Consider the following 53,378-nt stretch of genomic DNA (forward strand, 5'->3'; position numbering starts at 1 on the left):
GCCCCATACTCCCCAAAACTGCTCCCCAACCCACTGCCGCCACCAAAATTCATCTTGGCGGCTTTGCCAGGACTGTGGTCACCAAACGCCTGGCATCCCCCTGAGAAACAAGGGTCACTGCTACCGCCCGACGACCCCGACGAACAAGCACTCAACAGCAACGCACCAGCGACCATCACGACTTTGACGAGGTTCGAGATCATGTTTTCAGTTCCCTATGGACCGGAGGCACGGAGGTCCTCTCTTGAAGAGGATCGTAGACCTCAAAGGCGTGGGAGATGATGAAACTTTGCGAGGGGACAGGGTGGGTTCAGGTTATCCCTCGTGGCGCGTCGGGACTTACCCAGCCCAAACGCCATGGAATAAAAGTCGGCGGCTGCGTGTTGTGTTCCTAGTCATTTCAAGATCATAAGGAACACAGGTGATGATCCAAAACTACAGCGCCTTCCCCAACATCACCCTGGAGTCAGCCAGCCTTGAATTCATGAACAACCTGATCACCGCGCTGCAAAGGATCGAGTCGAGAAACACCGGGCGCGACCTGCTCAAGGAAATCAATGAGCTTTGCGGCCCCAGTACCGGTAAAACCATCAAGATCGTCGCTATCGCCAGCGATTACTCGACGACGCCGAACACTTGCGCCTCCGTCGGCAATGCAACCGACGCCTTGAAAAAGTGGATTTTCAAAGGGCCCGGCACCAGTGTCGAAGTGACATGGAACCCCTACTCCAGCCTCGCCCTGGACGCCCAAGGCGTTCCCACCGGGATGAGCTATGAAGACAGCTCGACGAGCTTCATTGGCCTGGCCCACGAACTGGTACACGCCTATCGCATTCTGCGCGGCACTTACCTGGGGGGCAGCAACATCAAGGAAGAAACCCGCGCGACGGGTATTGGTGATTCGGCGAGCAAGAAATTCAGTGAAAATAGCATTCGCGCTGAACACAGCTTGCCGCGGCGGACTGCTTATTCGAGGTGAATGGCTATCGGGGGCTGCCTCCAATGTTCACGCAACTCTCAACACGGTGAAAAACGCAGCTAATGCCTCTGCCACACCCAAGAGGCATCCCTGATAAACTGCGCGCCATTCGCCTCGTTGACTCAGATTGCCCATGTCTCTACAAATTGCGCCACTCTCTCGCCGCTTTAGCGTTGCACCTATGATGGATTGGATCTACTAGCTCTAGATGCCACGATATACATGCCCTACAGCGCCCCTATGAAAACCGCGTACCACTTTCGTACCATTCCCTTGACCGCGCCCTCAACGTCTAAAGCAGCCCCAGAAGGAAATCCCAGGTTTGTTTTGCCAAATTAAACAAATTCATATATATCGGATTATTGTTCCTAGCATTCTCTGCCCAATTGACATTCAACAAAGACAATGCAATTTGAACAATTACCAGTACAAAAACCATTATTGAATAGCGTCTCATCCAAATTAAATTTTTCATTTGTACTTGTCCGTCGCTCAATCCTCTGCGCCTCTCAATGTCGGCTCGGAGATTGACGACATGAGAACGCATTCCTGCTATACGGTTTCGCGTAAAATTTAGATATTTTCCTTCACTCCAATGCAACCCATCCTCAACAGCCGTAAGCCTTTCCTCTATCGTGTTAAGCTCTAGACTAGCCTCCAGCAACATATTCAAATTTCGTTCAGTGTCTTTATTGCAACTTAAAAAAACAGGACTAACTTTATGCATACACCGTTCAAATCGCGCATAAATCTCCTGCAACATCACAATAAATCCATAATGATGAGTCACACCAGTTAACGAATTCATATATCTATCATTTCTATCTATAAGCGAGGAAACCTGACTCTTTATAAAAATGGCGTCAACACCAATTTTCTCCGGAATGTAGTCGCCTATGTAATCCTCACTGGCATCCTTACTTAACGTCCAACACATAGAACGTCCTTGCCACGGTTTGACCACAGAGGTTTCAGACTCAGAGTTTTCTAAACCATCCAAAGACGGATCACTAAAATAAGACCCTTCCCCGTCTCTGAAAAAATCAGCGACCGTCGCCAGCTCTTCACGAGACTTTTTCACCCCCCAAAGCTGAAGTAGAGCACAAGCAGCCTGTGTAGCCTCTGTAACCACTTCTCTGGCGCTCGCGAGAACCGTCTCCTCTATAACCGAGATCCTGTCGTGATGCTCCACTATCGAAAAACGAGGCGAGAATGGGTTTAATGATTGAAAAATCTTGTAGCGAGAGGCGTTACTCACATCTAAATTGGCAATACGACCTTTAACTTTTTTATCAAAATAAATATATAGAGATATATAATAAACGCCATTTTTTAGTCTCAGCAAGGTCACATAACAACTGCTAGGTAGCTCAGCCCTTATACTCACAGAACCGACAGCGAACATATTTGGTTTATTAAAAGAAATAATACCCAAATTATTTAAGCCAGCACCGATCAGATTAGTACTTCCAATACCCTCCCCATGACTATCACTGTAGTTTCCTGGAGAGCGGCTCTGACTTTTCATCCACTTGTGGATTTTTGACAATTCTGACTTATTTACAGAAGTGACAAAACTAACGCCTTTCCATGACACATCTCCTTCGAAAAGACTGGCCCTCACTATAAGGTCTTCTTTAGAGTAAATTTCGCCGAGCAACTTACTTTCCCCGGCAGACTCGCTTTTCGCAAAAAACCGTAACCGAGCAGAAACGAGATAGGGAAACCTTGAGGAAAATTTAATTATCCAACTTGTTACTTTAGCTTTGAAAACGGACACTATTTATTGCTCCTGCAATACTTTCATCCAGCTAATTGGTCAGCCTTCTAAGTTCCATCGCTTTTCTGGTTGGAATGTTCGATGACCTGACATTTCACTTTTAAACGATAGGGACTGGCGCACGACCTCCAAATCCGATCTCAATTCTCTTTAATTACGGAGGCTATGCGCCTTTACAAACTCCGTCCCAAAGCCACGCATGTCAGGTATCCGGCACGATACCAGCAGATAGCTACGCCAATCACCGTGATAACAAAGCATTTGATCTCTCCTGAAATCTCTCAACTCGCACGCTTCGACGTGTAAAGGAACGAATCCCTATCGTCAGGCATCAAGAACGCCCTCCGACGCGACCTATGCTGCTTTCACCTTTTCATGTTGACCCACGGGAATCAGGTAAGGAAGGTTAGTTTTTTACTGGGTACTAGGAAAGCCTTATCTGGTACGGGTTTGCGATGGATTGGCAAAGTTAGCTTCTGGTTAGCAGTGGTAATTACCTAACCTTTATTGATGTTAAATATTCAATATGCTAAATCCTTTAAAAACAGATAGTTACAGACTCCTAACTTTTAATCTAACCCAACCTAACCCATCAGAGTTAGGTCTCGAGCCCAACAAATACGGGGTCTCCAGCCGAACACACCCCACTCAAAAAAAAACTAACCCTTTTCCCTAGGCACCAACTGGACCCGGCTGCCCATGCACGTCTGTGAGCTTTGCGAAAACTACCCACCTTCGCAGGGTTCCGCAGGTTTTTAACCTCCCTACAACGCCGAGCAGAGCCCCAGCCTGGGCCGCTGTGAATGGTCCGCAGGTGTGCAGAAAAAACGACCCATTTAGCCCGCAGGCGTGGTGGGGGGACGACGGCGCGCGCCGGGTGGTGAAGCACGTCACTGCCCCCGTGTAGCACGCCTGTGGCCCGTATTGTGGCACGCCAATTCCCCGCGCTGCCGACAGCCCGCTGGGTTCCGCCAGCGCAGCCCCCGAAGCCCCGTGTTTATTGGTCCGCGCGGCCGCTTTGGCTTGCCGTGACACCCTGCAAATGCTATGTTGAGATGGGTTTATTCATGCTGCTGAAGGGTAAACTTTCATCTATCCCAGCTGACTTTTTCTGACCCAAAGCCCCCTCCCTCCTACAGTTCGTCGCCTCAAATCGTGTCATAGGCAAACCTCGATTACTGTATGCGCATACAGTATTGGATTCGCCCCCATGAATGACAATGAAGACACCCTCGGCTGGCTTGGCCTCCCTACCCCATTGCAAATGTACCGGCAGCACTGCCGCCTTCTGGAGAACGAGATCCAGGAGCTGAACACGCAACTACGCAAAGCACGGGAGGATGTCTTCGGAATCAGCGAGATGCTGCTGGCTACCCAGGCGAAGAATGCCGAGTTCGCTGGATACCTCCGTCAGAGAGGCGGCGAAGCGGCTGAAATGCGAAAGCAGATCGATACCCTGACGACATCACTGAACGTAAGTCAGCGTGAAGCCGAAGGCCTGAAGCGTATCGTCAACGAGATGAGAGCTCGACCGACCACGATTGTCTAAGATCAAACGGAAGGAGGGCTTGGCTATGTGCGGAAGGCTGTCGCAGTACAGGGGAATCCACGACTTTGTTGCGGCGCTGAGCATGCCCAACGCCCTAGCAAACTCGGTGGGTGACCAACCTATCGAGCGGTACAACGTTGCTCCGACGACCCAGGTGGCGTTGCTGCACCTGCAAGGTGAACTGCTGCACGCTGATCCAGTTCGCTGGGGGTGGCGACCGCATTGGGCGAAAGACCGCGCCGCACCGATCAACGCACGCGTTGAGAAGGTCGCCCACGGTCCATTTTTCCGGGCTATCTGGCCGCACCGGGCGATCACGCCTATCGATAATTGGTTTGAGTGGGTGGATGAAGGTGGGCCGAAGAAACAGCCCTATCTGATCCGCAGGCGGGACGGCGCGCCGATCCTGTGCGCGGCCATCGGCCAGTTGCCAGACGCGGACGAAGGCCCAGGTGAGCATGACGGTTTTGTGATCATCACCGCCGACAGTGCCGGCGGCATGGTAGACATTCACGACCGAAGGCCCGTGGTACTGACGCCGGACCTTGCCCGCGAATGGCTGGACCCGGCAACGCCAAAAGAGCGGGCTGAGCAGATGGTGTTGCACCAGGGCGAGCCGGTCGAAACCTTTGAATGGTTCAAGGTCAGTTCGATGGTGGGCAACGTCAGGAATAGAGGAGCTGATCTGATCAAGCCGTCTCCTTAGGCTATTAACTAAGTAATGGAAATCACAACGCTGCCAAGCACGCCACGAGATGGTTAGCCCAATTGGATACCGTGCATCTGACTATTATGTAGTCAGAATATCAATTCCTGCTTATTATTAATCTTCGCATCGAAAATTCATGGAGGAATCAAATGAAACCATTCAACCCATTCAACAAAAGCCTTGACGACCTAGTTACCGAAGATCTAACCGCATTAAAATCCATAAATGAAGGCTGGTACATAGAGTACAAACAAGAAATATCTTCCGGTGAATCTATAGCTAAATCTCTTTCAGCATTAGCGAACACTTACGGAGGATGGCTATTTTACGGAATAAAGGAAGAGTCCAAACACAATTCAGTTGCAGGAACTTTTGTTGGGATACCAAAAAACAAGATAGATCCCTCTCTACAAGCAATTCGAAATTCTGCAGCGCAACATATGAACCCTACATGCCACTTTGATATAAAAGTGATTTATGGCCCATTCGACCCTATAAATCTCGGGAGCGATTCCGCGATAATCTGTGTAGTTGTCCCACAAAGTCAGCAAGCGCCACATGTTCATCGTTCGGGACGAATTTACCGACGTGTAGCTGATTCTTCAGACCCTGTTCCTGAAGCTGATAGATATATGCTTGAAAAGCTATTTAGTCGTTCAGAAAAAAAAGCCGAATATTACAAAAAATGGCATGACAGAGATCCTGAGTTTTCAAAAGGAGAATCAAATCTAGCGTTCCTGAGAATAATGATTGAGCCTAACCTTTGGGGCACTCCACGACCACCCTTCACGCTATCAACCGATTTCGTCCGAAAGACTTTGAATCCAACTGTACAGCGAAGATGCCACATACCGTTTGACACGGTTTACTCGAGGTCTGGGGGGTTTGTTGCCAGACAGTGCCGGAACAACGATCCGAGCAAATTGACTCTTACTTGGGACGTCGCGAACGATCTTTCAGGGGACATATTAATTCCCCTGCAAACGGTTAATGGCGGAATTGAAGATATTCGTGAATACTTATATGGGTATGAGCATTTAGAGTCCTTCTTGGGCACGTTAATATCAAGCAACTATGAAAGAGCACACATAATTGACTTCAACACTCTTATCCATATTTTAATGAGCGTAATTGAAACACAGCAAACCTTACAATCGCTTGCGAAGTGGCCAACTGGCTTTAACATAAAATTCAAACTAATCAACGTGTGGCGCACAATCCCCTTTGTCGACGTCGAATATATTGTTAACCATTTCAAAAAAAATGGACTACCTCTATGTTTGACTAGCCACATCACCACACCCCTAGGGACGGAAGTGGAGAGCTTTATTGAAATAGATGATGGCGCATTATCAACAGTTGATGATTTGGCAGTTCAATCAATTATGGCTTTTAGCTGGATTGCACACTCTTTTGGAATACCCGCTTATGAAATGACCATGGATGAGGATCTAATAGATAAAGAGGGGAAAAATATTTATCATTACTTTGCTGAAGCGGGAAACCGAGCAATTGCAAGGACCAAGTAGGTTATAGACTCTGCAAAACAAGAAAAAACTTATAGATCGGTGCGATATTTATGTATTCTGAGCCTATTCCACTCCTGGCTGGTTAGGCTCGTCACTAAATCGATTATGCGCCGACCGGAATTTCATAGGGTTTGAACCGCACGACCTCTTCCCCGAGCCACTCATTCACCTGCGCCATACGCGCCTGAATCGGCTCCAGTTCATTGGCCGCATAAATCTGCGCCGCCTCCCTGATAGACCCAAACCCACCCGCGTTCTGCGGCACGATGCCCATCAACTGCGGCGGAATGCGCAAGCTGGCCAGCACATCGTCGCGGGTCTGGTTTTTGATCGAGTTGAATTCGTCCTTCGCCGTCACTTCGCTGACCGGGATGATCTGCAACCCGTCCTTTTTGCCGTTCGGCGAGTACACGAACAGGTTGCGGAAGTTGCCTGGCCCCTTGGAATCCTTGAGCGCTTTGCGCAGTGAATCGACATCCGCTTCGTTCTGCGCGGCGTCGGTCATGTAGAGGATGAAGCCGGCATGACTGCCGTTCTCGTAATACTTGCGGCGAAACAGCGTGGCCGATTCATTCAACAACGCCGACTGCAACGCGCTAATCCACTCTGGCAGCCCGTACACCTCCTGGTGCAGATCCGCCTCCCGCAGATGAAAAACCGTTCCCGGTTCGAATTCATGCTCCTCCTTCCAGCCCTGGACCATGAACTGTCGGCCTTCCTTGCCCGAGCGCATGTACTTCGCCAGCGGCGGTACCAGCTCGCGCACCGGGCCGAGCATTGAGCGTCGCCCTTCCAGATAGCCATTACCCAAGCAAAGGAAGTCCAGGGCGAACTGCTCAAACGCCGCGCGCGACAACAGGCGGTGCGGGATAAACGTCTTGCTCAACAGGTTGCGCTTGAACATCAGCCCCGAATGCAGATGCACACTGGACCCCACCGAGCGCGCCAGTCCATCCAACGACAGCGGCGGCTCGTACCAGCGCCCGTTAAACCAGCACTCCAGATAATCAAACACCTCCCGGCCACTCAACACTGGTGACGGATCGCCAAAGCTGAACGCCTCCATCTTGCTGTCACTGCGCGGAATGAACTCCTGCGTTGCAACCGTGGTGGTCTGGGCTACCTGCTTGGTATTTCTACGGCGGTTCGACATCAAAAAATCTCCATCCGACCGGTATTGGCAGTGGTCTGCCCCTCCAGCGGTTCGTTGTGCAATGCGTGAAAGAGTGCCCACGCCAAGTCGGCGTGGCCGGTGTTGTCGTTGCGGCCGGCGGTGTAGGTGAATTGGCGACCGCCTGCGGTTATGGTCTTGCGGATCGCCATCAATGACTGCGCCATGTCGGTCCAGCCGGCGTCGAACTCGAGCCGGCCCCGGTGGATCACGTCGTAGGCCTTCAGCACCAGGCGGGTCTTGACCTCAGGCGAATAGCTGAACGTGGTGACATTGGGGAAGAATTGGCGCACCAGCTGCGCCACGCCGCTCCCCAGGCCGGTGACGTCAATCCCGATGTAAGTCACCCAATACCGATCGCAGACGGCTTTGATCACGCTCGCCTGCGCCGCGAAGTCCATGCCTCGGAACTGGTGACGCTCCAGCACCCGGAATTTGCCCCCTGGCACCAGTGGCGGAGCGACCACCACCAGCCCCGAGCAGTCGCCGGTTTCCGCCGGGTCATAACCCACCCACACCTGGCGATCACCGAACGGCCGCATGGCAAACGGCTTGTAGTCTTCAGCCCACTCGACCCAGCTGTCGACCATGCACGGTTGCAGCACCGTCAGGGGGAAGATGCTCGCGCCATCGTCAACGAACTCGCACATCAGCAAGTTGGCGAACGCCTCGGGGCTGTACTCCCGGCGCAGTTCTTCAATGTCGAACAGGTCGCAGCCGCCCTCCTCCGCGTCGAGGATGGTGACGATCTGGCGCCACAACCGGTCCTCACAGAAACGGCCCTGTTGGAGTGCGCCGTGGGAAACATCGACCTTGGTGTGTTGCGCCGCTGGCTTGCCCTTGTTGAAACGCTCGCCCGTCCAAAAGGTGTACGCCTCGTGGGCCATGGTCGAGGGCGTCGAGAAGTAGGTTTTTCGCCACTTCTTGTGCATCGCCATACCTGACGCAACCTTGTTTAGTTCCTCAAACTTGAACGTCCAGAAGAATTCGTCGAAATAGAAATTGCCGTGGTAACCCTGGGCAGTGCGCGCATTGGTACCGAGGAAAAACAGTTCGGCGCCGTTCGGCAGCACGATGGGATCACCGGTCAACTCGACGCCGATGACCTCGCGGGCAAACGCCTGAATGTAGCCCCGGAACAGGTAGGCCTGGTTCTTCGAAGCCGACAGGAAGATCTGATTGCGCCCGGTCTCCAGGGCATCAATGAACGCCTCGCGGGCAAAGTAGTAAGTAGCGCCGATCTGCCGGCTCTTGAGGATGACGCGAGTTCGCTGGTTGCCCGCTCGGTACCAATCTTTCTGGTAGTCGAAGCACCCATCGATAAACGCTTCGCGCAGCAGTTCGATCTGCTCTTCGCTGATGTCGTTTTTCGGAGTCTTTTTCTTCGGACCTTCGTTGCGGTTGGCAAGGTTGGGGTTGAGTTCGGTTTCGGTACCACCGCCCTGAAAACGCTGAATGCGTGCCTGTCGCTCCAACTGGCGGTGCAGCAGGTCAATCTCTTTGAAGTCGCCGCCGCTCTTGCCTTCCTTGAGGATCAACTGCACCAAGCGCGCTTCCAACGCTCCGCCGATGCGCTCGACGTTATCCGCCCGGTCCCATTCGTCGCGGGCCTTCCAGCTGTGTAGCGTTTTTTCCTTTTCGCCCGTAGCCTCGGCAATCTCACAGATACGCCAACCCATCCAATACAGAAACTTGGATTGGCGCCGGGGATCGATTGGGAGCAGTTCAGTCGTAGTCATGGCCGCGATGCTGCCGCCCGCGCCCGCGAGTCAGTAGCGCCTCCCCTTGTAGTCCTGCCCTTTACAATCCCATCTCGTTGCCGCAACTCGCGCGCGTCACGACCATGCCCCTCATTGCAACGCACTTAGCGCCCTACGCATTGAGGATTCCCGGCATGAAGAAATTTCGCAGCAATTGGTTCCGCGTCGCCGTCGAGGGCGCTACCTCCGACAAGCGCACCATCAAACGCAGCTGGCTGGAACAGGCCGCAAAGAACTTCAACCCATCCACCTACGGCGCCCGCATCTGGCTGGAGCACTTCCGTAGCCTGCTGCCAGACAGCCCGTTCAAAGCCTACGGCGACGTGCTCGCGGTCAAGACCGAAGAAGTGGAAATCAACGGCCAGAAGAAGCTGGCCCTGTTCGCCCAGGTCGAGCCGACGCCTGAGCTGATCGCCATGAACAAGGCCAAGCAGAAGATCTACACCTCGATCGAGATTGACGACAGTTTCTCCGACACCGGCGAGGCGTACATCGTCGGGTTGGCCGTCACCGACTCACCGGCCAGCCTAGGCACCGACGTACTGTCTTTCTCGGCGCAAAAGCCAGAATCCAGCCCATTCAAAGACCGTCATTATTCCGCGACGTCGATGTTCACCGAGGCGGTGGAAACCGAGTTGCAGTTTGAGGAGATCGAGGACAAACCCAGCCTCGGCGCCCAGCTCTTCAGCAAGGTGCAGGCACTACTCGGCGGCAAACAGGCGAAGGACGACGCCGAGTTCGCCCAAATCGGCCAGGCCGTCGAAGCGATTGCCGATCACGTCAAGGATCTGCCCGATCAGCTGGCTGCCGAGAAGAAATTCTCCGGTGAACTGAACACCAAGATTGAGCAGCTCAGCAAGGACCTGGTCGAGCTGAAAACCACCCTCGGTAAAACCCAAGACCACTCCCAAACCCAGCGCCCACCGGTAACCGGCGGCGGCAAAACAGCCCTGGCTGAATTCTGACCTGCGGCCGACACCGCCCAGCCCACTATCGGAGACACCCATGCGTAACGACACTCGAAAACTCTTCACCGGCTACCTCAGCCAGGTCGCACAGCTCAACGGCGTTGAATCGGCCACCGCCACGTTCAGCGTCGACCCAACCATCCAGCAGCGTCTGGAAACCAAGATTCAGGAATCGAGCGAGTTCCTGACCAAGGTCAACGTCATCGGCGTCGATGAACAGGAAGGCGAAAAGGTCGGCCTGGGCGTGGGCGGCACCGTTGCCAGCCGTACCAACACCAACGTCAAAAAACGTGAGCCGCGCAGCATCGGCACTCTGTCGAGCGACAAGTACAAGGCCGAACAAACCGACTTCGACACCTTCGTCAGCTACAAACAGCTCGACGCCTGGGCCAAGTTCCCGGACTTCCAAACCCGCCTGTCCAGCGCCATCGCCCAACGTCAGGCGCTCGACCGTATCCAGATCGGTTTCTACGGCGTTTCGGCCGCAGAACAAACCGACCGCACCACGCACCCACTGTTGGAAGACGTCAACATCGGCTGGCTCCAGCAGTACCGCACCCACGCACCCGACCGCGTGCTGAAGGAAGGCGCCGTCGCCGGCAAGATCACCATTGGCAAAACCGGCGACTTCAAGAACATCGACGCCCTGGTCTACGACGCCATCCAGTTGCTTGACCCTTGGTACCGCCGCAACCCTGGCTTGGTGGTGCTGACCGGCCGCGAGCTGGTCCACGACAAGTTCCTGGCCCTGGTCAACAAAGACCAGGACGCAACCAACACCCTGGCGAGCGACCTCATCATCTCGCAACGCCGCGTCGGTGGTTTGCCGCTGTACGAGGTGCCGTACATCCCCGAAGGCACGATCCTTATCACCACCTTCGCCAACCTGTCGGTGTATTGGCAGATCGGCGGTCGCCGCCGCTACCTCAAGGAAGAGCCAGAGTGGAACCGCGTGAGCAACTTCGAATCGTCGAACGAGGCGTACGTGGTCGAGGAATACGGCCTGGGCTGCCTGCTGGAAAACATCAAGCCGGTTGAAGACGCAGGCAGCGAGGGTTAACCCCATGGCACTTAGCATCGCCCAAGCCCACCAGCGCCGCGCACGCGCGGCCATGGAGGCAGCGAAAACGGCACCACAGCAATCCATGGCCGGCGCCACCGCCTACGAGCATCAGTTGAATCAGTTGCTTCAGGATCGGCTTCGTCTGAAAGCGATTCAGTCCACCGCCGCAAAAGAAGCACTCAAGCCACAGTTGCTGCCCCAGTACGTCCCCTATGTCGAGGGCGTGCTTGCAGCCGGCAACGGTGCCCAGGACGACGTTCTGACCACCATCATGGTTTGGCGGATCGATGCCGGTGAATACAGCGGCGCCTTGGACATCGCCGACTACGTGCTCAAGCACAAGCTGATCATGCCCGACCGTTTCGAGCGCACCACCGGTTGCCTCGTCGCAGAAGAAATCGCCACCGCCGCACTGAAAGCGCAAAAAACCAACGGAAGTTTCGACCTGAACATCTTGCATCGCACCGTTGAGCTGACCGACGACGAAGACATGCCAGACCAAGCCCGCGCCAAGCTCTACCTGGCAACGGGCCGCGCCACGGTGCACGGCATCACAGCGGAGGAACCCGGCCAGCCGGGGCAGGTTCAAGCCGGTATCGACCTGCTCAAGCGCGCCATCGAGCTGCACGACAGCTGCGGCGGCAAGAAGGATTTGGACGGCGCCGAACGCCTCCTGAAAAAACATACTGCCACCGGCAGTTAACCGAGCGTCCCCACGCACCCCGCCGGCTCGGGGCGGATCGGCCAGGCCGCTCCTCCTGAACGTGAAGCCCCGACCACCGGCGACCTATTTTTGAGTGCCGTTCCATGAGCGCATTTGTAGCCAGCGGCCCAGTCACCGGCGGTCACATCAACACCGATCCATTCTGGCCTTCGATCGATCTGGACGACTTGCGCGCCACCCTGCGCATCGACTCCAGCGTCACCCCGGCCCGCCTGGAGACTGCCGTGATCGCTGCCGCCATCAACCTCAACCGTGAGTTGAGGCTGTGGAAGGCCAAACAACAGGCCGCCGGCTACGCCACGTTGGCAGATGTGCCTGACGACATGATCAACGACGTGTCAGTCCAGGCTCACCTGTACCGCCGCGCGATCGAGGCCGGTACCGGCGCCGAAGTCTGCGAGCGGTACCGCGACTACAGCGCGACCAACACCGGCAGCGACAAAGCCGAAGAAACCACCCCAACCATCGACGACTACCGCCGCGATCTGCGCTGGGCCGTCCGCGACTTCCTCGGGATCAGCCGCACCACAGTGGAGCTGATCTGATGCCCGTAGCCATCCGCACCAATCAAAACGACACCGTCGACGCCCTCTGCTGGCGGTTCTACGGCCGCACCGCCGGCGTCACCGAGGCCGTGCTGGAAGCCAACCCCGGCTTGGCCGAGCACGGTCCGATCCTGCCGCAAGGCCTTGTCGTCAACATGCCCGAAGCCCAAACCAGCGCGCCCCAGCGGCAGATGGTGCAGCTATGGAACTGACCCCCTGCATCGAAGGAAAACCACACCATGGCTGATCCGACTTCCAGCGTTGTGACTGGCCTGCTCATTGGTTTGGGCCTGTCTACCGTAACGCCCGTTATCGACGACGGGGCGCTATTCGGCGCCATCCTCGGCGCCTGGCTGGTTACCAGTACCAAGCGCGACCTTAAAGTCTGGCAGCGGCTGGGCTCACTGTTCCTGTCGGCCGGCGTGGGCTATCTGTTCGCGCCTATGGCTTTACAGGCAATTCCGTTTATCACCAGCGGCGGCAGTGCATTTGTTTGTGCCCTGGTGGTCATCCCGATCAGCATCAAGCTGATGGTGTGGGTGGAGAAAGCGGACATCTGGGACATATGGCGTCGCATCAGAGGGGGCACCTGACATGCCGAACATCGAACTGGCCGTGCAGTTGATTACGGCGATCGCTTACCTGCTGAGTGCCCTGCGCCTGGCCTGCTACACCCGAGGCGATGCGCGGTACCGGCGCAGCATCTCGCTGTTGGCAAGCCTGTTTGGCGCCACGTTGTGCATCTGCGGCCTGGAGATCCTGCTGGAACGCCAGCCCACCAGCCTCGGGCAGGCCGCTGCCATCGTGCTGCTTTGCATCCTGATTTTCCGTTCACGCGGCAACGTCGCCGCCCTGTTGAGACCCAGCGCATGACCACCACCCTTCGCCACGGCGACCGCTCGCAAGCAGTGCTGATGCTGCAAAAGAACCTCAACAAGCACGGTGCCAACCTCTACCCTGATGGTGTGTTCGGCGACGACACTGAATCGGCTGTTCGCGCTTACCAGCTGAAAGTCGGCCTGGTCGTCGATGGCGCCGCCGGCGAAAAGACCCAAACCAGCCTGGCCGGTGGCGACTGCACGCAGATGCTGCGCAACAATGACCTGGTGGCCGCCGCCAAACGCCTCGACGTTCCGTTGGCGAGCATCTACGCGGTCAATGAAGTGGAATCGAAGGGCAAGGGCTTTCTCGACAACGGCAAGCCGGTGATCCTGTTCGAACGGCACATCATGTACCGCCAGCTCGCCACGGCGCGACATGCCGGCGATGACGCGGCAGAACTCAAGCGTCACGCGGACCAGCTCGCCACCGCCAACCCTGCCCTGGTCAACCCGAAGCCTGGCGGATACATCGGCGGTACCTCCGAACACCAGCGCCTGGCCATGGCCCGCCTGATCGACGACACAGCCGCACTGGAGTCGGCTTCCTGGGGAGCGTTCCAGATCATGGGCTTTCATTGGAAGCGCCTCGGCTACGCCAGCGTGCAGGCCTTCGTCGCGGCAATGGCTGCCAGCGAATCGCAGCAGCTCGACGCGTTCACCCGCTTCATCGAAACCGACCCGGTGCTGCACAAGGCGCTGAAGGGCCGCAAATGGGCCGAGTTCGCCAGGCTCTACAACGGGCCAGATTATTTGCGGAACCTCTACGACACCAAGCTCCAGCGCGCCTACGAGCGGCACGCAGCCTGCGAGTGTGGCAATGGGGTGGCGGCATGATCGACTTCGACGCATTGCAAAAGCTGCGGGTAGAGGACGGTGACCTGCTCGTGGTGCCGGAGTCGACGGAACAGAGCGACATGGAGCTGCTGGCCGAATCCATCCAGATCATGAACGGTGCTCGCGCCGTGATCGTGCGCGGTCCAATCAAGCAGCTCGACACCGCGACCATGAACAAGCTCGGCTGGTACCGCGCATGAGCACGTTGCGCAAGGCCCTGTATGGCCTCGCCCTGCTTGGCGCCCTGGTGCTGCTGATCTGGGTCCAGGAAACACGCATCGACGTCGCTGAAGGCAAAACCGAACGAGCGCAGGATGCGGCCAAGACCGCCCGCGAGGACGCAGACCGCAACCTGGAGACGGCCAACACCCTCACCGACACCCTTAAGCAGGAACGCGATGCACAGAGCACCCTGCGCGCCCAACAGGATCAGTTGCGCCAAAGCCTGGCCAAACGCGAGCGAACAATAGAGGAGCTGAAACGTGAAAATGACGACCTTCGGAAATGGGCTGATCAGCCTTTGCCTGACGCTGCTCGCCGGCTGCGCGAGCGCCCCGCCCTCACCGGCGCCGCAGCTTATCGTGACTGGCTGTCCGGCCGTATTGCCGTGCCACCTGCCGGCGACAAGCCCGCTCAATAACGGTGACCTCCTGACCGACGAGGACCGCGCCGAAGCCGCCTGGGCTGACTGCGCGGCGCAAGTCGACATGATCTACAAACACCAGCAGGCCAACCCATGAATAAGCCGGAAAGCCTGCGCGCCCACCTCCTGGCCACCGTCGCCGAGTTCAAACACAACCCCGACCGTCTGCTGATATTCATCGACAACGGCAAAGTCCGCTGCACTGCTGCCCACACCCTGTCGTTCGAATACAGCTTTGACCTGCAGATCATCCTTACAGAGTTCGCCGGCCACCCTGACAGCGTGATCTTGCCGATCCTGGGTTGGCTGAGCGTCAACCAGTCAGAGCTGCTGGAAAACCTCGACAAGGTCAAAGACGGCATTCAGTTCGAAGCCGACATCCTGGACAAGAACAAGGTGGACCTCAGCATTACCCTGCCGCTGACAGAACGGGTTGTGGTCGGAGAAGATGACCAGGGCAACACCACCGTGAAGCATCCGAACGAACCGCAGTACGTTGCGGGCTACCTCGATCCGAACTGGAAGCCTGGGGCCCAGGGCAATACCAGTGAGTGGAGTGTGCCTAGTGGCGAATGACCTGGAAGCGCTGGAGACCTGGGCGGCAGTGCTGCTGGATCGGCTTGAGCCAGGGGAGCGCAGCAAACTGGCGCGGAGCATCGGCCAGGAGCTGCGCCGCAGTCAGCAGAAGCGCGTGATGGCTCAGGAGAACCCGGACGGGAGCAAGTACGCCCCTCGAAAGCATCGGGATCTGCGAGGGAAGCAAGGTCGGATAAAGCGGAAGTTAGCGATGTTCAAGAAGCTGCGGACTGCGTCGTATCTGAAGGTTCGCGGGGATAGCAATAATGTGACGGTAGGGTTCACCGGGCGCATTGCCCGGATCGCCAGGGTTCACCAATACGGTTTGAAGGATCGTGCGGAGCGTGGTGCTCCAGATGTGAGGTACGAACAGCGTGAAATATTAGGTTTCACTGATGCAGACATTAACTTAATCAGAGACAAGATACTTTCGCACGTAAACTAAAGATCTTCGATACTGAAAACCTCACCATCAACTTCAAAACCCTCAGGCTTCCGATACAACACCGACCTAAATATTGGCCCTACGAATCCCAACTTAAGTTTGAAGTAAAAAATAAACGCATCGACTAGTTCATCAGGCGCCCTTGGATCCAGAACAATGCTTTGGATAAAACGATGAGGGTCAACAGGTATAGTTATACCTTTTTTTCCATCCGCTCTAACTTCTTCCGGGCAAAACAACGTGGCACGCCATTCGTTTTCATGACTGAAGGCCTCTCGCTTCATGTAAAGCATATCAACCGCTTCACCAATTACAAAAAAATCGTTCAAACTTTCAGCGACTTTTTCAGCCTTTTCATTAAGTCTAGTCTGAGAGACATATTCAACTTTGCGAAGTCGGTAATTATAATTTTTATCCTTGATTCCCGATCTTATAACCTGCCTAAACCTTTCCTCAGTAGTAGATATCCGCACACCCATTCCATCTTTAGAATATATTCGCCACAAGGCATCGGAAGTATGTGTACGACTCCAGCACTGCCCAAAAAGCGCATGATCCTTAGAATGCCTAATTAGTTGTTCATAGGGGTCATCCCAAGTACTGGGATTTGCAAAATAGAGTTCTTGTCTTTCAAAAATCTGGACAACTCGCGAGAAGTCCATAATCCGATACAAGCCTGTAGACTGATTTTTGGTTGCCATGATCCCCCCTAGTTGGCATTGGTCCTATTCAGATCATAACTGCGCGCCCCCCAAGTCGCCACTATTCTGGCATCACATCAAAAGAGTAAACCTTTCAATCAAAAACCTATAGGACGGCACTAAGTCATGTAGACCGCGTCGTTACAACCCGAGAATACTGCACCCCCACGCGCGTGGCGCCATCATCAGCGCCATGAACGACTTCGCCGCCCTCTCCCGCATGCTCGAAAACCTCATCCGCTTCGGCGTCATCGCCGCCGTGCAGATGGAACCCCCGCGCGTGCAAGTCAAAACCGGATCACTGACCACCGCCTGGCTGCCGTGGCTCGCCCTGCGCGCCGGTGCCGACCAAGAGTGGGACCCGCCCACCGAAGGCGAACAAGTGATCCTGTTCAGCCCATCCGGCCAGCTCGCCAACGGCGTCGTCGTCACCGGTCTCTTCAGCGACCACATCCCCGCCAACGGCGACCGCGCCGGCCTGCACCGTCGCACCTACGCCGACGGCGCAGTAATTGAATACGACAGCGTCGCCCATCACCTGAACGCCACCCTGCCCGAAAGCGGCACCACCAGCCTGGTCAGCAAGGGCGGGATCAACATCATCGGCCCCATCAATCACCAGGGCGATTACAACCAAACCGGCAACCAGAACGTGGTCGGCCTGGTGACAGTCTCCGAAGACGTGGTCGCGGCAAATGTAAGCCTGGTCAATCACCTGACCACAGGCGTTAAGCAGGGCGACGATCAGTCCGGGAGGCCTTTACCAACATGAACCGAGAAACCGGCGCAACCATCAGCGACCTGGACCACATCGGCCAGAGCGTCACGGACATTCTCACCACCCGCATCGGCACGCGCGTGATGCGTCGCGAATACGGCAGCCTGCTGCCCGAGTTGGTGGACCACCCTTTCAATGACGCCACGCGCCTGCGCGTGTACGCGGGCACCGTCATGGCGCTGATGCGCTGGGAAACTCGCATCAGCCTAAGCCGAGTGCAGTTCCTCGGCGCGAACCTGCAAGGGCAGTCCGTGCTCGAGCTGGAAGGCTCCGTCGTCGACACCAATGAACCCCTGAGTCTGAGCCTGCCGCTGCAACTGGGGGGAAGCGTATGAATTCCTTTGCCGCAATTGACCTCAGCCAACTACCGGCGCCGCAGATCGTCGAGCAGATCGACTTCGAATTGATCCTGGCCGAGCGCAAGGCCTACATGATCAGCCTGTGGCCGATCGAGGAACAGGAGCAGATTGCCGCGCGCCTCGACATGGAGTCGGAGCCCTTGGCAAAGCTGCTGCAGGAGAACGCCTACCGCGAAACCATCTGGCGTCAGCGGGTGAATGAGGCGTCGATGGCGAACCTGCTGGCTTTTGCCAAAGGCCCCGACTTGGACCAACTAGCGGGCAACTTCAACGTCAAGCGTTTGGTGGTTCAGGAAGCCAAGCCCATGGCTGTCCCGCCTGTCGCGCGGATCATGGAGGGCGATGACAGTTTGCGCGAACGAGCGCAAATGGCTTGGGAGGGGCTTAGCACCGCCGGCCCGCGCCAGAGCTACATATTCCATGCCCGTGGAGCCGACGGCCGTGTCGCCGACGCGACCGCTGAAAGCCCATCACCCGCTGTGGCAGTGGTCACCGTGCAGGCCCTGCTCGGCGACGGCACCGCGTCGGCCGACCTGGTTGCCACCGTCAAGAAGTATCTGAGCGACGATGACCGCCGGCCCGTGGCCGACCGCCTGACCGTGAAGCCCGCAGAAATCATTCGGTACCAGGTGAAAGCCAAGCTGTACTTGCTGACCAGTGGCCCCGAGTCTGAGCCAATCCTTGCTGCGGCTGAACAGAGCTTACGGGCCTACGTGAACCAACGGCGCCGCCTGGCTATGGAGGTTTCGGAATCCGCCCTGCACGCGGCGCTGTTCGTCGAAGGTGTACGCAAGGTCGTGCTGGAAGACTGGGTCGATATCGTCGCCACCAAGGAACAGGCGCCCTTCTGCACCGGCGTCACCATCACAAGGGGCGCGGAGTAATGGGCGCCCTGCAGCTGCTACCGAACAACTCCACACCGCTTGAGCGCCAGGCGGCACAGGCGCTCGCTGAGATTCAGCGCGTTCCGATCCCACTGCGGGATCTGTGCAACCCGAATACCTGCCCGGTGGCAGTGCTGCCCTACCTAGCCTGGGCCTTCTCCGTTGACCGGTGGGATAGCAATTGGACCGAAGCAACCAAGCGCGCGGCCATTCGCTCCTCCCGCTACATCCACGCACACAAAGGCACCATCGGCGCTCTGCGCCGCGTGGTCGAGCCACTGGGCTACTTAATTGAGGTAGTGGAATGGTGGCAGACCGCACCGGAAGGCGTGCCCGGCACCTTTGCGTTGAAGGTCGGAGTGCTGGACACCGGCATCACCGAAGAAATGTACCAGGAGCTGACCTGGCTGATTGATGACGCCAAGCCGCTCACCCGCCCACTGACTGGCCTGGCCATCAGCCTGGAAAGCACTGGCACCGTGTTCATCGGGGCCTGCGTGTACGAAGGCGACGAACTCAGCGTTTACCCACCGACCCAGCGCGATATCGACGTCAGCGGCGTGTACCGCATCGGTGGCCGAGAACACCATATCGACACGATGGACATTTACTCATGACCGACCAAAACAGCCAGTTCTTCGCGATTCTCACCGCCGTCGGTGAAGCCAAGCAGGCGAACGCCGCAGCCCTCGGCACATCTTGGACGTTCTCCCAGATGGCCGTGGGTGACGCTAACGGCACCGATCCTATCCCCAGCCGCACACAAACCAAACTGATCAACGAGCGCCGACGGGCACCGTTGAACCAGGTGAAGGTCGATCCAACCAATGCCAGCGTGATCATCACTGAGCAGATCATCCCCGAGAGCGTCGGCGGGTGGTGGGTGCGAGAGATCGCACTGTATGACGCGGACGGCGACATGGTGGCGGTTGCCAACTGCGCGCCCACATACAAACCGCTGCTCAACCAGGGTTCTGGCAGGACGCAGGTGATTCGCATCAACCTGATAGTCAGCAGCACGGCGAACATTGAGCTGAAGATCGACCCCAGCGTTGTCTTGGCGACTCGCGAATACGTCGACACCGTCATTGTTGAGGCGCTATCAAAGCTGGATTACAAGCACTCAGTACTGGCGGCAACAACAGCCAATATCACGCTGAGCGGTATCCAGGCCATCGACGGCGAGCTGCTGCCAGCCGGTGCGCGAGTCCTGGTGAAGGATCAGGCTCAAGCCCGGGAAAACGGCATCTACGTTGTCCCGGCAGCGGGCGCCTGGAAACGTGCGCAGGATGCTGACACCAGCGTCGAGGTGACGCCTGGGCTGTTTGTCAGCGTTGAAAAGGGCACAGTCAACGGCGATGGCGTATGGCAGCTGGTGACGGATGCTCCGATTGTCTTGGGCACCACTGCGCTGGCCTTCGAAATGGTCGCCGGACGCACGGGTGTAAGCGCAGGGGCTTACACCAAAGTGACGGTCGACAAGTACGGCCGGGTGATTGCCGGTACCACCCCAACCACTCTGGCTGGGTATGGCATTGCTGACTCTTTTACCAAGGACCAAGTTACAGCGATGATCGCCCAGGCCTCGGCGTTGCCGGTGGGCTCGGTAATCGCGTTTCCGGTGAATAAGCTAGCGCCGGGCTTTCTGGAGTTGGACGGCAGCGTCCAAAATGAGGCTTTTTATCCTGACCTGGCGACGTTCCTGGGAGGGGCGTTCAATAAGGGCGATGAAGGTGCAGGCAACTTTCGTCTCCCGGAATCGCGCGGTGAGTTCCTGCGGGGCTGGGACCATGGACGTGGCGTGGATGCAGCGCGTGCGATTGGCTCAATGCAGCTCGATAGTCTGCAAGGCTTCCGCATGGAGACGATGCGGACTAAGGCTGGAACAGCCTGGGGTAACGATGACGCCGGCGCTGGTGATCCAGCGGTCGGCCCGCCGCTTGGCACAGTCACACCGGGCACAAGACCACGTAACTTGACGGGCGCGTTCGTAAGTGATGGCGTGAACGGCGTGCCCCGTGTTGGATCGGAAACCCGCTCGCGTAGCTTGGCCGTTATGTGGTGCATCAAGGCCTGGAACGCGCCAATCAATCAGGGAAACATTGATGTTGCGGCGTTGGCTCTGGAAGTGCAGAGCCAAAAGAAATTGGCAATTATCGGTACCCATAAAAACTTGAAGCTTTCTTCCTCTGGACTGAATGCACTGGTGAACGTTTCAGCTGACCAATTGATTGTCGGTACGGGTGACAGAGTTCGCTCTGTGAGCGGGATCAACCTGAGTTTCAGTGGTTTGACTGTTGGGGCAAACGGACTTGATGCCGGAGTGCTGGCGGCGTCGACGCTGTACAACGTCTGGGTTATCTCAAACGAGTCTGGAAGCGCGGGCCTGCTCTCCTTGAGCGCAACTGCGCCGACTATGCCGGCGGGCTACACAGACAAGGCCAGGGTCGGGAGCATTCGTACCGATGCGACTGCTAACAAATTCCCGTGGCGGTTCAACCAAACGGATTGCTTTGTAGAAGTTGATAAAGCACCAGGTACCAACGTCTCCACACTGCCAGCAATGGCTGGCGGAAGCACTAGCGGTGTGTTGACAGCCGTTTCCGTATCCAACCATGTGCCGCCCACCGCAAGCCATATCAAGTGCGTTGTTTCTGCTGACTCCGCAGCTGGTAATGCGGTTGGTGTATTCCCGTCTACGGCTTACTCGCTGGTGACTGATTACAGCTATGGCTCTGGCCCGGCTAACTCTGGCGTGTTCCGTTCATCCATGGTGGTCGAGATCATGCTCAAAGGGACAAGCATCGCTTGGGTGTCGCAGGGTGCCGGCAACTTGCTTAATTTGGTCGGATGGAGAGACACGCTATGAACTATGCAATTCGTAATGACAAACAAGCATTTCGCGCTGTCGGCAGCCGTGATGATGTCGGGTCTGATGAATACTGGAGCCAATTTCCGATTGATATTGTTCCGTTGCCACCCACTGCTACAGAGGTTGCAACGGCAGCAATCGCAAAGCGTAACGAGCTTTTGGCAATCGCGGCAAACCGCATGGGACCACTGCAAGACGCGGTAGATGTCGAACGGGTTACCGATGACGAGGTGGCCCTCTTGAAGCTATGGAAGGCCTACAGGATCGACCTCAACCGCATTGAGCAGCAAGACGGATTCCCAGCGGAAATTCAGTGGCCTGTATCACCTGACGAAAAGCCGCCTGAACTCGCTGCGCACCTGTAGGCTCGTCCACTACAACTTCCGCCGCTCGCCCATCCGGCGCGCGCGCGGCAGCCTGTGCACTGTCATTCCATCACAGCGCAGGCAACCACCCATGGCCGGTTCAGACTATCTCCACGGCGTGCGGGTTCTCGAACTCAACGACGGCACCCGCCCCATTCGCACCATCGCAACCGCAGTCATCGGCCTGGTATGTACGGCTGAAGATGCAGACCCGCTCGCTTTCCCGCTGGACACCCCCGTCCTGCTGACCAATGTGCAAACTGCCATCGCCAAAGCGGGCGTCAAAGGCACCCTGGCGAAGAGCCTGCAGGCCATCGCGGACCAGACCAAGCCCTACACCATCGTGGTGCGGGTGAAGGAAAGCGCAGACGCAGCTGCTACCACCACCGCCCTGATCGGCACCACCACCGCTGACGGCAAGTACACCGGCATGAAAGCCCTGCTCGCGGCCAAGGCCCGAGTGGGCATGACGCCACGCATTCTCGGCGTGCCAGGCCTCGACAGCCAGCCGGTGGCCACCGCCCTGGTATCGATTGCCCAGGACCTGCGCGCCTTCGCCTACGTCAGCGCTTGGGACTGCAAAACCAAGGAAGAGGTGGTCGCCTACCGCGAAAACTTCGGCGCCCGTGAGGTCATGGTGATCTGGCCAGAGTTCCAGAACTGGGACACGGTCACCAGCGCGACCGTTACCGCATCGGCGGTGGCACGCGCCTTAGGCCTGCGAGCCAAGATCGACAAGGAAACCGGCTGGCACAAGACTCTCTCCAACGTCGCGGTCAACGGCGTGACCGGCATCAGCGCCGATGTGTTCTGGGATCTGCAAAACCCTGCCACCGACGCCAACTACCTCAACAGCAACGAGGTCACCACGCTCATCAACGAAGGCGGCTTCCGCTTCTGGGGCAGCCGCACGTGCAGCGCTGATCCGCTGTTCGCATTCGAAAACTACACCCGAACTGCGCAGATCCTCGCCGACACCATGGCCGAGGCCCACATGTGGGCCATGGACAAGCCCATGCACGCGTCCCTGGTCAAAGACATCATCAACGGGATCAACGCCAAATTCCGCGAGCTGATCGCCCAGGGCTACCTGATCGGCGGCAGCTGCTGGTACCCGGAAGACATCAACGACAAGGACACCCTCAAGGCCGGCAAGCTGACCCTGGACTACGACTACACCCCTGTGCCGCCCCTGGAAGACCTCACCCTGCGCCAACGCATCACCGACCGTTACCTGATGCAGTTCGCCGCCGCCGTCAACGCGTAAACCGGGCCTCCCCGCGAGGGGAGCGAACCCCGTGCCATAACCCCGGAGAACACCGCCATGGCCCTGCCCCACAAACTGAAAAACATGAACCTGTTCAACGACGGCGGTAGCTACACCGGCAAAGCCAAGACCGTCACGCTGCCCGCCCTGGGCCGCAAGATGGAAGCCTATCGCGGCGGGGGCATGAATGGCCCCGTCAAAGCCGACCTGGGCTTCTCCGACGACGGCATCCAACTGGAATGGAAGCTCGGCGGCCTGGACCTGATCGTACTCAAGCAGTTCGGCGCAGTGAATGCGTCGGGGGTGCCGTTGCGTTTCGCAGGTGCTTTCGAGCAAGACGACACCGGCGAAGTCAGCGCCGTGGAAATCACTGTGCGCGGTCGCCACGAGACCATCGAAATGGGCGACGCCCAGCCCGGCGAAGACACCGAGCACTCCATCACCACCACCTGCACCTACTACAAGCTGACCGTCGACAACGAAGACATCATCGAAATCGACCTGCTCAACTTCATCGAGAAGGTCGGCGGCGTCGACATGCTGGAGAAGCAGCGCAAGGCCATCGGCCTCTGACCGTCGTTCTCGATCGCTAACCCACTTCATCACCAGGAGCTTTACCCATGAAAACCGCAGCTACAGAGCAACCCGACGTACAACCACTGGCCGACGACAACACTGTCGCCCTGGACACGCCGATCCGCCGTGGCACCACCACCATCGACAGCATCACCTTGCGCAAGCCCAACTCCGGCGAACTGCGTGGTGTGAGTCTGGCCGAACTGCTGCAGATGGATGTGAACAGCTTGATCAAGGTGCTGCCACGCATCAGCTCACCAGCCCTCACCACTGTGGAAGTCACGTCCATGGACCCGGCCGACCTGGTCGCGCTCAGCACGAAGATCACCGGTTTTTTGCTACAGAAATCGACGAAGACGGATGCATCCCTCGTTGCGTAGAGGACGCCATGGCCGATCTGGCTGTGGTTTTTCACTGGGCCCCGACTGACATGGATCAGTTAGGCCTGCAAGAGCTGATGGACTGGCGCGAGCGTGCCAGGGTGCGGAGTTCCACCGATGGCAAATGATCTGCGGCTACAGGTGGTACTGGACGCCATCGACAAAGCCACCCGCCCGTTGAAGCAAATCAACAATGGCAGCCTGGAGACTGCCCGCGCGCTCAAGGCAGCCCGCGATCGCCTGAAGGAACTCAACACCCAGCAGAAGGACGTCAGCGCCTGGCGGGCTCAACGCGCGGCCGCTGAACAGACTGGTACGGCCCTCACCGCCGCACGGGACAAAGTCAAAGCGCTGGGCCAGCAGTTCGCAGCAACCGGCGCGCCAACCAGGGCCATGACGCGAGAGTTTCAATCAGCGGTGCGCGAGGCCCAAAAGCTAAAGCAAAAGCATCAGGAGCAAAGCATCCAACTGCAAGGGCTGCGCTCAAAGCTCTACGATGCCGGTATCAGCACCAAGAACTTGGGAACCCACGAGCGCCAGCTGCGCGAGCAAATCACCGCAACCAACGCCAGCATCAGCGCCCAGAGCAAGCGTATGGCGGAACTGACCGCTCAACACAAGCGAGCGGCGATTGCCCGAGGGAATTACGACAAGGGCAAACAGCTCGCCGGTAGTGCAGCTGTGGCCGGCGGGTCCGGCCTAGGAGTGGCTTACGCTGCCAGCCGCCCAGTCATGGGCGTGGTCAAAGACTACGTCGACTTCGAGTCAGCGATGATGGGCGTCGCCAAGCAGGTCGACGGCGCGCGTGACAACAACGGCAAGCTCACCGCCACCTACTACGAGTTTGCGGACGCGATCAAAGCGGCCAGCAACGAGATGCCCATCGCTACCACTGAGTTTGCCGCCCTGGTCGAGGCACAGGCCCGGGCCGGTATCCAGGGCAAGGAAAACCTGCTGACCATGGCAAAGGTGTCAGCCACTGCCGCCGTGGCCTTCGACCTGCCGGCAGAACAAGTGGGCGAGGACATGGGCCGGATCGCCGGCTTGTACAAGGTGCCGATCAAGAACATCTCCGCGCTGGGTGATGCGCTCAACTACCTGGACGACAACACCCGCTCCAAGGGTGGCGACATCATTGAAACCTTGACCCGCATGAGCGACGTGGCCGACAAGCTCGACTACCGCAAGGCGGCGGCGCTGGGCAGTACCTTCCTGTCTCTCGGCTCCGCACCAGAGGTTGCTGCGAGCGCCTCCCGGGCAATGGTCCGTGAGCTGTCCATCGCCACCATGCAGGGCAAGAAGTTTCAGGAAGGTATGTCCATGGTAGGGCTTGACTCGAAAGCCGTGCAGAGCGGCATGAGCAAGGACGCAATGGGCACGTTGATGGGCGTTCTGGAGCGCATCAAAAAACTATCGCCAGAAAAGCAGACAGAGGCGTCGACGCGGATTTTCGGCAAAGAGTTCGGCAAGGACGCCGGCAAATTGGTCAATAACTTGGACGAGCTGAAACGTCAACTCGACCTGGTCAATGACGCTGCCGGCAATGGCTCCATGCAACGCGAAATGGACATCCGCGCTGATGCCATCGAAGGTCGCTGGCAGGTGCTGCAGAACAAGTTGTTCAACACCAAAAGCGGAGCAGGCGAAGCTGTACGATCAACTATGGTCGACGTCATGGACGCCTTGGGTGGCGTGCTCGACAAGGTCAATGCATGGGTCAAAGCCAATCCGACATTGACCGCCACCCTGCTGAAAATCGTAGCCAGTGTGGTGGTGCTGTCTGCGGTATTCGGTGGGCTCGCCCTCACCCTTGCCGGAATAATGGCACCCTTCCTGTTCCTGCGATTCGGCCTCGCAATGTTCGGCCTTCGCCTGCCCGGAATCATCGGGATCTTCAAGGTGTTCGGCACGGTACTGCGCACGCTGGGCGGCATTCTGATCGGTCCGCTGGTGACCGCGCTTCGCACAGTCAGCATTGCGCTGTGGGGGCTATCGGCCAACCCGATTGTCCTGGTTATTGCCGCCGTCGTTGCCGCGTTGGCCGGGGGGGCCTACCTGATTTACAAAAACTGGGACGCGGTGAAGAACTACTTCTCCAACGCCTGGACAGAGATCAAAGCCGGGTTCAGCGGCGGGATCATCAGCATCATCAACGCCCTGGCGAACTTCAGCCCCATCGGCCTGATCTACCAAGCCTTCGCCGCCGTGCTGAGCTACCTGGGCGTGGATCTACCCAACCGCTTCACCGAGTTCGGCAACATGATCGTCAATGGCCTGGTCAACGGCCTCAAAGCCGGGCTCGGCGCCGTCAAAGACGCCATCAGTTCCATCGGCGACGCCAGCATTGGGTGGTTCAAGGAAAAGCTCGGTATCCACAGCCCATCGCGCGTGTTCGCCGAGTTGGGTGGGTTCACCATGGCCGGCCTCACACAAGGCCTGGAAGGTGGGCAGAAAGGCCCATTGGATGCCCTGACCAGCGTAGGCAAGCAGATGACAGCGGCAGGCGCCCTGGCCTTGGGCGCTACCGCCATGCCGGCGTTTGCCGTCGACAACGCCCCACCCATCAGCAGTGGCCCGGCTGCAGCGGTATACGACAGCCACGACGTCTACCATATCAACATTGAGGCTGGGCCAGGCACCGACATGCAGAGCTTGGAAAAGAACGTGCGCGCCTTGATGGCCCGCATCGAAAACGAAAAGAAAGCGCGTCAGCGCAGCAAACTCTCCGACCTGGAATAACCACCATGATGATGGCCCTCGGCATGTTCGTGTTCAGCCTCAGCACCGCCGCCTACCAGGAGCTGCAACGCCAAACCGACTGGCGCCATGCCAGCAACAACCGTATCGGCGCGGCGCCTGCGCGGCAGTTCGTGGGCCGTGGCGACGACGCCATCACCCTCCCCGGCATCATCTTCCCCGAGCTGGCTGGCACCACCCTCAGCCTCGACGCGATACGCCTGATGGCGAACACCGGCAAAGCCTGGCCTATGGTCGAGGGCACCGGCCGAATTTATGGCCTGTGGGTGATCGAAAGCCTGAGCGAGACCAAGACCCTCTTTTTCAGCGACGGCACCCCACGGCGCATTGAATTCACCCTGAGCCTCAAGCGCACCGACGACGACCGCATTGACCTGCTCGGCACCGGTACCCGGCTAGGTGTAAACATTCTGCGAGGCCTGTTGTGATCGAGTCCGTCATATCCAAGGTCACCGGCTACCTGCGCAACACCGCCGAACGCTATGTGCGTGATGCGGCCTATCCCGTGCCGGCTTACCGCCTAACCGTCGACGGCCTGGACATCGCCCAATTGATCAGTCCGCGGCTGATGAGTCTGGAGCTGACCGACAACCGCGGCGTCGAGGCCGACCAGCTCAGCATCACCCTCAGCGACCACGACGGCCTGCTAACCATCCCGCCCAAGGGCGCTGTGCTGCGGTTGTGGCTCGGCTGGAGCGACACCGGTCTGGTGGACAAAGGCACCTACACCGTCGACGAAACCGAACACAACGGCGCACCGGACGTGCTCAGCATCCGCGCTCGATCAGCAGACCTGCGCAAAGGCCTCAAAACCAAACGCGAACGCAGCTGGAGCAACACCACCCTCGGCGACGTACTGGGCGATATCGCCATCGGCAACGGCCTCACCGCGACCATCGCCGGCGCCCTCGATGGTTTGCCTATCCTGCAGCTCGACCAGGCCAACGAGTCAGACGCCAACCTGATCAGCCGCCTGGGTGAAGAATTCGACGCGGTGGCCAGCGTAAAAGCTGGCTGCCTGTTGTGCTTGCCGGCGGGCGGTGGCAAGACCGCCAGCGGCATGGACCTACCCCATATCGTCCTCACCCGCGCCGACGGCGACCAACACCGTTACCTGCAAGCCGACCGCGACAGCTACGACGGCGTGCGCGCCTACTTCTACGACGTGAACAGCGCCAAGAAACAGGAAGCCATTGCCGGCGGTGGCGACAACCTCAAAGACCTGCGCCATACCTACAGCGACCATCAGTCAGCTCTGCGCGCCGCCCGTGCAGAGTTCCGGCGGTTACAACGCGGCAGCGCCACGCTCAGTTACACCCTGGCGATGGGCAGGCCGGATCTGATCCCCGAACTCACCTACACGCTGCAGGGCGTGAAGGCGGAAATCGACGAGATCATTTGGTATGGCGGGAATGTGCAGCACAGCCTGAGTCCGGACGGCGGATATACGGTGAGCCTGGAGCTGGAGAGCAAGTTGCCGGAGGACAACGTTGAGGATCTGGCAGAAGAGAACAAGGGGGACTACACGGGGATCATCGCGCACTACCGCGACCAGAAAACCGGGAAGGAAAAGACGATTACTGCGGGAGATCAGACGAAGCCGAGGCGGCTGCAGTGGTTGTATGCCAGCGAGAGGACGGCCAAGCGGGCCGTGGATCGGGAGTGGAAGAAAGCTCAGGCTGACAGGAATGTATAAACCCCGGAGCGTATCCGGGGCCTGCTAACAATTTACTCAGGTGCTTGGGTGAATATCTCCAATAACCGCAGCACATCTTTCTGGCGCTGGTGGCTGATTGACCTGAACATTGCCAGCAACATCACTTCCTGTTCGCTAAGGCAGTCCGCATCTACGACTGACACTTCGCTTTCCGATACACCGCTGTTCTCCATCATGCGAATACTCCTTTCACACGCAACGGGGACTCGGCGCCTACATGGCGCCGTTAAAGCTTCCCGGGGAACAGCTAATTTCCTTCACGTATTGCTGTGTCATCGGACAGCAAGCAGAAAAATATGTGTGCTGCTACGTCACTGCACTGGCTTAAAAGGGGGGAGCGTCATGTAAACGCCGTTCTCACCCCACGCCTGCAAATTGCCCTTGGCATCTACGACGTAATGCTCGTTGAAACTGGTCTCAGGATCATCAAGACGTAGCCCACCATCCGCCTGCTTTTTCCCTACATAGCGCTCGGTGTTTTTCCCACCGCTGGCAAAGATGGAATCCATCAAATACTTATCGTTTTTCTTGTACAAGACCATCACATGGCCCAGCGCCCCATCCTGCAACCAGCTGCCAATCCTGTTCGGATAGGCTTTCAGATTAAGCCCTTTAAGGGTTTGATAATCCTGCACGCTCAAACCGATCAAAGAGGATTTGTAATCAGGGTCAAAACTGGCATTGGCCCAATAGGTGCTTTCGGTTTGCCCTTCAACGCGGAACCCTATGAAGGTTTTGTCGGCCTTGAATTTGGTATTGGCGCGAATGGCTTTAGCCACCTCAGCCAGATCGGCGTCGCTTAAACGCTGTGGCAGCAAGACTTCGACTTTCCGAGGCCTGCCTTCTCGGAAATCATCCTTGGTAATCGAGTAGGCCGCCGATTGCTGTGCAGGCCCCTCAGCAGCTTTTGCCTTTTTACTACTGGTGCACATCGACAAACCTACGACGACAATGAGCACCAGCAGGACGAATCCGAATACCTTTTGCAAAAAGGTCACACCAGGACTGCGAACACCGCAACTTGGGCAGACCTCCGCGCTTGTATCCACCTGGTGTTTGCATGATTTACAGGGTGTTAACGCCATCCGAACCGCTCCTTTCTTTTCCCACGAAAAAAACCGACCTTCATGGTCGGCATGTCAAATCCGCGTCTAAAGCTATGACTCACTAATTGGGCGGCTTCGATCCTTCCAGACCTGCTGCACTCGCAAATGCCGATGCCGTCCGCAACAACACATTGCGGTCCGGCTCTGACATCTGACGCATGCTCCCCAATACGGCCGCTTCTACCTCGCTGAGGTTATTGAGGTTGGCGTCAGCTCGCGATCCCGTCAGTACGAAATGCACATCAACCCCCAGCTCCTGAAGCCCGGAGAGATAACGCAAGTCAGGGGAACTGGACTCAAGCTCATAGGCCTTTTGAGTCCCACGGCTGACGCCTGCAGCCACGCCAAAGTCGGTCTGGTTTTTGCCCAGCCGCTCGCGCTCTTCTCGCAGACGTTCACCTACCCCAGAAGAAATGAGCATTTTTTTGATCAAAATAATTTGACTTGAGCAGAAAACTGACCAAGAATCCTTTTCGTCGAACACGATTAAACACGGACGAACACTATGCATGCCCTACAGACCCCCGAGCAAGCCCGCGCGGTTCTTGATCGCGAGGGTAAAAGCATTGCCGAATTCAGCCGCCAACATGGCTTGAACAAAAATCTGGTCAGTGACCTGCTGAACGGCCGAAAGAAGGGCCGTCGCGGTGAAGCGCATCGAGCAGCTGTACTGCTCGGAATCAAAGACGGCCAGATCACAAACTAGGGCCTCTGGCTCCAAGGGGAAACCAGAAGATGAAACGCCCAGTTCTAGACAGCAGGAAGAGCGTTGTGATGGCCGTCATCGGCGCCTACCCAGGTGGCCGGGAATACGCCTCGGCAGACCTCGGCATGCCACTGAAGAAGTTCGACAACCAGGCCTATGAAAACGCCGGCAGTCGCCCGCTCACCGACGCGCACATTCACCGCCTGGAGCAGGTCGCCGGCACCACGTTCCTGGCCGATTACATCGCCTCACTGTACGGAGGCATGTTCGTTCCGTTGAGCCTCCCGGAGAACCTGGACAACGTGGAGTTGTACAGCCGCTCACTCAAGGCTTCCGCCAAACGGGGCAAGGTCGATCAGATCATGTCTGCAGCCCTCGATGACGGCGTTATCGAAAAGAAGGAAGCCGACGCAATCATCGCCGCACTGATCACCTACATGTCCGCTCGCTACGCCGAAGTGTTCGCGACCATCCAGCTCTACAGCCAGGGAGCTGTCTAGTGAGTACCTACAAACTGGTTTGTCCCCACTGCCAAGGCCGCATGCGCATCCGCACCAGCGAAGGCCAGCACATTTTCCTGCGTATCACTTACATGCAATGCACCAACGAAGCCTGCGGCTGGTCGGTGCGTGCTGAATTTCAAATGACCCACGAACTGAGCCCCAGCGGCATGCCCAATCCGGCTGTGAAGCTGCCGATTGCGGACGTGGTCATTCGTCGCCAGGCAATGAAAACCGCCAATGATCAACCTGATCTGTTGGACCAGATGGAAATGGAGGGTGCAACTGTATGAACGCCATCGCCTTGACCACAAACCCCACCAGCGACTACCGCGCCGCTATGCAACAAGCGGCGGTGGCCTACCTCTATCGCCATCGCTGCCAGCACCTGGCCGGTGACACGCAGTTGCTTGAGAACTGCGCCCGCTATCTGACGCTGTCGCTTGAAGTCCCTCAGCACCTGGTGCAACGCATCGCTGAACTGGCCGTTGCCGAGTTCGAAAGCATGACCTGCAAGCGCGTTGCATGGCTTGGCGTTCACCCCAATAGCAGCCCGTTTCGACCGGTCATCTGGCTGCTCGACAACTGCACCCAACAGCGACACCCCGTTTCAGCGCGCTTGCTTCCCACGCGCCTGCTGCTGACTCGCAACCTCCCGCACTAACCCGAAACCAATCCCTGATGTATGCCCGCACCGCGTGGGTAGGGGAAATTTGCAACTTACTGGTGGCCGAAATGAGCAAAATCACCATAAAACTTGAGCTGGACGAGCAGCAGGCGCAGCACTACCTGTTGTGGTTGACCAGCCAGTACGAAGTCACCATGGCTGATATTTGGTACTCCGATCGCTACCGGAATGTACCGAACGGCCAGCGCGGGCCAAAAGTGCTTGCCGACTACCCGCACCTGGCAGGTATTGGTAAGACGCGCCACGAACTGAAGAAGCAGCTCGTTGTGCCGACTGCGGAGCGTCCGCAGTGATACGTAAGCCTATGGAAGACAAGATCCGGGCTGATGTACTTCAGCGTCTGGAGTCCGATTACGGCCTTCAGCACATGACCGGCACGCATTACATGCGCAAGGGCACCTGCCCCCAGTGCAATCAGAAACGCCTGTTCTCGCGTCACGATGAGCCGTGGTTCATACGCTGTGGCCGTGAGGAAAAGTGCCGGTACATGGCTCCCACAAAAGAGCTGTACCCGGACCTATTCGACGACTGGAGCAAGCGCGCACCGGCTACCAGTGACCAGCCAGCCGCTAGTGCCCAGGCTTACCTGGCGTTCGCCCGGGGTTTACGTGTGGAGCTGATTGAGGGCTGGTACACCCAGGAAAGCTACTTCGATCGCGACCTGAATATCGGCTCTGCAACCGTGCGGTTTCCGCTTGAGCATGGCGGGTACTGGGAGCGCCTGATTGATCAACCTTCCCGCTTCGGCAAGAAGAAGGCCCGGTTCCAACCGCTCCAGAGCTACAGAGGGCATTGGTGGTGCCCACCGTGTCTGGACCTGTTGGAAGTAAACGAACTGTGGATCGTTGAAGGCATCTTCGACGCGATTGCGCTCATTCAAAACGGTATCTCGGCTGTCGCCGCTCTGTCATCAAACGCCTTTCCAGAAGAGTCGCTGAAGGCGCTCATCACCGCTCGCGGTGGCAAAACTCCCAAGTTGGTTTGGGCCTTGGACAACGAGCCAGGCGCTCACAAATACACCCGTAGCTGGGTGAAACGGGCCCGTGAACTTGGCTTTACCTGCGAAGCCGCCCAGATCACACAGCCGGACGCACGCAAGGTTGACTGGAACGATCTTCATCAGCGTTGGGCATTTATCGACGACGAGAAGGTCCGTGCGGAACGCATTGAAAAAGACCTAAAGGAAGCCCGGCACCACGGCGCCCTGCTGATCGCAGACAGTGCGAGTGACAAGGCGTTGCTCATGTACCAGTGGCGCGAGCGCGAGGAGTTTCACTTCTGTTTCGACTCCCGCCTGTACTGGTGGAAGTTGGACCTTGCGAAATACAACAGCGCCAAGCAGGCGTTGGAGAAAAGCGACGACCAGGAAGCCCAGGTGCTGAACGAAAAGCAACTGCGGGAGAAGGCCCTGAACGTGGCCGGCTGCGTCGTCGAAATCGCCAACTGCTACCCCAAAGCCCTCTATTTCCAGCGAAACGAGATTACCGACGAGTCCTGGTACTTCTTCCGCGTCGACTTCCCCCACGACGGTGGGTCAGTGAAAAACACCTTCACCGGGGGCCAGGTCGCCGCTGCCAGCGAATTCAAAAAAAGACTTCTCGGCATGGGCGCCGGGGCCGTGTTCACCGGGAGTGGACAACAGTTGGACAAACTCATGAAAGACCAGCTTTTCGGCATCAAGACAGTTCAGACCATCGACTACGTGGGCTACAGCAAGGAATACCACTGTTACGTGTTCAACGACGTTGCCGTCCGCGAAGGCCAGGTCATCCACATCAACGAAGAGGAGTTTTTTGAGATGGGCAAGCTGAAGCTCAAAACTCTGCAAAAGGGTGTGAAGATCGATCTGGAGAAGGACAGTAAAAACTACGACCCACAGTGGCAGGGCCTTCTGTGGCAGTGCTTTGGCGCCCAGGGAATCGTCGCGCTGACGTTTTGGTTTGGCTCACTGTTTGCCGAACAGATCCGCAGCCGCTACCAGTCGTTTCCGTTCCTTGAAGCCACGGGTGAGGCTGGCGCCGGCAAAACCACCTTGCTTACCCTGCTTTGGAAACTAGCAGGCCGGGACGGATACGAAGGGTTCGACCCGTCCAAGTCCACCAAGGCCGGCCGTAGCCGCCTGATGGGTCAGGTATCGGGCATGCCCATCGTGTTGCTGGAGTCGGACCGCAGCGGTGATGACAAGGCCCACGCCAAGACCTTCGAATGGGACGAACTCAAGGACTACTACGGCGGCGGCACGCTTGCGACCAAGGGCGTCAAAACCGCCGGCAACGAAACCTACGAACCGCCATTTCGCGGCACGATCGCCATCAGCCAGAACGCCCCTGTGGTGGCGTCTGAAGCGATCATGACCCGGATTGTGAAACTGCACTTTGTTCGCCCGAACGTGACGCCAGAGAGCCGAGCGGCGGCAGATCGCCTCAATGCCCTGGAAGGCTCGAAGCTCAGTAACTTTGTCTTGCAGGCGGTTCGCAAAGAGCTGGAAGTGATGGAGCTGTTCGCCCAGCGCATCCCAGGCTACGAGGCGAAGTTGCGCAACCTGCATTCGCATTGCTTTGCCTGCGAGGCACCGTTTCAGGACGAGCAAGCCGATTGTCAGCACTGCGGCAACAAGCTGCGTGGGTACATCCGGGTGGAGCGGATCAACAAAAACCACGCCCAACTGCTCGCCCTGCTCGACTGCCTGCTCATGGTGGTGCCGCTCACTGAACCGCAAGTCAGCCACACCCGCACGCAGATCATCCGCATGGCGATCGAGCGCCAGTCCTCGATCAGCTCCGACCATCCGGTGGTGGCTGAATTCTGGGAAGTCTACGAGTACCTGGAAGGCCTCGACGCCGACGGCCCAGTGGTCAACCACAGCAAGAAAGACAACATCATCGCGATCAACCTCAACGACTTTGTGAAGTGCGCGGCCGAGCATCGCCAGAAGATTGCCGACGTCAGCGAGCTGCGCGAGCGCCTTAAAGACTCCCGCTCCCGGAAGCTGCTCGACATCAACAAAGCCACTGACAGTGCGGTACGGGCTCACCAGGCCAAGACCAGCAACGCAGTCATTACCAAGCAACCCATCGTGAAGTGCTGGCACTTCCAGGCCTGACCAATCAACAGCAACACCCGCCAGGCGCTGCAACGCCGGCCACCACCCAAAGGAGAAGCACCGTGCACGTACAAGTCATCACCGGTGACGGCCAACAAGGCGAAACCAACCGCCTTCGGCACCTGAAAGAGCTCAAGGAATGGTTTAACGAGTCCGGAAAAATCGTTCACGCCGAAGCATACGACCCAACCGGCCTGATCGCGATCCTGGAGGTTCGTGCGGTAAGCGACAAAGAAATTCTGGTGCTTGAGTGCAGCAGGGATCAGATCCAGGCAGTCCTGGAATGGCAGTCAGCAACTGATGAGGTTGTTGAGTTTGAAAACCTGCTGCTGCACCTGGTGCGGAAGCAAAACCCAACCGGCGAAAGCCAGTAAAAAGGTGGTGCCGAGGGGCTGCAACCCCTCGACACCGACCACCCAAAGGAGAAGCACCATGCAAGTGAATCAACCCAAAGGCGGCACCGCAGAGGCTACCACAACCCCGCTGACTGTCGGTGACAAGGTCGGCTACGTCGCTATGAGCGGCAGTGGACAGCAATACCGGCTAAGTGCTCGTACCGGCGTCATAGAAGCGATCGATGGCAGCGTTGCCACCTTGCGAGCCTCGAACGGTCGGCTCATCACCAAACCGCTCAACAAACTGACACCTGACGGCCAGCCCAATGCGTTGACGCGCATGCTCATGGGGGGGAGTGATCATGGCTGACTACTTTTACAAGTCCAGCGAGCCAGAAACCGTCGCCATTGTTCAGAGCTTTTACGTCATGAAGGATGCTTTCAGCGCTCTCTTGATTGCGCTGGGTGAGCATTTCGGCGGCAAAGTCGCACCAATGCGTGATGTCGACTCCCACTTCGCAGGCGGCGTGAAACTCAGCGGTGGCGCCGAGCTTGATGTGCACTGGTGCCGTCCTGATGACCATGGCTATCGGGCACTGCGCACTGCTGCCAAGCCTGGGAAAGGCAAATCGAAAGAGGAAAGAGCTGACATCCGGGCGGAACATGAACGTCTTGTCGCGCTGTGGAACGAACATTGCCCAGCACGCTTGAGCTGCACCGAGTATTGGGATCGTCTCGGCGTGAATAGCGGCAACCTTTGGCTTTGTGGCGGTATCAAGTTCGAACTCGACGGAGTTGCCTATTTCCACCTTGGCTTCCAGATCAACAAAGCCGAGCACCACTCCCAGGTCGCAGCTGGCCAACCAACAAGCGGATGGATCGACGGTGCAGTTGAGATCCTGGCCAGCGAGTACGAGACCGCCCGCCTAGCAAAACTGAAGGCGAATAAGGTGGCAAATGGCTAAGAACTCTATCCCTGAGCGCAAGCGGCCGACTATGGCAAGCCACCGACTCGACCTCCCGAGCCGCTGCGACATCTGCGGCCACGCACGCTCCACCCGCAAGCACCAGGCCTGTAGCCGTATACGCCAGCAACGCAAATCAGCGGAATGGGCTGCATACATGGCCGAGCGCGAAGCGACCAAACAGAACAAACCGCGTCGTTACGCACACTGATAACCAACACGGGCGGGACACGGGGAGCTGCAACTCCCCCACTGCCTGAAAGGAGAAGCACCATGCATTCAAATCAAAACTCAAACAGCACTACGTTTCACTCTTTTGAGCCAGTGACACCTGTATCGGCACCACTGCAACTGACTGCTGATCTGCGCTACATCCTTGGCATTCCTCACACCAAATTAGCCAGTACAGCCCAGCTACTGCGGCAGCAAGGGCACTGTATTGGGGAACGTAGTGAAGATGAGCAAACCGCTGTCATCCATTGGATGCTTGGCCACTACCTTCGTCGCGGTATCCATTGGAGAGTGTTTGCTTACGCAGAACTTGACGCCAGCGATAAATTTCCAGGGTTTCCGGGAGACGAGTCGTGACCGTATTCCTGCTGCTCTACCTATGCGCGGATGCGGCACGAATTGATTGCCGGGTGGTGAAGGCTGACAGCTGGAGCGGCCCCCACGCCTACGAGCAATGCACCGACGTCGTACCAGGGTTGACCAAGGCACTGACTGCACCCAACCGGAAGCGGCATCGATTCGTTTGCGAGATCCATGTGGACGAGGCCAAACCCGCAGAACATAAGGCTCTGCCTACGTTCACTCATCAATCGTTTCGGATGTGAGGGGGGGTAACCAATGACGATTACATCACCGGTCATCCGTTACCACGGAGCCAAGTTCCGGCTCGCACCGTGGGTGCTGCAACACTTCCCTCAGCACACTTGCTACGTCGAGTCATTCGGTGGCGCCGCCGGCGTGCTGATGCAGAAGGCACGATCATATGCCGAGGTCTACAACGACTTGGACGGCGACATCGTGAACCTATTCCGAGTGCTGCAGGATCAAAATTCCCGATCGGGACTTGTCGAACGCCTGGTGTTCACACCTTATTCGCGAGAAGAATTTGAGTTGTCGTGGGAGCCTTGCACCGATCCGATAGAACGCGCCCGCCGAACGATCATCAGGGCTCAGATGGGTTTTGGCTCTGCCGGCGCTACCAAGGGAGTCACGGGTTTTCGTATTGACACCAAACGTCAATACGGGACAGCCCAGTCACTCTGGGCTGCCTATCCCGATCAACTTGCAGGGGTTGGCCAGCGGCTGAGAGGAGTGTTGATCGAGAACAGGCCGGCGATCGAGGTTGTTAAGGCGCACGACGGACCGCAGACCTTGCACTACGTTGACCCGCCCTACGTGCACGACACCAGATACAAGGGTGCATCAAGCGGCAGGTACTACAAGCACGAAATGGATGACGCCGCGCACCGCGAGTTGCTCGCTGTTTTGCTCAAGCTGGAAGGGATGGTGGTCCTGTCTGGTTACCCAAGTGATCTGTATGCCGAGCTGCTACCTGGCTGGGCCAGTTATGGCACTTCCGCCCGTATCAGCGCTGGGCGCGGCTCCGCGACACGTACTGAATGCATATGGGTCAACCCTTACTGCCACAGTCAGTTAAATCGCCTGTCTCTGTTTGGAGAAGTTTGATGAATACAGCCTTCATTCTTATGGCCCAATACGACGGCCAGGCGATTATCTCGCTGGAGGTAGTGTGCCGGGATTACTTCACACACCTGACGCCGGAGATGTTCCAGCGCAAGGTGATGAGCGGTCAGATCAAGTTGCCCATCACCCGACTGGAACCGAGCCAGAAGTCGGCCAAAGGCATCCACCTCACCGACCTCGCTGTCTACCTCGACTTGCAGCGCGCCGCCGCTGTGAAGGAACACAACCAGCTCAACGGGATAAAACACGCCGTTTGAGCCACTTCTCTGATGCGGCGCCCAGTTGGACGGGCGCCCTCAGTATCTTTTCGTGCCATTCCCAGCCCATATAGCGGTCACCCTTGCCACGCAGGTGGGTGTAGCGCCGCATTGAATTCCAATCCCGGTGGCCCGACACACTTGCCACGCGTGGAATGTCCCAGTCCATTTCAAACAGGCGGCTGACGCCTTCATGCCGAAGGTCGTGGAAGTGCAGGTCCACAATTTCTAGGAACTTGCAGGCTTTGGCCCAGGATGTGGAGATGGATTCAGGGCTGTAGGGGAAGATGTCTTCGCCGGCCTTCGGCATGGTCTGGAGGATCTGCCAAGCCTCGTCCGGCAGGTAGCACCACACGTCGTTGCCGATCTTCTGCCCGGGGTTCTTCATGTCGCGCACCAACACCCGCTGGCCAGGCTCGTCGACGTCGGCCCAGCGGATGCGGGTTATTTCATCCAGCCGGCGCGTGGAGAACAGGGCAAAGCCCACGACCTTGAGCATATTGATGACCGTTGGGCGCCGCGCCTGCATGGCCTGATAGTGCGTGAGAACCTTGTCCAGCTCGTCCAAAGTCGGCCGGCGGTCACGCTCGCGGCTTTTCAGGTTGTAGCCCAACTTACGCAGCACCCGGCGGGCGCCGCCCATGGCGAGCGGATCTACCTGATAGCCCCAGGCGTCTTTGGCGATCGCCAGAACGGCGCCGAGATGCGCCAGGTCGTTGCCGGCGGTTTGCGGCTGGACGCCCCCGCCCTCACGGCTCATCCGAAACAGGGCAAAGTCGACCAGGCATTGGGTAGTGATGTCGGTATCGCTCAGTTGGCCGATGTCCATCTTGCCGATGGCTTCAAGCGTGGCCTTCTTGGTTTTGCCCAGCGGCCGGGCCTTTCCTACTTCCAGCAGGTACTGGTCGATCATGTCTTTGACGGTGACGCCCTTCCGACTGGCCCGCTCGATCGCGCCAGGCTGGTCCAGCTCCGATTCACGCTTGCGCGTCCACACCTGGGCGGCCTGTTTCCGGGCGAAGGTCTGGCTCTCTTGGTAGACTTGCACTCCGTCGCGTTTGATGCGGATTTGAGCCGTGTAGCTCACAGTCCCATCCGCCAGTTTTCTTGCCCTGATAGTCGCCATATCGAAAGTGGTACGCGTCAGTTTTGAGGTGGTACATCGTACCACCGAGCCTCTAAAAACGCCTGAAAACGCCCTGAAACTCGCCAAGAACACGTTGAGTAAAATGCTAGATAAACAGAGCTTTAGCCCAGCAGAATCAAGCCCCGCACTGTCTCGGCGCTTTAGCGTTGCACCTATGATGGATTGGACGGACCGCCATTGCCGGTTCTTCCTGCGCCTGCTCTCCAAACACGCCCTGCTCTACACCGAGATGGTCACCACCGGCGCTATCCTCCACGGCGACCACGACCGCTTCCTGCGCCACAACGAAGCCGAGCACCCGCTTGCACTTCAGTTGGGCGGCAGCGTCCCCGCCGACCTGGCCGCCTGCGCTCGTATGGCTGAGGCCGCCGGTTACGACGAAGTGAACCTGAACGTCGGCTGCCCCAGCGACCGGGTGCAGAACAACATGATCGGCGCAATCCTGATGGCGCACCCTGCCCTGGTGGCCGATTGTGTGAAGGCGATGCGCGACGCAGTGTCGATTCCGGTGACGGTGAAGCACCGTATCGGGATCAATGGGCGGGACAGTTATGCCGAGCTGTGTGATTTTGTCGGGACGGTGAGGGATGCGGGGTGCACCAGTTTTACGGTGCATGCGCGGATTGCGATCCTGGAGGGGTTGTCGCCGAAGGAGAACCGTGACATTCCGCCGTTGCGCTATGACGTGGCGGCGCAGTTGAAGCGGGATTTCCCGGCGCTGGAGTTCATTCTCAACGGTGGGATCAAGACGTTGGAGCAGTGCCATGAGCATTTGCAGACGTTTGATGGGGTGATGCTGGGCCGGGAGGCTTATCACAATCCGTATTTGCTGGCGGAAGTGGATCAGCAGTTGTTTGGCAGTGCGGCGCCGGTGATCAGCCGAGCTGAGGCGTTGGTGCAGTTGCGGCCTTATATTGCCGAGCATTTGGCGAGCGGTGGCTCGATGCACCATGTCACTCGGCATATTTTGGGATTGGGGACTGGGTTTCCGGGAGCGCGTAAGTTCAGGCAATTGTTGTCGGTGGATATTCACAAGGCGAGTGATCCGCTGGCGCTATTGGATCAGGCCGGGGCGTTGTTGGAAGGACGGTAACCGCTCTCAGCCGACGGTCTCAAGGCAGTCAATCAAGGTCTCGATAAACCGCTGCAACGAGGGTGGCAGTGTGCGTTTGGGCATGGTCAGGACTTGAACGGAGCGGTCGGCAAATCGAGGGTTTGTCAGCGGGATCGACACCAGCTCATCGCTGCCATTCACCCGCTGGCTGATTGCGCCGCCCAAGGCGACGGTGTCGGTGTGGCGCACAAACTCGTGGATGGCTCCGGAGTAGTTGCAGGTCATCACGTGGTTGAAGGCCAGTCCCTCCATTTCGCAGACCAGGTCGAATAGCTGCCGTTGGGTCGTGCCTTTGGGGGTGAGCGCCAAGGGGAACGGCGCGAGCGCGCGCAGGGGCAATTGCTTGTGCGTCGCCAGCGGATGGCCGGCGCGCATGATCGCGCGTATCGCTGAGCGGCCTGAATAGAGGATCTCGACACCATCGGTCGGCTCTGTGCTGAACGTCAACCCGACGTCGGCATCACCACGCTTCACTTTCTCTGCGCATTCGAACGGCGACATCACCTCCAACACGTACTGGAAATCCGGGTGTTGCCGGTAATGCTGGATCAGCACGTTCGGCAGAAAATAGCGCGATAGCCCTTCTGTCGAGACCAGGCGAATCACGCGCGCGCCGGGGTAATCTCCACCGCGCAACTCCGACAGCAGCGCTTGTTCCTCCAACGAGGCGCGCCTTGCGTGGTGGGCCAGCGCGCTGCCCGCCGCCGTCGGTTCCATGCCCCGTGGCCGACGCTCGAACAAGGGCACGCCGATACTTTCCTCCAACAGGGCGATCTGGCGGCTGACCGCGCTGGGGGCGATATGCAGGCGCTCACCCGCCGCCGCCAGCGAACCTGAATCAAACACGGCCAGAAAATAACGATAATCCATGGGTTTCCCGCGCATAAAGACATCTATTAATTAGAAGCCAGTCTTCAAAAAACAGCAATATACAGTGCGATGGGCGACTTCTATATTGGCCTGAATCACTCAGCCCTTATCGGAACGCTCATGTCCAAGCAACACGCCCTCGACAGTGTTCGCCACGCCTTCACTGACGGTCATTTCGAAGCCGACTTGCGTCGCCGGGTCGCTATTCGCAGTGAAAGCCAGGCCCCCGGCCAAGCGCCGGAATTGACACGGTACCTGCAAGAGGAAATACAACCGGCGCTGGAGCGGATGGGCTTTGAATGCCAGGCCCTTGAGAACCCGAAGGGCGCGGGCCCACTGCTGTTTGCTTCGCGTCATGAAGGCGCGGACTTGCCAACGGTGCTGACCTATGGGCATGGCGATGTGGTGCTCGGTTATGCCGAGCAATGGCGTGAAGGCCTTAACCCGTGGGCGCTGACCGTGGAAGGCGACCGTTGGTATGGCCGCGGCACCGCCGACAACAAAGGCCAGCACAGCATTAACCTGACGGCATTGGAGGCGGTGATCAAGGCCCGCGACGGACGGCTGGGGTTTAACGTCAAGGTGCTGTTCGAGACCGGCGAAGAATGTGGCTCGCCCGGGTTGCGCGAGGCCTGCACGGAGCATCGCCAACTGCTGCAAGCCGATGTATTCATCGCCTCGGACGGCCCGCGCCTGAGTGACAACCGCCCGACGATTTTTCTCGGCTCTCGCGGCTCGGCGCTGTTTTCCCTTGAGGTGCAGGCACGCGACAAGGGCTTGCACTCTGGCAACTGGGGCGGCGTGATGTCCAACCCGGCCGTGGTGCTGGCCAACGCACTGGCCAGCCTGGTGAATCAGGACGGCCGTATTCTGTGCCGGGGGCTGGTGCCCTCCTCCATACCCGACGCAGTGCGCGAAGCCATCCACGACTTGGGCATTGATCAACATTCCCTCGGCCGACCTCTGGATGTTGACTGGGGTGAGCCTGGCCTCACCTTGGGTGAACGGCTCTTTGGCTGGAATACCTTGGAAGTCCTCGCGTTCACGGCGGGCAATCCGGCCAAGCCGGTGAATGCCATTCCACCGTCGGCGATTGCGCATTGCCAATTGCGCTTTGTGGTCGGTACAGACTGGCAGAACCTGGAGCACCTGCTGCGCCAGCACTTGGATGCTGAGGGCTTTCACGGCGTCAACATCGTCGTTGATCGCTGCACACCCAGCACTCGGTTAGACCCTGACAATCCCTGGGTGCGCTTCGCAAAAAAGGTCATCAGCGACACCACACCGAGGCCGATCGCCGTACTGCCGAACCTTGCCGGTACGCTGCCCAACGACATTTTCGCTGATGTATTGGGGTTGCCGACCTTGTGGATTCCACATTCCTACCCCGGCTGCTCGCAACATGCGCCGGATGAACACCTGCTGGGTTCGGTGGTGCTGGAAGGCCTGCAAATCATGACCGCACTGTTCTGGGAACTGGGCGATAGGGCGCAAGCCCGCGCATAAAAAACAGGGCCCTGATCCACCTTTTATCCCTGCCGCTCACACACTTACAAAAACCAGGAGCGTCGAACATGACAGCGCTGTCGTCCACACCCGCCACACCGGCCATCGAACAAGCACAGCCCCTATGGAAACCGGTCGGTGCCGCCTTGATCGGCAACACCCTTGAATGGTTTGACTTGTCGGTCTACGCCTACTTTGCGTTAACCATCAGCAAGGTATTCTTCCCCGCAACGGACCCGGCAGTGTCGCTGTTTCTGGCGTTCGCAACGTTCGGCATTTCGTTTCTGATTCGCCCGCTGGGTGCTGCGGTACTGGGCTCCTATGCCGACCGGCAAGGTCGTAAGAAAGCCTTGAGCCTGTCCATATTGCTGATGCTGATCGGCACGGCGATGATCGCGGTGATGCCCAGCTATGCCGCTATCGGGGTCATCGCCCCCCTCGGAATCCTGTTTGCGCGCCTGCTGCAAGGGTTCTCCGCCGGCGGCGAGTTCGGTAGCTCAACCGCGTTCATGATGGAACACGCGCCGCAAAAGACGCGTAACTTTGTCGCGAGCCTGCAATTTGCCAGTCAAGGCTTTGGCGTGGTGATCGCCTCGTTGTTCGGCTACTTCCTGACGACCAATCTGGATGATCATCAGATGCTCGAATGGGGTTGGCGGGTGCCGTTTTTCTTCGGTTTGATTCTGGGCCCGGTGGGGCTTTATATCCGCCGTACGGTGGATGAGTCGCCTGATTTCAAGGAGAGCGAGCCGGGTTCACAGCCGCTAAGGGAGGTGTTTGTTTCGCAGAAGACATTGCTGCTGGTCGCGATGGGCGTGCTGATCGTGTCGACGGCGTCCAATTTCATGATGAAGTACATGCCGTCCTATGCGTCAACCACGTTGAACATTCCACAGTCGTCAGGCTTTCTGGCGACGCTGACCGGCGGCCTGATCCTGACCCTGGTGACACCCGTTGTCGGTTTCATCGCCGGGTTCGTCAGCCGTATCAAGATCATGCTCTGGGCTTCGATCATCTACATCCTGAGTATTTTCCCGGCCTTCGTCTGGCTGAACAAAGTGCCGAGTGCAACGTCGTTATTGCTCGTCGTCTCGATGATGGCGCTGATCAAGGCCGTGTACTTTGCACCGCTGGCCTCACTCATGGCCGATGTGTTCCCGATCCGTACCCGGGTGACGGGCATGTCGTTGAGCTACAACCTCTCAGTGACGATCTTTGGGGGCTTTGCGCCAGTGATTGCCACGGGGCTGATCGCGCTGACCGGGTCGCAGTTGGCGCCGAGTTTTTATCTGATCCTGGCGGCGGCACTTAGCATCAGTGCCTTGCTGGTTGCCAAGCGGAAGTTGAAGCTGTCGTAACTCAACCCCCTATGACGGCAGGATTGCGGTGACGGTGAGTGCGCTATCGCAGGCAAGCCAGCTCCTACAGGGGGGGGCGGGTTGTCTGGAGGGCAGTTGGGTTGAACCTGCTGGCCGATTTGGCCTCCTATTGAGCAGGTAGGCCGGTGTTTCAAACGGCTGTTTTCAGGATGTTGCCCTCGCAAACGATCGAACGCATTTGCGCCCTTGAGCGCCTGTCGGCGCTCGGGTAATGTCATCAGACCCATAGGACAGAGCACGCCCATGACTTCCAAGCTGGAACAACTCAAGCAATTCACGACTGTCGTAGCCGATACCGGCGATTTTTCCACCCTCGCCAAACTCAAGCCTCAAGACGCCACCACCAACCCTTCCCTGCTGCTAAAGGCCGCGTCGATTTCGGCGTATGCGCCGTTGCTGGATGAGGCTGTAAAGGACTGCAACGGTGACGTGGGCCTGGCCAGCGACCGTTTTGCGGTAGCTGTGGGTCAGGAGATCCTGAAGGTAGTGCCGGGCCGCATCTCCACCGAGGTGGACGCCCGCCTGTCGTTCGACGAAGCGGCCATTCTCAAGCGTGCGCACCGTCTGATCGACTTGTACGAAAAGGCCGGCGTTGGCCGTGACCGCGTGCTGATCAAGATCGCGTCCACCTGGGAAGGCATCCGCGCTGCAGAGAAGCTGGAAAAAGAAGGCATCCAGACCAACCTGACCCTGCTGTTCTCCTTCGCCCAGGCCGTGGCGTGTGCTGAAGCAGGCGTGTTCCTGATTTCGCCGTTCGTGGGCCGTATCTACGACTGGTACAAGAAAGCCAACGGCAACGACTATACCGGCGCGGATGATCCGGGCGTGCAGTCGGTGACGCGCATCTACAACTACTACAAGGCCAATGGCTACAAGACCGTGGTGATGGGGGCAAGCTTCCGCAACCTGAGCCAGATCGAAGAGCTGGCCGGGTGTGATCGCCTGACCATCAGCCCGGACCTGCTGGAGAAGTTGGCTGCCGACGAAGGCAAGCTGGAGCGCAAGCTGTCGCCAGGCCATGCCGGTGAAGCGCGGGTGCATTTGACTGAAGCGCAGTTCCGTTGGGAATCCAACGAGGATGCGATGGCGACCGAGAAGCTGGCGGAGGGGATTCGTCAGTTTGCTCGGGACCAGGAGAAGCTGGAGGCATTGCTGACTGCCAAGTTGTAAAAGACGGCGGTTGCAAAAAGGGCGGCACCTTTGCGGGTGCCGCCCTTTTTTGTCTTTCACCGACCTGAAGTCGAACTCAGTACATTTGGAATGTATTCCAACAGTAAAATCAGTGGCGCTCGAGGGCGTTGACGAGGTCGTGGAAGGCTTCGCGGTTGGACTCGTTGAGGCCCATCAGGATCTTGTGCGCTTCCAGCACCTTGACCCGCACCACTTCCTCGGACTGGTCCTGGGATGGCAGGTCGGTCAGGCATTCCGGGCAAGGGATCGGGCGGTCAACGATGTTGAACACCTGGTCGAAGCCCATGGACTGCAGCAGACGGGTGATGTCTTCGTGGGTGGTGACGACCGTAGGCAACAGGCCGACCTTCTGCCGAGACAGAATGGACAACTTGGCCAACAGCCCAAGGGTGGTGCTATCGATGCTGCGGGTTTCGGTCAGATCGATCACGATCGCCGAGAAATTCAGCGCTGTGAAGATCCGCTCAATCGTCGCATCCAGCGCCGAACACAAGGTCAGGCGCACTTCACCGACAAACTTCAGGACGAAGGTCCCGTCTTGCTCGGCGAATTGGATTCTTCCGGTACTCATCAAAGATTCCTGCTCAACACCAATAGGGCGATATCATCCGGCATCTCCCCTAGCGTGGCCAATCCAAACACTTGCCGCAGGCCATCCAGGCTGCCGCCCGCCGACTTGACCTTTTGAGGCAAGGCGGCTTCTTTCTCCTTGAGTGTAGGCTCTGGAAGCAGGTCCAGGATACCGTCGGACATCAGCGTGAGGCTGAAGGTCGGCGGCAGCTCCAGGATGTGGTCTTCGTAGGTGGCTTCATTGAACAAGCCCACCGGCAGGCCACGCCCTTCCAGGTAACGCACACTGTCAGGAGTGTATAAAACAGGCATCGGCAGGTGACCGCCAATACTGTAGGTCAAAAGACCGGTTTCTTCATCGATCACGCCGCCGACCATCGTCACGTGCTTGCCCAGCTTGCAACTGATCAGGCCTCGGTTGATGTGGCCCAGCACCTCGGAGGGGGTGAACTCCGGCAAGGTGCCATTGCGCTTGGATTCGAACAGCAGCCGTGTGGTCATGAACTTCAACAACACGGTCACAAAAGCAGAGGAAGCTCCGTGGCCGGACACGTCGGCCAGGTAGAACGCGACACGCCGCTCATCGACGCGGAAGTAGTCGACAAAATCACCCGACAGGTACAACGACGGGATGATCTGGTGAGCAAACTGGAAGTCGTCGATGGTCCAGGGGCTGACCGGCAGCATGTTCATCTGCACCTGGCGACCGGCGTTCTGGTCTTCCTGGAGCAGGTTCAGGCTGGCTTCGAGTTCGCGGTTGGCGGTTTCGAGCTTTTCGCGGTAACGCTGGTTTTCCAGCAGCAGGCGTGCACGGTCCAGCGCACGACGCACCGAGTGCTCCAGCACAGCCAGGTCTTCGAGAGGCTTGATCAGGTAATCGGCCGCGCCCAGGCGCAAGGCCTCGACGGCATCGTTCATCACCCCGGCACCGGACACAACGATCACGGGCGTCTGTGGGGCAAGGTCGGTCACCTGGCGAATCAGCTCGAGGCCGCCCATCTGGGGCATGCGCAGGTCGCAGATCACAAGATCGGGCTTGTCGCGCTCGAACACCTGGAGACCCTGTTGGCCGTTGCCGGCCTGCAGGACGCTGAAGCCACTGTCTTCCAAATAGGCCGCGAGGCTCGCGCGCACTACTTCGTCGTCATCGATTATCAGCAGCGTGGCACTGGTTTTTTGCATGTGGGCAAACGGCGCCAGAATTAGGTTGGCGTAGGTGGCTCGACAATGGCCGGGCTCACGTACTGGATTCGCTTTCTAGCCACTCTGTCCTACAAAGCACGGGCTTTTGGCCCACGCACAACAGTAAAGCAGAGGTGCCCTTCTAAGGCGCAGACGGTACTCCCATCCGCCAGGGGTTTCAAGCTCATGCCGATGGTCGCCGAGCGTCTTTACACCGCAAATCACCGGGAGTTATAAGAACAGCAACAACCACAACACAAAGTAAGGATGGAACCTGTGAGCGAACACGAGCGCGACTACGCCGAAAAACGCGATTTCATCCGCATGCGAGTGGATGCCGATGTGTCACTGATCCACGCCGGGCAGGAGATTGCCGGGGTTTGCGTGGACCTTTCCAGCTCCGGCATGCAGGTGCAGGCTCCTCGCCAGTTCCAGGTGGGTGACAGGCTCACCGTGCGTATCGACTCGGTGCACGCCGCTCTCAGGGGCCTGGAGGCCGATACCGAAGTGGTCTGGACCAAGGCCAGCGGTGAAGACCAGCACCTGGGCCTGAAGATCCTGAAGATGCACTAAAAAGCCGCACACAAAAAAGGCGACCACTGGGGTCGCCTTTTTCATTTCAAAACATCACGACTTAAAAGTCGTCGACCACCTTGCCGTCCTTGACCTTGAACTCACGGTTCTGCAGGTAAGCGTTACGGATAAAGGTGTACTTGTCGCCGGTGATCAGCTTCTCGCTGTCGAGCAGGCTGGCACGGGTATCGACAATGTTCAGGCCGAAGGTGCTGTTACGCCAGCCGATGTCGTTCATGTAGCGGTACGGTTGGGTGTAGCTGTCGACGTATTTGGACGGTGCGTCACGCAGGGTGCTTGGGCCCAGCAGTGGCAGCATCACGTAAGGACCACTGCCGACGCCCCAGTAGCCGAGGGTTTGGCCGAAGTCTTCGTCGTTGCGGTGCAGGCCCATTTTGGTGCCCACATCAATGAAACCCAGCACGCCAAAGGTGGTGTTCACCAGCAAACGAGCCGTATCGACGCCCGCCGCGTGAGGCTTGAGCTGCAATACGTCGTTGGCAAAGTTGCCGACATCGCCGATGTTGCGGAAGAAGTTATGGATGCCAGTCTGCACGAATTGCGGGGTGACGAACTGGTAACCCTGGGCCAACGGCTTGAGCGCGTAGGTATCAACGGTGTCGTTGAAGGTGAAGATCGGGCGGTTGACGCTTTCCCATGGGTCGTCTTCCGACGCGGCCTGGGCGGCAAATGGGGCCAATAGAACAGTGGCACACACAGATAGCTGAGCGATGTAGTGGCTCCAGCGCATAGCTTTGGCTCCTTGAATAGTCTGTCATGGGCGCTATGCCCTGAATAAGACCGTCAGTATATGACGGAAGTGTCAAATTAGGCAGTCGGTAGGAATTGTCTTAATGATAAACGCACAAAATCCCTACAATTACTCATAAGTGTCATCCCCTTGTCATCCGATCCCGATAGCGTCAAAGCTATTTCAGGGATCTCGAAATGCCTCACGCCGAAATTGCCGTCGCCAGCGCTCCCTCATTGACTGCCGTGCTATTTGGACTGAGTGGCTGCCTGGTGGATTTCGGTTCCCAGGCGCGCACCGACGCCCCCGCCCCCGATTCCCAAGCCACGCCCGGTGCCCTGGCCATCCTGCGTAGCCTCAAGGAGCAAGGCATCCCCTGTGCCTGGCTGGACGAGCTACCCGCCACAGTCACCACCCCACTGGCTGCCACACTGCCCAAGTGGATTAAAGCCACTTCCCCCTCCGCTATCCGCTGGCCTGCTCCAAACGCCTGCTGGCAAGCCTTGATGGAACTGAATATCGAGCGCCTGGAAGGCTGCGTCCTGGTCAGCGGCGAGCCACGCTTGCTGCAAGCCGGCCTGAATGCCGGCTTGTGGACCATCGGCCTGGCGTCCTGTGGCTCCTTGTGCGGCCTGGCGCCCGAGCAATGGCAGGCACTCACCGAGCAACAACGCGAGCACAAGCGCGGCAAGGCCACCGTGGCGCTGTACGGACTGGGGGTTCATTCGGTGATCGATCACCTGGGTGAACTGGGCACCTGCCTGGCCGATATCAGCCGGCGCCAGCTCAAAGGCGAGAAGCCCTGACACGGATCATGCACGCTCGGCGCCAGTGGATTAATCTACAGGTCAGCCCGTAGACCTTTCTCGGCGTGCCGTGGTCTATGCCAGTGCCTATCGATAAAAGGAAACACGTCATGCCTGATCGCAAAAAACTGGAAGAACAGGTCGAAATCCTGCGCGGGCAGTTGGAACAGGAACCGCCGCTGTCGGAAGAAAAACGTGAAGCGCTGGAAGCCTTGATTGCCAAGTTTGAATTGCAGCTTGAACTCGAGCCGGCAACTCAAACGCCCAGCATCTCCGACGATGTGAACCAAGCCGCCATAGAATTCGACGCTGAGCACCCGGTCATTTCCGGGACGTTGCGCAATATCATGATCACCTTGGGCAATATCGGCATCTGATCCCGATCAAACTCAACCGCAGACCTCAATGTGAGGGCTGGCCTTTGTGGGAGCTGGCTTGCCTGCGATAGCATCACCTCAGCGCAACTGAAAAAACGAGGTGTCTGCATCGCAGGCAAGCCAGCTCCCACACAAGCCAGCCCCCACAGTCAGTTTGGGGTGATGTTTATTGGCGAGCCAGGCGCACGTTCTGGAACGCCACATCCTCAGTGCTGCGGTACGGGTTGATATCCAACCCACCCCGGCGCACATACCGCGCATACACCGTCAACTTCTCCGGCTTCAGCAGGCGCTGCAGGTCGAGGAAGATCCGCTCCACACACTGCTCATGGAAGTCCGAGTGCTGGCGAAAGCTCACGATGTACTCGAGCAGGCTGGCGTGATCCAGTGCCGAACCACGGTACTCCACCACCACACTCCCCCAATCCGGCTGGCTGGTGACCGGGCAGTTGGATTTGAGCAGGTGGCTGTGCACGCTCTCCTCTACAACACGCGAATCATCGCAGCGCAGCAGTTCCGGGCGCGGATGTTCATAGCTGCTGACGTTGATATCCAGGTCGTCGATGCACACGCCCGGCAAGGCCATCACGCCTTCAGCCTCGATCTCGGCCAGTGTGCGAATACGCACGGTCACGGGCTTGCCGGCGGCTGCGCTGAGGTCAGTGCGCAGGGTGGCTTCCAGGCTCGCCGTGTCGGCGAATGCGGTCTGGTTCAGCGAGTTGAGGTACAGCTTGAAGGACTTGGACTCGATGATGTTCGGCGAGTCGGCCGGTATGCTGAACTCGCCGATGGCCACCACCGGCTTGCCCGACGGCAGCAGCCAGGACAGTTCGAAGCAGTTCCAGAAATCCACACCCTTGTAAGGCAGGGTCTCGGCGCTCAGGCCCAGCTCGGCCCATTTGGCGGCGCGAGGGATCGGAAACAGCAACGACGGGGTGTAGGTGGAGATGTATTCACTGGACTTGCCCAGCGGCGAATGTTCGGCTGCGGGATGCATGGCGGAAACCTGGCTAAATAAACCGCGCCAGTCTACCAGCCTTTGCCCCCGCGCCTAAGCGCCGCCGGATCAATCGACGTTGAGCTTGCCCACCATGCCCGCCTGGTAGTGCCCCGGGAGGTTGCAGGCAAACTCCAGGCCCGTGGCCTTGGTGAACGTCCAGGTCAGCTCGGCGGTTTTACCGGGCTCCACCAGCACGCTGTTGGGGTCATCATGCTTCATGCCGCCCATCTCACCGTGGCCCATGGCGCTGTGGTCCATTGTGCCCATGCCGGTGGCGGTGAGCATGCCACTGGCCTGCATCTGCAGCATTTCCTTCTGATGCTCGGCATGCATCGCCGCGTCGCCCAGGTTGAATTCGTGAAGCAACTGGCCTTTGTTGACCAGCACAAAGCGCACTGTTTCGCCGGCTTTTACGTCCAGGGACTTGGGCGAAAAGGAAATATCCTGCAGCGTCACTTCCACAGTGCGCGTGGCTTTATCGGCCGTTGCCGGCTGGCCAAACGAATACGTGTGGGCAGCGTCGGCAATCGCATCAACACTCAACGCCAACAGGCAACCCGCCAACAACAGGGGTGTACGCAACGCCATCGCTCTTCTCCAAAAATGTATGACTGGCCAGGGGAGCACTCTAAGATTGCGCCGCTGCCAGCCAGCTGACTGCTAGATTACAACTTTGTAAGGTTGCGCCCCTACCCCGCCACCCACGGTATAAAGCCCGTCGTCACCCGTTGCCAAGAGTTGCCCATGAAACTGCTGATCGTCGAAGACCAACCCAAGACCGGCCATTACCTGCGCCAGGGCCTGGCCGAGGCTGGCTTTACCACCGAACTGGTGGCCGACGGCATCACGGGCCAGCACCTGGCGCTGACCGGCGACTTTGACCTGCTGATCCTCGACGTGATGCTGCCCGGCCGCGACGGCTGGCAAATTCTCCAGGCCGTGCGCAGTGCCGGCCTGGATATCCCGGTGCTGTTTCTCACCGCCCGCGACGCCGTGGAAGACCGCGTCCATGGCCTGGAACTGGGCGCCGACGACTACCTGGTCAAACCCTTTGCCTTTTCCGAACTGCTCGCCCGGGTGCGCAGCCTGTTGCGCCGTGGCAGCAGCACGCCCCAGGAAACCGCACTGCAACTGGCTGACCTGCGCCTGGACCTGATCCGCCGCCGCGTGGAGCGCGACGGCCAACGCATCGACCTCACCGCCAAGGAATTTTCCCTGCTGGAACTGCTGTTGCGACGCCAGGGCGAGGTGCTGCCCAAATCGCTGATTGCCTCCCAGGTGTGGGACATGAACTTCGACAGCGACACCAACATCATCGAGGTTGCGATCCGCCGCCTGCGCCTGAAAGTCGATGACCACTATCCCAACAAACTGATCCATACGGTGCGCGGCATGGGCTATGTGCTGGAGGAGCGCCTCAATTGATCAAGCGCCTGTCCCTGGCAAGCCGTCTGGCGCTGCTGTTTGCCGGCTGCACCGCCGTGGTGTCGCTGTTGGCAGGCGTGTTGTTCAACCACGCCAGCGAGGCGCACTTTATCGAGCTGGACCAACAATTGCTCGACAGCAAGCTGGTAGCATTGCGCAGCACGTTGCAAGGGGTCGACTCCGCCGCGTCTTTCGCCGAGCGAGAAGCGCAATTGCGCACCGAACTCAACCGCCAACCAGACCTTGCCCTGCGCATCACTGCGGCCGGGAAACGCTGGTTCGACGGCGCGCCGGATGTCGCCCTGCCGACGGCGCCCGGCCTGCATAGCCTGCAAAATGCTGGCACCGACTATCGCGTCTACAACGCGCCATTGATCGCCGGCCAAGCCAACTCGCCGCAACTCACCCTGATGCTCGACATCACCCACCACCAGCATTTCCTGCAACGCATGCAGCACCTGATCTGGCTCACCGTCGGCCTCTCGGCCCTGGCCACTGCACTGCTCGGCGCCTGGGCGGCGCGCAGTGGGCTGCGGCCCTTGCGGCGCATGGGCGAAGTGGCCGCCAGCGTGTCGGCCCATTCGCTGACTCAGCGCCTGCCGCAGCAGCAAATGCCCGCGGAACTGGCCGAATTGGCCCAAACCTTCAACGCCATGCTCGGCCGCCTGGACGATGCGTTCCAGCGCCTCTCGGCGTTCTCAGCCGACATCGCCCACGAACTGCGCACGCCGTTGTCGAACCTGCTGACCCAGACCCAGGTCATCCTCACCCAGCCACGCCCACTGGAGGATTACCGCGAAGCGCTGCACAGCAACCTCGAAGAGCTGCAATGGATGGCGCAGTTGGTCAATGACATGTTGTACCTGGCCAAGGCGGATCACGGCTTGCTGGTGCCCAAGCGCGAAACCTTGGCGCTGGAGGATGAGGTCGATGCGCTGCTGGAGTTCTTCGCGCTGCTGGCGGAAGACGGGCACGTCAGCCTGGTACGCGAGGGCACTGCCCATACCACGGGCGATCGCGGGATGTTGCGCCGGGCATTGTCGAATCTGCTGGATAACGCGTTGCGGTTTACCCCGCCGGGCGGCGAAGTACGCGTGCGCTTGGAGGATGGGGTGAGGCTATCGGTGGAGAACACCGGGGAAGGCATTCCCGCAGCACTGCTGCCGAGGTTGTTTGATCGGTTCTACCGGGCGGACCCGGCGCGCCGTGAAGGCAGCAGTGAGCATGCAGGATTGGGGTTGGCGATTACCCAATCGATCGTGCGGGCCCATGGGGGGAGGATTTTTTGTGAGTCTGGGG

67 protein-coding genes and 1 pseudogene are annotated in these 53,378 nt (G+C 58.2%); 53 read left to right on the forward strand and 15 right to left on the reverse strand.

The features are described 5' to 3' along the window. Positions 1 to 203 (reverse strand): hypothetical protein (locus HX803_RS32585; protein WP_218647031.1); only part of this gene is annotated, 203 nt, incomplete at its 3' end. Positions 204 to 424: 221 nt separating this feature from the next. On the opposite strand from HX803_RS32585, the gene HX803_RS13075 reads away from it, so the two are divergent. Further along, positions 425 to 979 carry a M91 family zinc metallopeptidase gene (locus HX803_RS13075; protein ID WP_178921064.1) on the forward strand — a complete coding sequence of 185 codons (555 nt, stop codon included), beginning with the start codon at positions 425 to 427 and terminating at the stop codon, positions 977 to 979. 292 nt (positions 980 to 1,271) lie between these two features. On the opposite strand, the gene HX803_RS13080 is transcribed toward HX803_RS13075, so the two are convergent. After that, positions 1,272 to 2,759: a hypothetical protein gene (locus tag HX803_RS13080; protein ID WP_178921065.1), complete on the reverse strand. Its 1,488-nt coding sequence runs from the start codon at positions 2,757 to 2,759 to the stop codon at positions 1,272 to 1,274. 1,210 nt (positions 2,760 to 3,969) lie between these two features. Here HX803_RS13080 and HX803_RS13085 point away from each other — a divergent pair. The 3 genes from HX803_RS13085 (at position 3,970) to HX803_RS13095 (ending at position 6,546) form a co-directional block, all read left to right on the forward strand. Next, positions 3,970 to 4,308 carry a hypothetical protein gene (locus HX803_RS13085; protein WP_178921067.1) on the forward strand — a complete coding sequence of 113 codons (339 nt, stop codon included), beginning with the start codon at positions 3,970 to 3,972 and terminating at the stop codon, positions 4,306 to 4,308. Between the two features lie 25 nt (positions 4,309 to 4,333). Next, positions 4,334 to 5,014 (forward strand): SOS response-associated peptidase family protein, encoded by a 681-nt coding sequence (locus HX803_RS13090; RefSeq protein WP_178921069.1) that lies wholly within the window; start codon positions 4,334 to 4,336, stop codon positions 5,012 to 5,014. 152 nt (positions 5,015 to 5,166) lie between these two features. Next, complete coding sequence (locus tag HX803_RS13095; protein ID WP_178921071.1) at positions 5,167 to 6,546, forward strand: helix-turn-helix domain-containing protein; 1,380 nt, start codon at positions 5,167 to 5,169, stop codon at positions 6,544 to 6,546. 103 nt (positions 6,547 to 6,649) lie between these two features. Here HX803_RS13095 and HX803_RS13100 read toward each other — a convergent pair whose 3' ends face one another. After that, a complete protein-coding gene (locus HX803_RS13100; RefSeq protein ID WP_178921073.1) occupies positions 6,650 to 7,699 on the reverse strand; it encodes a phage portal protein in 1,050 nt (349 codons plus the stop codon). Beyond that, positions 7,699 to 9,456 (reverse strand): terminase ATPase subunit family protein, encoded by a 1,758-nt coding sequence (locus HX803_RS13105; RefSeq protein WP_178921075.1) that lies wholly within the window; start codon positions 9,454 to 9,456, stop codon positions 7,699 to 7,701. Before HX803_RS13105 ends, HX803_RS13100 begins: the two co-directional genes overlap by 1 nt. Before the next feature lie 155 nt (positions 9,457 to 9,611). Here HX803_RS13105 and HX803_RS13110 point away from each other — a divergent pair, with 155 nt between their 5' ends. The 13 genes and pseudogenes from HX803_RS13110 (at position 9,612) to HX803_RS13165 (ending at position 16,156) form a co-directional block, all read left to right on the forward strand. Then, positions 9,612 to 10,442, forward strand: coding sequence for a GPO family capsid scaffolding protein (locus tag HX803_RS13110; RefSeq protein ID WP_178921077.1), 831 nt, complete (start codon positions 9,612 to 9,614; stop codon positions 10,440 to 10,442). Positions 10,443 to 10,482: 40 nt separating this feature from the next. Beyond that, complete coding sequence (locus tag HX803_RS13115) at positions 10,483 to 11,505, forward strand: phage major capsid protein, P2 family (protein WP_176997846.1); 1,023 nt, start codon at positions 10,483 to 10,485, stop codon at positions 11,503 to 11,505. 4 nt (positions 11,506 to 11,509) lie between these two features. After that, on the forward strand, positions 11,510 to 12,211 hold the full coding sequence (locus tag HX803_RS13120) for a terminase endonuclease subunit (RefSeq protein WP_176997847.1): 702 nt from the start codon (positions 11,510 to 11,512) through the stop codon (positions 12,209 to 12,211). 104 nt (positions 12,212 to 12,315) lie between these two features. Continuing rightward, positions 12,316 to 12,777, forward strand: coding sequence for a head completion/stabilization protein (locus tag HX803_RS13125; RefSeq protein WP_178921079.1), 462 nt, complete (start codon positions 12,316 to 12,318; stop codon positions 12,775 to 12,777). Continuing rightward, positions 12,777 to 12,989 carry a tail protein X gene (locus HX803_RS13130; protein ID WP_046035108.1) on the forward strand — a complete coding sequence of 71 codons (213 nt, stop codon included), beginning with the start codon at positions 12,777 to 12,779 and terminating at the stop codon, positions 12,987 to 12,989. The genes HX803_RS13125 and HX803_RS13130 overlap by 1 nt, the downstream gene beginning before the upstream one ends. A gap of 27 nt (positions 12,990 to 13,016) precedes the next feature. Continuing rightward, complete coding sequence (locus tag HX803_RS13135) at positions 13,017 to 13,370, forward strand: putative holin (RefSeq protein ID WP_046035109.1); 354 nt, start codon at positions 13,017 to 13,019, stop codon at positions 13,368 to 13,370. Position 13,371: 1 nt separating this feature from the next. Continuing rightward, positions 13,372 to 13,650, forward strand: a complete 279-nt coding sequence (locus HX803_RS13140; RefSeq protein WP_065882264.1) for a phage holin family protein — start codon at positions 13,372 to 13,374, stop codon at positions 13,648 to 13,650. Further along, positions 13,647 to 14,492 (forward strand): N-acetylmuramidase family protein, encoded by an 846-nt coding sequence (locus tag HX803_RS13145; RefSeq protein ID WP_178921081.1) that lies wholly within the window; start codon positions 13,647 to 13,649, stop codon positions 14,490 to 14,492. The genes HX803_RS13140 and HX803_RS13145 overlap by 4 nt, the downstream gene beginning before the upstream one ends. Further along, positions 14,489 to 14,692, forward strand: a complete 204-nt coding sequence (locus tag HX803_RS13150) for a hypothetical protein (RefSeq protein ID WP_178921083.1) — start codon at positions 14,489 to 14,491, stop codon at positions 14,690 to 14,692. The genes HX803_RS13145 and HX803_RS13150 overlap by 4 nt, the downstream gene beginning before the upstream one ends. After that, positions 14,689 to 15,132, forward strand: a complete 444-nt coding sequence (lysB, locus tag HX803_RS32705; protein ID WP_178921085.1) for an Rz-like lysis system protein LysB — start codon at positions 14,689 to 14,691, stop codon at positions 15,130 to 15,132. Before HX803_RS13150 ends, lysB begins: the two co-directional genes overlap by 4 nt. Further along, positions 15,053 to 15,232 (forward strand): annotated as a pseudogene (gene lysC / locus HX803_RS32590) (Rz1-like lysis system protein LysC); the annotation flags it as partial. The gene lysB and the pseudogene lysC, both read left to right, overlap by 80 nt. Further along, positions 15,229 to 15,711 carry a phage tail protein gene (locus HX803_RS13160; protein ID WP_178921086.1) on the forward strand — a complete coding sequence of 161 codons (483 nt, stop codon included), beginning with the start codon at positions 15,229 to 15,231 and terminating at the stop codon, positions 15,709 to 15,711. The pseudogene lysC and the gene HX803_RS13160, both read left to right, overlap by 4 nt. Further along, positions 15,701 to 16,156 carry a phage virion morphogenesis protein gene (locus tag HX803_RS13165; protein WP_178921088.1) on the forward strand — a complete coding sequence of 152 codons (456 nt, stop codon included), beginning with the start codon at positions 15,701 to 15,703 and terminating at the stop codon, positions 16,154 to 16,156. Before HX803_RS13160 ends, HX803_RS13165 begins: the two co-directional genes overlap by 11 nt. Here HX803_RS13165 and HX803_RS13170 read toward each other — a convergent pair. After that, on the reverse strand, positions 16,153 to 16,857 hold the full coding sequence (locus tag HX803_RS13170) for a DUF2971 domain-containing protein (RefSeq protein WP_178921090.1): 705 nt from the start codon (positions 16,855 to 16,857) through the stop codon (positions 16,153 to 16,155). The two genes, HX803_RS13165 and HX803_RS13170, sit on opposite strands and share 4 nt — an antisense overlap. A gap of 193 nt (positions 16,858 to 17,050) precedes the next feature. Between HX803_RS13170 and HX803_RS13175 the strand changes: the two genes are divergently transcribed. The 13 genes from HX803_RS13175 to HX803_RS13235 all read left to right on the forward strand — a co-directional run bounded on the left by HX803_RS13175 (position 17,051) and on the right by HX803_RS13235 (position 28,791). After that, complete coding sequence (locus tag HX803_RS13175) at positions 17,051 to 17,629, forward strand: phage baseplate assembly protein V (RefSeq protein ID WP_178921092.1); 579 nt, start codon at positions 17,051 to 17,053, stop codon at positions 17,627 to 17,629. After that, positions 17,626 to 17,970 carry a GPW/gp25 family protein gene (locus tag HX803_RS13180; RefSeq protein ID WP_178921094.1) on the forward strand — a complete coding sequence of 115 codons (345 nt, stop codon included), beginning with the start codon at positions 17,626 to 17,628 and terminating at the stop codon, positions 17,968 to 17,970. Before HX803_RS13175 ends, HX803_RS13180 begins: the two co-directional genes overlap by 4 nt. Continuing rightward, positions 17,967 to 18,878: a baseplate J/gp47 family protein gene (locus tag HX803_RS13185; protein ID WP_178921096.1), complete on the forward strand. Its 912-nt coding sequence runs from the start codon at positions 17,967 to 17,969 to the stop codon at positions 18,876 to 18,878. The genes HX803_RS13180 and HX803_RS13185 overlap by 4 nt, the downstream gene beginning before the upstream one ends. Then, complete coding sequence (locus HX803_RS13190; protein WP_178921098.1) at positions 18,878 to 19,495, forward strand: phage tail protein I; 618 nt, start codon at positions 18,878 to 18,880, stop codon at positions 19,493 to 19,495. Before HX803_RS13185 ends, HX803_RS13190 begins: the two co-directional genes overlap by 1 nt. Next, positions 19,492 to 21,747, forward strand: a complete 2,256-nt coding sequence (locus HX803_RS13195) for a phage tail protein (protein WP_178921100.1) — start codon at positions 19,492 to 19,494, stop codon at positions 21,745 to 21,747. Before HX803_RS13190 ends, HX803_RS13195 begins: the two co-directional genes overlap by 4 nt. Next, positions 21,744 to 22,115, forward strand: coding sequence for a tail fiber assembly protein (locus HX803_RS13200; RefSeq protein ID WP_178921103.1), 372 nt, complete (start codon positions 21,744 to 21,746; stop codon positions 22,113 to 22,115). The genes HX803_RS13195 and HX803_RS13200 overlap by 4 nt, the downstream gene beginning before the upstream one ends. 91 nt (positions 22,116 to 22,206) lie before the next feature. Beyond that, positions 22,207 to 23,382: a phage tail sheath protein gene (locus HX803_RS13205; protein ID WP_178921105.1), complete on the forward strand. Its 1,176-nt coding sequence runs from the start codon at positions 22,207 to 22,209 to the stop codon at positions 23,380 to 23,382. 57 nt (positions 23,383 to 23,439) lie between these two features. Beyond that, the gene (locus HX803_RS13210) at positions 23,440 to 23,955 is read left to right on the forward strand and encodes a phage major tail tube protein (RefSeq protein ID WP_178921107.1); all 516 of its coding nucleotides are present in this window, start codon (positions 23,440 to 23,442) and stop codon (positions 23,953 to 23,955) included. 47 nt (positions 23,956 to 24,002) lie between these two features. Further along, the gene (locus HX803_RS13215; protein WP_178921108.1) at positions 24,003 to 24,338 is read left to right on the forward strand and encodes a phage tail assembly protein; all 336 of its coding nucleotides are present in this window, start codon (positions 24,003 to 24,005) and stop codon (positions 24,336 to 24,338) included. 8 nt (positions 24,339 to 24,346) lie between these two features. Next, entirely contained in the window at positions 24,347 to 24,466 is a 120-nt protein-coding gene (locus tag HX803_RS13220) for a GpE family phage tail protein (protein WP_178921110.1), read from the forward strand. Then, entirely contained in the window at positions 24,456 to 27,077 is a 2,622-nt protein-coding gene (locus tag HX803_RS13225; protein ID WP_178921112.1) for a phage tail tape measure protein, read from the forward strand. Before HX803_RS13220 ends, HX803_RS13225 begins: the two co-directional genes overlap by 11 nt. A 5-nt stretch (positions 27,078 to 27,082) precedes the next feature. Continuing rightward, positions 27,083 to 27,523, forward strand: coding sequence for a phage tail protein (locus HX803_RS13230; protein ID WP_178921114.1), 441 nt, complete (start codon positions 27,083 to 27,085; stop codon positions 27,521 to 27,523). Continuing rightward, complete coding sequence (locus HX803_RS13235) at positions 27,520 to 28,791, forward strand: phage late control D family protein (RefSeq protein ID WP_178921116.1); 1,272 nt, start codon at positions 27,520 to 27,522, stop codon at positions 28,789 to 28,791. Before HX803_RS13230 ends, HX803_RS13235 begins: the two co-directional genes overlap by 4 nt. Positions 28,792 to 28,823: 32 nt before the next feature. Here the strand turns inward: HX803_RS13235 and HX803_RS13240 are convergent, their stop codons facing one another. The 3 genes from HX803_RS13240 to HX803_RS13250 form a co-directional block, all read right to left on the reverse strand. Next, the gene (locus HX803_RS13240; RefSeq protein ID WP_178921118.1) at positions 28,824 to 28,988 is read right to left on the reverse strand and encodes a hypothetical protein; all 165 of its coding nucleotides are present in this window, start codon (positions 28,986 to 28,988) and stop codon (positions 28,824 to 28,826) included. Between the two features lie 135 nt (positions 28,989 to 29,123). Next, positions 29,124 to 29,897, reverse strand: a complete 774-nt coding sequence (locus tag HX803_RS13245) for a zinc ribbon domain-containing protein (protein ID WP_178921120.1) — start codon at positions 29,895 to 29,897, stop codon at positions 29,124 to 29,126. 82 nt (positions 29,898 to 29,979) lie between these two features. Then, entirely contained in the window at positions 29,980 to 30,402 is a 423-nt protein-coding gene (locus tag HX803_RS13250; protein ID WP_372339910.1) for an XRE family transcriptional regulator, read from the reverse strand. Positions 30,403 to 30,423: 21 nt separating this feature from the next. Between HX803_RS13250 and HX803_RS13255 the strand changes: the two genes are divergently transcribed. From HX803_RS13255 to HX803_RS13315, 14 genes are all read left to right on the forward strand, one after another. Then, positions 30,424 to 30,624, forward strand: coding sequence for a DNA-binding protein (locus HX803_RS13255; protein ID WP_017477234.1), 201 nt, complete (start codon positions 30,424 to 30,426; stop codon positions 30,622 to 30,624). A 29-nt stretch (positions 30,625 to 30,653) separates the two neighbouring features. Then, positions 30,654 to 31,124, forward strand: coding sequence for a YmfL family putative regulatory protein (locus HX803_RS13260; RefSeq protein ID WP_178921122.1), 471 nt, complete (start codon positions 30,654 to 30,656; stop codon positions 31,122 to 31,124). Then, positions 31,124 to 31,417: an ogr/Delta-like zinc finger family protein gene (locus tag HX803_RS13265; RefSeq protein WP_178921124.1), complete on the forward strand. Its 294-nt coding sequence runs from the start codon at positions 31,124 to 31,126 to the stop codon at positions 31,415 to 31,417. Before HX803_RS13260 ends, HX803_RS13265 begins: the two co-directional genes overlap by 1 nt. Beyond that, the gene (locus tag HX803_RS13270; RefSeq protein ID WP_178921126.1) at positions 31,414 to 31,788 is read left to right on the forward strand and encodes a hypothetical protein; all 375 of its coding nucleotides are present in this window, start codon (positions 31,414 to 31,416) and stop codon (positions 31,786 to 31,788) included. Before HX803_RS13265 ends, HX803_RS13270 begins: the two co-directional genes overlap by 4 nt. 71 nt (positions 31,789 to 31,859) lie before the next feature. Then, on the forward strand, positions 31,860 to 32,105 hold the full coding sequence (locus HX803_RS13275; protein ID WP_177036319.1) for a hypothetical protein: 246 nt from the start codon (positions 31,860 to 31,862) through the stop codon (positions 32,103 to 32,105). Positions 32,106 to 32,116: 11 nt separating this feature from the next. Further along, a complete protein-coding gene (locus HX803_RS13280) occupies positions 32,117 to 34,915 on the forward strand; it encodes a toprim domain-containing protein (RefSeq protein ID WP_178921167.1) in 2,799 nt (932 codons plus the stop codon). A 62-nt stretch (positions 34,916 to 34,977) separates the two neighbouring features. Continuing rightward, the gene (locus HX803_RS13285) at positions 34,978 to 35,289 is read left to right on the forward strand and encodes a hypothetical protein (RefSeq protein WP_178921128.1); all 312 of its coding nucleotides are present in this window, start codon (positions 34,978 to 34,980) and stop codon (positions 35,287 to 35,289) included. A gap of 58 nt (positions 35,290 to 35,347) precedes the next feature. After that, complete coding sequence (locus tag HX803_RS13290; protein WP_178921130.1) at positions 35,348 to 35,620, forward strand: hypothetical protein; 273 nt, start codon at positions 35,348 to 35,350, stop codon at positions 35,618 to 35,620. Further along, the gene (locus tag HX803_RS13295) at positions 35,613 to 36,215 is read left to right on the forward strand and encodes a hypothetical protein (protein WP_178921132.1); all 603 of its coding nucleotides are present in this window, start codon (positions 35,613 to 35,615) and stop codon (positions 36,213 to 36,215) included. Before HX803_RS13290 ends, HX803_RS13295 begins: the two co-directional genes overlap by 8 nt. Next, positions 36,208 to 36,426, forward strand: coding sequence for a hypothetical protein (locus HX803_RS32710; protein WP_256732845.1), 219 nt, complete (start codon positions 36,208 to 36,210; stop codon positions 36,424 to 36,426). The genes HX803_RS13295 and HX803_RS32710 overlap by 8 nt, the downstream gene beginning before the upstream one ends. 62 nt (positions 36,427 to 36,488) lie before the next feature. Next, positions 36,489 to 36,803: a hypothetical protein gene (locus tag HX803_RS13300; protein WP_178921134.1), complete on the forward strand. Its 315-nt coding sequence runs from the start codon at positions 36,489 to 36,491 to the stop codon at positions 36,801 to 36,803. Next, positions 36,800 to 37,051 carry a hypothetical protein gene (locus tag HX803_RS13305; RefSeq protein ID WP_178921136.1) on the forward strand — a complete coding sequence of 84 codons (252 nt, stop codon included), beginning with the start codon at positions 36,800 to 36,802 and terminating at the stop codon, positions 37,049 to 37,051. The genes HX803_RS13300 and HX803_RS13305 overlap by 4 nt, the downstream gene beginning before the upstream one ends. A gap of 13 nt (positions 37,052 to 37,064) precedes the next feature. Then, a complete protein-coding gene (locus HX803_RS13310; protein ID WP_178921138.1) occupies positions 37,065 to 37,913 on the forward strand; it encodes a DNA adenine methylase in 849 nt (282 codons plus the stop codon). After that, entirely contained in the window at positions 37,913 to 38,188 is a 276-nt protein-coding gene (locus HX803_RS13315) for a pyocin activator PrtN family protein (protein ID WP_178921140.1), read from the forward strand. Before HX803_RS13310 ends, HX803_RS13315 begins: the two co-directional genes overlap by 1 nt. Here the strand turns inward: HX803_RS13315 and HX803_RS13320 are convergent. Continuing rightward, entirely contained in the window at positions 38,163 to 39,314 is a 1,152-nt protein-coding gene (locus tag HX803_RS13320) for a site-specific integrase (RefSeq protein WP_178921142.1), read from the reverse strand. The genes HX803_RS13315 and HX803_RS13320 overlap by 26 nt on opposite strands. Positions 39,315 to 39,417: 103 nt before the next feature. On the opposite strand from HX803_RS13320, the gene dusA reads away from it, so the two are divergent. Further along, on the forward strand, positions 39,418 to 40,428 hold the full coding sequence (dusA, locus tag HX803_RS13325; RefSeq protein ID WP_178921144.1) for a tRNA dihydrouridine(20/20a) synthase DusA: 1,011 nt from the start codon (positions 39,418 to 39,420) through the stop codon (positions 40,426 to 40,428). Positions 40,429 to 40,434: 6 nt separating this feature from the next. Here dusA and HX803_RS13330 read toward each other — a convergent pair whose 3' ends face one another. After that, positions 40,435 to 41,319, reverse strand: coding sequence for a LysR family transcriptional regulator (locus HX803_RS13330; RefSeq protein WP_178921146.1), 885 nt, complete (start codon positions 41,317 to 41,319; stop codon positions 40,435 to 40,437). A 120-nt stretch (positions 41,320 to 41,439) separates the two neighbouring features. On the opposite strand from HX803_RS13330, the gene HX803_RS13335 reads away from it, so the two are divergent. The 3 genes from HX803_RS13335 to tal all read left to right on the forward strand — a co-directional run bounded on the left by HX803_RS13335 (position 41,440) and on the right by tal (position 45,374). Next, positions 41,440 to 42,825 carry a M20 family metallopeptidase gene (locus HX803_RS13335; protein ID WP_178921148.1) on the forward strand — a complete coding sequence of 462 codons (1,386 nt, stop codon included), beginning with the start codon at positions 41,440 to 41,442 and terminating at the stop codon, positions 42,823 to 42,825. Positions 42,826 to 42,893: 68 nt separating this feature from the next. Beyond that, positions 42,894 to 44,183 carry an MFS transporter gene (locus HX803_RS13340; protein ID WP_178921150.1) on the forward strand — a complete coding sequence of 430 codons (1,290 nt, stop codon included), beginning with the start codon at positions 42,894 to 42,896 and terminating at the stop codon, positions 44,181 to 44,183. A 264-nt stretch (positions 44,184 to 44,447) separates the two neighbouring features. Then, positions 44,448 to 45,374 carry a transaldolase gene (gene tal / locus HX803_RS13345; RefSeq protein WP_178921152.1) on the forward strand — a complete coding sequence of 309 codons (927 nt, stop codon included), beginning with the start codon at positions 44,448 to 44,450 and terminating at the stop codon, positions 45,372 to 45,374. A 109-nt stretch (positions 45,375 to 45,483) separates the two neighbouring features. On the opposite strand, the gene rssC is transcribed toward tal, so the two are convergent. Together rssC and rssB are read right to left on the reverse strand one after the other, a co-directional pair. Further along, a complete protein-coding gene (rssC, locus tag HX803_RS13350; protein WP_003172602.1) occupies positions 45,484 to 45,966 on the reverse strand; it encodes an anti-sigma factor antagonist RssC in 483 nt (160 codons plus the stop codon). Beyond that, positions 45,966 to 47,147 carry a two-component system response regulator RssB gene (gene rssB, locus HX803_RS13355; protein ID WP_178921154.1) on the reverse strand — a complete coding sequence of 394 codons (1,182 nt, stop codon included), beginning with the start codon at positions 47,145 to 47,147 and terminating at the stop codon, positions 45,966 to 45,968. The genes rssC and rssB overlap by 1 nt, the downstream gene beginning before the upstream one ends. A gap of 276 nt (positions 47,148 to 47,423) precedes the next feature. Here rssB and HX803_RS13360 point away from each other — a divergent pair, with 276 nt between their 5' ends. Then, positions 47,424 to 47,720 (forward strand): PilZ domain-containing protein, encoded by a 297-nt coding sequence (locus HX803_RS13360; protein WP_178921156.1) that lies wholly within the window; start codon positions 47,424 to 47,426, stop codon positions 47,718 to 47,720. A gap of 61 nt (positions 47,721 to 47,781) precedes the next feature. On the opposite strand, the gene HX803_RS13365 is transcribed toward HX803_RS13360, so the two are convergent. After that, positions 47,782 to 48,471, reverse strand: coding sequence for a VacJ family lipoprotein (locus tag HX803_RS13365; RefSeq protein ID WP_178921157.1), 690 nt, complete (start codon positions 48,469 to 48,471; stop codon positions 47,782 to 47,784). Between the two features lie 197 nt (positions 48,472 to 48,668). Between HX803_RS13365 and HX803_RS13370 the strand changes: the two genes are divergently transcribed. Together HX803_RS13370 and HX803_RS13375 are read left to right on the forward strand one after the other, a co-directional pair. After that, positions 48,669 to 49,277: an HAD family phosphatase gene (locus HX803_RS13370; RefSeq protein WP_178921159.1), complete on the forward strand. Its 609-nt coding sequence runs from the start codon at positions 48,669 to 48,671 to the stop codon at positions 49,275 to 49,277. A gap of 110 nt (positions 49,278 to 49,387) precedes the next feature. After that, on the forward strand, positions 49,388 to 49,654 hold the full coding sequence (locus tag HX803_RS13375) for a DUF4404 family protein (protein ID WP_005786202.1): 267 nt from the start codon (positions 49,388 to 49,390) through the stop codon (positions 49,652 to 49,654). A gap of 166 nt (positions 49,655 to 49,820) precedes the next feature. Here the strand turns inward: HX803_RS13375 and queF are convergent, their stop codons facing one another. Both queF and HX803_RS13385 read right to left on the reverse strand, forming a co-directional pair. Next, positions 49,821 to 50,651 carry an NADPH-dependent 7-cyano-7-deazaguanine reductase QueF gene (gene queF, locus HX803_RS13380; RefSeq protein WP_178921161.1) on the reverse strand — a complete coding sequence of 277 codons (831 nt, stop codon included), beginning with the start codon at positions 50,649 to 50,651 and terminating at the stop codon, positions 49,821 to 49,823. Between the two features lie 69 nt (positions 50,652 to 50,720). After that, on the reverse strand, positions 50,721 to 51,242 hold the full coding sequence (locus HX803_RS13385) for a plastocyanin/azurin family copper-binding protein (RefSeq protein WP_178921163.1): 522 nt from the start codon (positions 51,240 to 51,242) through the stop codon (positions 50,721 to 50,723). 156 nt (positions 51,243 to 51,398) lie between these two features. Between HX803_RS13385 and HX803_RS13390 the strand changes: the two genes are divergently transcribed. Next, complete coding sequence (locus HX803_RS13390) at positions 51,399 to 52,079, forward strand: heavy metal response regulator transcription factor (RefSeq protein ID WP_176995357.1); 681 nt, start codon at positions 51,399 to 51,401, stop codon at positions 52,077 to 52,079. Further along, on the forward strand, positions 52,076 to 53,378 hold a 1,303-nt coding region (locus HX803_RS13395; protein WP_178921165.1), incomplete at its 3' end, for a heavy metal sensor histidine kinase. The genes HX803_RS13390 and HX803_RS13395, both read left to right, overlap by 4 nt.

Source organism: Pseudomonas sp. P7548, assembly GCF_013386585.1.
Taxonomy (GTDB): domain Bacteria; phylum Pseudomonadota; class Gammaproteobacteria; order Pseudomonadales; family Pseudomonadaceae; genus Aquipseudomonas.

What these genes read in the sequence shown, in the direction of transcription:
- HX803_RS13075 (WP_178921064.1), top strand. Translation starts at nt 425, where the DNA reads ATGATCCAAAACTACAGCGCCTTCCCCAACATCACCCTGGAGTCAGCC.
- HX803_RS13085 (WP_178921067.1), top strand. Translation starts at nt 3,970, where the DNA reads ATGAATGACAATGAAGACACCCTCGGCTGGCTTGGCCTCCCTACCCCA.
- HX803_RS13090 (WP_178921069.1), top strand. Translation starts at nt 4,334, where the DNA reads ATGTGCGGAAGGCTGTCGCAGTACAGGGGAATCCACGACTTTGTTGCG.
- HX803_RS13095 (WP_178921071.1), top strand. Translation starts at nt 5,167, where the DNA reads ATGAAACCATTCAACCCATTCAACAAAAGCCTTGACGACCTAGTTACC.
- HX803_RS13100 (WP_178921073.1), bottom strand. Translation starts at nt 7,699, where the DNA reads ATGTCGAACCGCCGTAGAAATACCAAGCAGGTAGCCCAGACCACCACG.
- HX803_RS13105 (WP_178921075.1), bottom strand. Translation starts at nt 9,456, where the DNA reads ATGACTACGACTGAACTGCTCCCAATCGATCCCCGGCGCCAATCCAAG.
- HX803_RS13110 (WP_178921077.1), top strand. Translation starts at nt 9,612, where the DNA reads ATGAAGAAATTTCGCAGCAATTGGTTCCGCGTCGCCGTCGAGGGCGCT.
- HX803_RS13115 (WP_176997846.1), top strand. Translation starts at nt 10,483, where the DNA reads ATGCGTAACGACACTCGAAAACTCTTCACCGGCTACCTCAGCCAGGTC.
- HX803_RS13120 (WP_176997847.1), top strand. Translation starts at nt 11,510, where the DNA reads ATGGCACTTAGCATCGCCCAAGCCCACCAGCGCCGCGCACGCGCGGCC.
- HX803_RS13125 (WP_178921079.1), top strand. Translation starts at nt 12,316, where the DNA reads ATGAGCGCATTTGTAGCCAGCGGCCCAGTCACCGGCGGTCACATCAAC.
- HX803_RS13130 (WP_046035108.1), top strand. Translation starts at nt 12,777, where the DNA reads ATGCCCGTAGCCATCCGCACCAATCAAAACGACACCGTCGACGCCCTC.
- HX803_RS13135 (WP_046035109.1), top strand. Translation starts at nt 13,017, where the DNA reads ATGGCTGATCCGACTTCCAGCGTTGTGACTGGCCTGCTCATTGGTTTG.
- HX803_RS13140 (WP_065882264.1), top strand. Translation starts at nt 13,372, where the DNA reads ATGCCGAACATCGAACTGGCCGTGCAGTTGATTACGGCGATCGCTTAC.
- HX803_RS13145 (WP_178921081.1), top strand. Translation starts at nt 13,647, where the DNA reads ATGACCACCACCCTTCGCCACGGCGACCGCTCGCAAGCAGTGCTGATG.
- HX803_RS13150 (WP_178921083.1), top strand. Translation starts at nt 14,489, where the DNA reads ATGATCGACTTCGACGCATTGCAAAAGCTGCGGGTAGAGGACGGTGAC.
- lysB (WP_178921085.1), top strand. Translation starts at nt 14,689, where the DNA reads ATGAGCACGTTGCGCAAGGCCCTGTATGGCCTCGCCCTGCTTGGCGCC.
- HX803_RS13160 (WP_178921086.1), top strand. Translation starts at nt 15,229, where the DNA reads ATGAATAAGCCGGAAAGCCTGCGCGCCCACCTCCTGGCCACCGTCGCC.
- HX803_RS13170 (WP_178921090.1), bottom strand. Translation starts at nt 16,857, where the DNA reads ATGGCAACCAAAAATCAGTCTACAGGCTTGTATCGGATTATGGACTTC.
- HX803_RS13175 (WP_178921092.1), top strand. Translation starts at nt 17,051, where the DNA reads ATGAACGACTTCGCCGCCCTCTCCCGCATGCTCGAAAACCTCATCCGC.
- HX803_RS13180 (WP_178921094.1), top strand. Translation starts at nt 17,626, where the DNA reads ATGAACCGAGAAACCGGCGCAACCATCAGCGACCTGGACCACATCGGC.
- HX803_RS13185 (WP_178921096.1), top strand. Translation starts at nt 17,967, where the DNA reads ATGAATTCCTTTGCCGCAATTGACCTCAGCCAACTACCGGCGCCGCAG.
- HX803_RS13190 (WP_178921098.1), top strand. Translation starts at nt 18,878, where the DNA reads ATGGGCGCCCTGCAGCTGCTACCGAACAACTCCACACCGCTTGAGCGC.
- HX803_RS13195 (WP_178921100.1), top strand. Translation starts at nt 19,492, where the DNA reads ATGACCGACCAAAACAGCCAGTTCTTCGCGATTCTCACCGCCGTCGGT.
- HX803_RS13200 (WP_178921103.1), top strand. Translation starts at nt 21,744, where the DNA reads ATGAACTATGCAATTCGTAATGACAAACAAGCATTTCGCGCTGTCGGC.
- HX803_RS13205 (WP_178921105.1), top strand. Translation starts at nt 22,207, where the DNA reads ATGGCCGGTTCAGACTATCTCCACGGCGTGCGGGTTCTCGAACTCAAC.
- HX803_RS13210 (WP_178921107.1), top strand. Translation starts at nt 23,440, where the DNA reads ATGGCCCTGCCCCACAAACTGAAAAACATGAACCTGTTCAACGACGGC.
- HX803_RS13215 (WP_178921108.1), top strand. Translation starts at nt 24,003, where the DNA reads ATGAAAACCGCAGCTACAGAGCAACCCGACGTACAACCACTGGCCGAC.
- HX803_RS13220 (WP_178921110.1), top strand. Translation starts at nt 24,347, where the DNA reads ATGGCCGATCTGGCTGTGGTTTTTCACTGGGCCCCGACTGACATGGAT.
- HX803_RS13225 (WP_178921112.1), top strand. Translation starts at nt 24,456, where the DNA reads ATGGCAAATGATCTGCGGCTACAGGTGGTACTGGACGCCATCGACAAA.
- HX803_RS13230 (WP_178921114.1), top strand. Translation starts at nt 27,083, where the DNA reads ATGATGATGGCCCTCGGCATGTTCGTGTTCAGCCTCAGCACCGCCGCC.
- HX803_RS13240 (WP_178921118.1), bottom strand. Translation starts at nt 28,988, where the DNA reads ATGATGGAGAACAGCGGTGTATCGGAAAGCGAAGTGTCAGTCGTAGAT.
- HX803_RS13245 (WP_178921120.1), bottom strand. Translation starts at nt 29,897, where the DNA reads ATGGCGTTAACACCCTGTAAATCATGCAAACACCAGGTGGATACAAGC.
- HX803_RS13255 (WP_017477234.1), top strand. Translation starts at nt 30,424, where the DNA reads ATGCATGCCCTACAGACCCCCGAGCAAGCCCGCGCGGTTCTTGATCGC.
- HX803_RS13260 (WP_178921122.1), top strand. Translation starts at nt 30,654, where the DNA reads ATGAAACGCCCAGTTCTAGACAGCAGGAAGAGCGTTGTGATGGCCGTC.
- HX803_RS13270 (WP_178921126.1), top strand. Translation starts at nt 31,414, where the DNA reads ATGAACGCCATCGCCTTGACCACAAACCCCACCAGCGACTACCGCGCC.
- HX803_RS13275 (WP_177036319.1), top strand. Translation starts at nt 31,860, where the DNA reads ATGAGCAAAATCACCATAAAACTTGAGCTGGACGAGCAGCAGGCGCAG.
- HX803_RS13280 (WP_178921167.1), top strand. Translation starts at nt 32,117, where the DNA reads ATGGAAGACAAGATCCGGGCTGATGTACTTCAGCGTCTGGAGTCCGAT.
- HX803_RS13290 (WP_178921130.1), top strand. Translation starts at nt 35,348, where the DNA reads ATGCAAGTGAATCAACCCAAAGGCGGCACCGCAGAGGCTACCACAACC.
- HX803_RS13295 (WP_178921132.1), top strand. Translation starts at nt 35,613, where the DNA reads ATGGCTGACTACTTTTACAAGTCCAGCGAGCCAGAAACCGTCGCCATT.
- HX803_RS32710 (WP_256732845.1), top strand. Translation starts at nt 36,208, where the DNA reads ATGGCTAAGAACTCTATCCCTGAGCGCAAGCGGCCGACTATGGCAAGC.
- HX803_RS13300 (WP_178921134.1), top strand. Translation starts at nt 36,489, where the DNA reads ATGCATTCAAATCAAAACTCAAACAGCACTACGTTTCACTCTTTTGAG.
- HX803_RS13310 (WP_178921138.1), top strand. Translation starts at nt 37,065, where the DNA reads ATGACGATTACATCACCGGTCATCCGTTACCACGGAGCCAAGTTCCGG.
- HX803_RS13315 (WP_178921140.1), top strand. Translation starts at nt 37,913, where the DNA reads ATGAATACAGCCTTCATTCTTATGGCCCAATACGACGGCCAGGCGATT.
- HX803_RS13320 (WP_178921142.1), bottom strand. Translation starts at nt 39,314, where the DNA reads ATGGCGACTATCAGGGCAAGAAAACTGGCGGATGGGACTGTGAGCTAC.
- dusA (WP_178921144.1), top strand. Translation starts at nt 39,418, where the DNA reads ATGCTAGATAAACAGAGCTTTAGCCCAGCAGAATCAAGCCCCGCACTG.
- HX803_RS13330 (WP_178921146.1), bottom strand. Translation starts at nt 41,319, where the DNA reads ATGGATTATCGTTATTTTCTGGCCGTGTTTGATTCAGGTTCGCTGGCG.
- HX803_RS13335 (WP_178921148.1), top strand. Translation starts at nt 41,440, where the DNA reads ATGTCCAAGCAACACGCCCTCGACAGTGTTCGCCACGCCTTCACTGAC.
- HX803_RS13340 (WP_178921150.1), top strand. Translation starts at nt 42,894, where the DNA reads ATGACAGCGCTGTCGTCCACACCCGCCACACCGGCCATCGAACAAGCA.
- tal (WP_178921152.1), top strand. Translation starts at nt 44,448, where the DNA reads ATGACTTCCAAGCTGGAACAACTCAAGCAATTCACGACTGTCGTAGCC.
- rssC (WP_003172602.1), bottom strand. Translation starts at nt 45,966, where the DNA reads ATGAGTACCGGAAGAATCCAATTCGCCGAGCAAGACGGGACCTTCGTC.
- rssB (WP_178921154.1), bottom strand. Translation starts at nt 47,147, where the DNA reads ATGCAAAAAACCAGTGCCACGCTGCTGATAATCGATGACGACGAAGTA.
- HX803_RS13365 (WP_178921157.1), bottom strand. Translation starts at nt 48,471, where the DNA reads ATGCGCTGGAGCCACTACATCGCTCAGCTATCTGTGTGTGCCACTGTT.
- HX803_RS13370 (WP_178921159.1), top strand. Translation starts at nt 48,669, where the DNA reads ATGCCTCACGCCGAAATTGCCGTCGCCAGCGCTCCCTCATTGACTGCC.
- HX803_RS13375 (WP_005786202.1), top strand. Translation starts at nt 49,388, where the DNA reads ATGCCTGATCGCAAAAAACTGGAAGAACAGGTCGAAATCCTGCGCGGG.
- queF (WP_178921161.1), bottom strand. Translation starts at nt 50,651, where the DNA reads ATGCATCCCGCAGCCGAACATTCGCCGCTGGGCAAGTCCAGTGAATAC.
- HX803_RS13385 (WP_178921163.1), bottom strand. Translation starts at nt 51,242, where the DNA reads ATGGCGTTGCGTACACCCCTGTTGTTGGCGGGTTGCCTGTTGGCGTTG.
- HX803_RS13390 (WP_176995357.1), top strand. Translation starts at nt 51,399, where the DNA reads ATGAAACTGCTGATCGTCGAAGACCAACCCAAGACCGGCCATTACCTG.